Below are 57671 nucleotides of genomic sequence, written 5' to 3'. Positions count from 1 at the left end.
AGTTAGTGGAGATTTTGTCTGAGCATGATTTGCTGCCAGATTATACAGCGGAGGAGTTGGAACTCATTCGCGAGCACACCGTGGACTTCGTTGGAGTCAATTACTACCAGCCTTTGCGGGTTATGGCACCGCGTTTTGCCAAGCATCCAGACAGTCCACTCCTGCCAGAGCATTTTTATGAGCCATATGTCATGCCTGGTCGTAAAATCAACCCCCACCGTGGCTGGGAAATATACGAGCAAGGGATTTATGATATCGCTCAAAATATCAAAGAAAATTATGGCAATATCGAATGGATGCTGACGGAAAATGGAATGGGAGTTGAAGGTGAAGAAAGATTCCGTGAAGATGGCTTTATCCAAGATGATTATCGTATTGACTTTGTCAAAGGCCATCTGCGCCAGCTCCACCGTGCCATTCAAGACGGGGCCAACTGTACTGGCTATCTCATGTGGACCTTTATCGATTGCTGGTCTTGGCTCAATAGCTATAAAAACCGTTATGGTCTGATTGAATTGAATTTGGAAACTCAAGAACGGATTATTAAGAAATCAGGTTATTGGTTCCGTAAGCTTAGTCAGCAGAATGGATTTGAAGAATAAATAAGATGGCCTATCAACAAAAAGTTGGTAGGCCTGTGCTATGATTTGAATATCAAAATATGTTATAATAGCACCAATATTTTTGAAAAATGGAGAATAAAAGGTGGATTTCAAGACAGAATTGGGACAAAGGATTCAAAATCTCCGTGAAAGCAAAGGATTAAGTAGACAGGCAATCTGTGATTTAGAAGATGTGTTAACGACACGTCAGCTCCAACGGATTGAGAAAGGACAGTCTCTGCCCACGATTGCAACAGCAAAGTATATTGCTGACAAGCTTGATGTTTCTTTAGATGTCTTGGCTAACAATAATAGTTTAGCATTACCTCCTGAATACATTGATTTGAAATATCAACTACGAACCTTGTATCATTATGGAGATCCAGAACGTCTTTGTTTGCTCGAAAAAATTATTGATGAAATTTATGAAAACTATTTTGAGAATTTACCAGAAGAGGAGCAAATATCTATTCAGGTAGCTCAGGCAACTGTTGACATGGTCAGTGCTAAAGATCCTTCCTTTGATCAAGGTTTATTAGATGAGTACCTAGAGCAGGCAATGAAGAAAAAGGAATTAAGCTTCAATGATGTGGAGATTATTCAATTGCGCTTGCTTTCCTTAGCATTAGGAGACTTTAATCAGGAAGAATTTGTAGACTTACTCGGTAAAGTGATCTTGGCTGCAGACTACTTTCCATTATCGGATCTGGAAAAGGTTCAAAATACGATTGTTTCAGCAGCAGGTGTATTGGCCCATTATGGGATATACGATATATTACCTGATATTGTAAACGTACTAAATGATATTATGACAAAAAGACGTGATTTTCAGGACAACATTTTTGTTCATGCCCTAAATTGGAAGGTTGCTTTATTTGTAGAAGATAATCTAGAGAAAGCAAAAAATGATTATCAAAAGGTATGCATGATGGCAGATTTATTATCTGAGGATTTAGTGAAAAGAAATATGCTAGAAGAATGGATTGAAGATCTTGAGAAAAAGGGTCTTAAATATACTAATATTTAAAGAATTTAGGCTATCCAGAAGAAACTTGCCAGAAGTTTTTTTCTGAGAAGAGTTGCTAATTGATTAAGTTGCCTCAAGGAAATATCAACTATTCAAATTCAGGAGATTATCATGTGTTAGTTTAGTCAACAAATAACCTATCAACTAGAAGGTTGATAGGTTTTTCTTAAGCTTATCTTAACTAGACCAATTTTTAAAGATTTACGGCTTGACAAACAGAAAGAAGCATTGTATACTGACTTCGACAATGATTTTTCTATAAAATCAGACTATACCAATTTTAAAGGAGAGTAGTGATGTCCTTAGAACATCACTCAATTAGTAAGTATGTGTGGAATTGTCGGAGTTGTCGGAAATCGCAACGCAACAGATATTTTAATGCAGGGTTTGGAAAAATTGGAATACCGTGGTTATGACTCAGCTGGAATTTTTGTAACAACAGGAAAAAATTCTAGCCTGGTCAAATCTGTCGGCCGTATTGCAGACCTGCGTTCTAAAATTGGAATCGACGTGGCAGGTTCGACTGGTATTGGTCATACCCGCTGGGCTACTCACGGGAAACCAAGCGAGAGCAACGCCCATCCTCATCGCTCTGAGACAGGACGTTTTGTCTTGGTGCACAACGGAGTCATTGAAAACTATTTGGAGATCAAAGAAGAATACCTTTCAGGTCACCATTTCAAAGGTCAGACAGATACTGAAATTGCAGTGCATTTGATTGGGAAATTTGTTGAAGAAGACGGTTTATCAGTCCTAGAGGCCTTTAAAAAAGCCCTTCATATTATCCGTGGATCTTACGCCTTTGCCTTGGTTGATTCAGAGGATTCAGAGGTCATTTACGTTGCAAAAAATAAATCTCCGCTTCTAGTCGGTCTGGGAGAAGGCTATAATATGGTCTGCTCAGATGCCATGGCCATGATTCGGGAAACCAATCAATTTATGGAAATCCATGACCAAGAGTTGGTTATTGTTCGTAAAGACAGTATAGAGGTTCAGGACTATGACGGTAACCTTCAGAAACGCGAAAGTTATACTGCTGAGTTAGACTTGTCTGATATTGGTAAAGGAACCTATCCTTACTATATGCTCAAGGAAATCGATGAGCAGCCAACTGTCATGCGTAAACTCATCCAAGCTTATACGGATGAAAACGGGCAAGTAGTTGTAGATCCAGCTATCGTCAAGGCTGTACAAGAAGCTGACCGTATTTACATTCTTGCAGCAGGGACTTCTTACCATGCTGGCTTTGCTTCTAAGAAAATGCTTGAAGAATTAACAGATACGCCAGTTGAGCTGGGAATTTCATCTGAATGGGGCTACGGTATGCCACTTCTCAGTAAAAAACCACTCTTTATCTTTATTAGTCAGTCAGGCGAAACAGCTGATAGTCGTCAGGTCTTGGTCAAGGCCAATGAAATGGGGATTCCAAGCCTAACAGTTACAAATGTGCCAGGATCAACCTTGTCTCGTGAAGCCAATCATACCATGCTTCTTCATGCAGGTCCTGAAATCGCGGTTGCTTCAACCAAGGCCTATACTGCACAAATTGCTGCCTTGGCATTCTTAGCTAAAGCAGTAGGAGACGCCAATGCTTCGGAAAAAGCTGCAGCCTTTGACCTTGTTCATGAACTATCCTTGGTAGCCCAGTCTATTGAATCGACCCTTTCTGAGAAAGAGCTAATTGAGAGCAAGGTTGACAATCTCTTGGGAACAACTCGCAATGCCTTCTATATTGGTCGTGGTCAAGATTACTATGTAGCTATGGAAGCCAGCCTCAAGCTTAAAGAAATTTCTTATATTCAGTGTGAAGGATTTGCAGCTGGTGAATTAAAACATGGTACGATTGCCTTGATTGAAGAAGGAACACCAGTTCTGGCCCTCTTATCAGATCCTGTCCTTGCCAACCACACGCGGGGAAATATCCAAGAAGTAGCAGCTCGTGGTGCCAATGTATTGACCATTGCTGAAGAAAATGTAGCCAAAGACAATGATGATATTGTACTCAGTCAAGTACATCCTTATCTGTCACCGATTTCTATGGTCGTTCCAACCCAGCTCGTTGCTTATTATGCAACCCTGCATCGTGGTCTGGATGTTGATAAGCCACGTAACTTGGCCAAGTCAGTAACCGTTGAATAAGATCATAAAACCTAGTTCTGCTAGGTTTTATTTGTTTTCTCAAAAATATTCTGTTATGCTATAGGTTATAAGGAAACATTTCTTATATACTACTTATAGATACATGGGGGATCGGATGAAGAAAAAAGGTAATGTCATTTCTCTGATTGTCGGCTTGGTTTTTGGGAGTTCATTTTTGGTGAGAACCTTCTTGATTTATCAGGCTAGAGAAGCCAAAAGACAGGAAGTTGCTAAGGTCAAAGATGTACAGAAAACAATTCAATCTATAGATGAGAAAAGAAGTGAAGAGGTGAAGAAACAATTGAGTAAAACTCTCAGTAGCGCCTTATCTTCCCACTCAGCTTATGAAAAGTACACTCAGATTGATAATCAGTATGCGCTAGGTGTTCGAGCGGGAGCTTACTATTTGGTAACCCTTAGTACGAAAGAGGAGCGCTTACTAGAGGGTGTGGATCAGGCATTTTCTACAACATATAAAGATGAAGATAGCGGAGAGAATGGTGTTGCTTTGTTAGGACATAAAGATGGTGCTTGGCATATATTGGATGAAAAAGGTGAAACGATTATAACACTAGAACAAACGGATATCTCACCAGAATCAAAAATGATCATAAAAAATAATACAGTCAGCTTCCAATGATTTATGAGTAAGAAGTGAATTGACAACTCCCCCGAGAAAACTTGGGGGATATTTTTTAGGAGCAGGATATTGGTTAAATGTCTTGAAAAAAGCATGAAAAAAATTTAGTTTGGTGAAATAGTTGCCGTGAGATATGCTATAATAAATTGAATGCAAAAAAGAAAAACTTGCAAATCAGATTAAAGGTGTCAGGGAAGTCTGATTAACTTAATTCTGATAGCATAAAAGAAGAGGAATTTTATGACAAAATTATATGGAAGTTTGGAAGCTGGCGGGACTAAGTTCGTCTGTGCGGTTGGTGATGAGAAGTTTGAAATTGTTGAAAAAACACAGTTTCCTACTACAACACCGATTGAAACTTTAGATAAAACGATTGAATTTTTCTCTCGTTTTGATAATTTAGCTGGTTTAGCTGTTGGCTCTTTCGGACCAATTGATATTGATCAAAATTCAAAAACATACGGTTTCATTACGACAACTCCAAAGCCACATTGGGCGAATGTGGATATCGTTGGTGTCCTTCGTCGTGCTCTTAATGTACCAATTTACTTCACTACTGATGTTAATAGTTCCGCTTTTGGAGAAGTGGTAGCTCGCAACAATGCTGGTGGCCGTATTGAAAACTTAGTCTATTATACAATTGGGACAGGAATTGGAGCTGGAGCGATTCAACGTGGAGAATTTATCGGTGGTGCTGGTCACCCAGAAATGGGTCACTACTATGTAGCTAAGCATCCGATGGATGTAGAAAAAGAATTTAATGGTGTCTGTCCTTTCCACAATGGCTGTTTGGAAGGTCTGGCAGCTGGTCCAAGCTTGGAAGCTCGTACCGGAATCCGTGGTGAAAATATTGAGCTTAACAGCTCTGTCTGGGATATTCAAGCTTACTACATTGCTCAAGCTGCGATTCAAGCTACTGTAACTTTCCGCCCAGATGTGATTGTCTTTGGTGGTGGAGTAATGGCGCAACAGCACATGTTGGACCGTGTTCGCGAGAAATTCACAGTGCTACTCAATGGTTATCTTCCTGTTCCAGATGTTCGTGATTATATTGTGACACCAGCTGTAGCTGGTAATGGTTCAGCAACGTTGGGTAACTTTGTACTGGCTAAAGAAATCAGTGAACGACATGCAAAATAAAGGAGTAAAGGTCTGACTTGATCAGGCCTTTATTATATGAGGTGTAACATGCAACAATCTATTGTAAAAGATATTCTCTTTTTACAGCAAAAATCAGAAGTAGCTGTAAAATCCGATCTCTACCTTGCTCAAGATTTGCAGGATACTCTGCTAGCCAATCAAGAAAACTGTGTCGGTCTTGCGGCCAATATGATTGGGGTTAAGAAGCGCGTGATCATTTTTATGTACGGGCTGGTTCCAATCATTATGTTTAACCCAGTCTTGCGCGCTAAGTCAGGCCCTTATCAGACAGAGGAAGCTTGCCTGTCTCTTGTTGGTAGCAGATCTATAACCCGTTATCAAGAAATTACTGTCGATTACCTAGATCGAAATTGGCAACCACAAACCATAACTCTGAAAGACTTTCCAGCTCAAATCTGTCAGCACGAGCTGGATCATTTGGAAGGGATTCTCATATAGGGGGATAGAATGAAAGTATATAAGCGCGATGGCTCAACTTTTTATTTCATAGGCTTTCTCTTGCTCTTGGGAATCTTTTTTACTATGGGCTTTGCCTCTTTAGATAAGCAGACTACTGCATTAGAAAGTCAGAATAATGCGAATCAAATAATTTATCGTAATCCAACCAGCAAAGAGGATGAGAGAAATGGTCGGACTACTGAAGAAAGTGATGTTATGTTAAGTATGGTCCATTGGGGGGTGGGGATCATTGCTATTTTGATGTTTGTTTTAGGCTATATTTCCAATCATAGACCTCCGATTCTAGAGATAGATCAATCGGGAATGAGATTAAGAGGGCTATCAGATAAAAGCGAGAAGTTCTTCTTATGGCAGGAGATTGAGATGATTGAATATGATCTTTACCGGTCTCATAGGACGTCTGCAGATCCGGACATTCGAATTCTATATTTTTATCCTAAGGATCAAGACGCAAGTGCCATTTCTTTAAATTTGGACCATGTGAAAGATGTTAGTTTCAACGAACTCCATCAACAGATTTCCGAATTGGCTCCTCATATTAAGTGGCTATTTCCATAGAAAAGAAGAAAGTAAAGATGAGACGAGGGAACCTCATTTTTCTATTTAATAGACGTTTTTAGAGCATTAAAAGAAGAGTTGATGAGGCGTAGAATAGCTGAATGGCGAGATTTTTTGAATAGATAGAACTGGGACTTTGGTTCCCGGTTTCTTTTTTAAAAAATATAGTTCTCACGGAAACTTTTTTCTTGACTTTCGCTTTTGAAGTGGTAGAATAGTTCTCACGGAAACTTATTTGTTCTCAAGAGAACTAAATGGAAAGGAGCATGTATTGGAAAAGCCTTTATTAGAATTCAAACGCTTTGGCAGAAAAACTCAACGGATCATTGAGAAACGCGCCAAGGTTTGTGGGATGGAATTTATGGGAGGTCCACAAGGTCAAGTTCTTCACATCGTATCTCACCGAGCGAAGAGAGGACTTTCGACCTTTATTAGGGATATCGAGCATGAGTTAGATATTTCTAAGTCGGTGGCCAGCAATCTAATCAAACGGATGGAAAAAAATGGATCTATCTTTCTTGAGGTAAGCGAGACAGATAAAAGGGCCAAGATGATTCATTTAACAGCCCAGTCTAAACAACAATTGAAAGAGTTACATGATTTTTTTAATGAAATCGATCGCTGTCTCCTCCAGGGTGTTTCAGAAGAAGAATTGGCAACCTTCACTCTGGTTATGGCGAAATTTCACCAAAATATTGAGAAATTAGAAAGCGAGGATGCCGATGTTTAAATTATTTAAACGCTTGACGTCAAAAGAAATCGGCCTGATTTTGATGACAGTTGTTTTTATCTGTCTGACCGTTTATCTAGAGTTAGAAGTTCCGACTTATATGTCAGAAATTACAACTTTACTACAGACACCGGGGACAACGACAGGAGATCTATGGGTACCAGGTTTGAAAATGCTGGGCCTATCCTTTGCCAGCTTGTTCTCCTTGGTAATAGCTGGTTTTGTGTCCTCTCGGATGGCTTCTAGCTATACTACCCGCTTGCGTGAGGATATTTTTAATCGTGTCTTGGATTATTCTGATTCAGAGATTAAAAAATTCTCTATCCCTAGCCTTCTGACCAGAACAACCAACGATATTACCCAAATTCAGGTGTTTATCGCTATGGGATTACAAGTTGTTATTCGAGGAAGCATCATGGCTATTTGGGCTATGACGAAGGTTGTTGGCAAATCAGATGCTTGGTTGATCGCTGTTTTAGTCGCGGTTGCAGCCATTATATTAATGACGATTGTCTTAGTGACTTTGGCTTTTCCAAAGCAATCTATTGTACAAACCTTGACAGATAAATTAAATAGTGTGACACGTGAGAGTTTGACAGGGATTCGGGTTGTTCGGGCCTATAATGCAGAAGATTACCAGGATGCAAAATTTGGTGCAGCAAACGACGAGGTAACTAGCCTTAATATTTTTATTAACCGCTTCATGTCTTTGTTCAATCCGATTATGAGCGGAATTTCAAGTGGTTTAACGCTGGCTATTTATTGGATTGGAGCTTATTTGATTCATAGCGCAGCATCTGCTGATAAGCTTGGTCTATTCAGTGATATGGTTGTTTTCATGTCTTATGGTATGCAGGTTGTAATTGGCTTCTTGCTGATGGGGGCTTTGTTTATTGTTTTACCACGTACCCTTGTTTCGGCTGGCCGGATTAACAAAGTGTTAGCACTGGATAGCAGTATCAAAGAAAAAGATCAAGCACAGACTGAGGGCCAAAGCAAAGGACAAGTAACTTTTGAAGATGTTTCTTTCCGTTATGCAAAAAATTCTGAAGCAGTAATTGAGCATGTTAGTTTCACTGCTAAAGCTGGTGAAACAGTTGCCTTTATTGGATCTACTGGTTCAGGTAAATCAACCCTTGTCAATTTGATACCTCGTTTCTATGATGTGACAGAAGGTAGGATTTTGATCGACGGCGTAGACGTCCGTGACTATGAGCTTAAAGCACTACGGAATAAGGTAGGATATATTCCGCAGAAAGCTGTACTTTTCTCAGGGACAATTGCTTCAAATTTGGACTTTGGAGAAAGCATGGAAACTCCACTAGATGAAGAGAAAATGTGGGAAGCCCTTGAACTAGCACAAGCCAAATTATTTGTAGAAGAAAAAGAGGCAGGGCTTGAGTCTGAAGTAGCCCAAGGAGGCACGAACTACTCTGGCGGTCAACGCCAACGCCTGGCTATTGCGCGTGCATTGGCCCGTAAGCCAGAAATTTTGATATTTGATGATTCTTTCTCTGCTTTGGACTATAAGACAGATCGTATTTTACGAAAAGAATTGGCAGAACAGACCCAACATATGACAAAACTGATTGTCGCCCAACGAATTTCTACTATTATGGATGCCGATCAAATCCTAGTTCTAGACAATGGTAAAGTCGTTGGACAAGGTACCCATAAAGAGTTGTTGGCTACGAATGAAGTGTACCAAGAAATTGCTTATTCTCAATTATCAAAGGAGGAACTAGAAAATGGAAAATAAAAAAACATCTTTATTTACCCAGATGAAGCCCTATATTAAAGGCTTCCAGCTTCCTTTTGTCATTGCAGTAGCCGGTGCTATCATTTCTAGTATTATTACAGTGTTTGGTCCCTATAAGTTGCGTGAAATCACAAACTTAATTACAGAAGGTCTAGTAGGTGAGATGGACTTGGGAGCTATCTCAAATATAGGTTTCTTCCTGGCTTTCCTTTATGTTGTGGGTTCTCTTATCAATTATGCGCAGGGTTACGCTATTTCGGATATGATTCAGCACTTTTCAAAACGTTTGAGAACTGCGATTGCAGAGAAAATCAACCGCCTGCCATTAAGCTACTTTGATAGTCATTCCCAAGGGGATACCCTATCACGTGTGACAAATGATGTAGATACAGTTGGACAATCGTTGACACAGAGCTTGGGGACTCTGATTTCTTCGGTCTTACTTTTAATTGCTGTGCTCTTTATGATGTTTTATACTAATGTTGTACTTTCATTTGTGACGATTGGTTCGGTCTTATTGGGTTTCGTTTTCTCAGCAGTTCTGATGGCGAAATCTCAGAGATATTTCCAAGAACAGCAAAGTAACCTAGCAGCTATCAATGGTTATGTGGAAGAAATGTACTCCGGGCACAATGTTATCACTAGTTACAATGGTGCAGAAAAGACACGCTTGGCCTTCAATGCCCTCAATCAAAATCTGTATACTAGTATGTGGAAGTCACAATTTATTTCAGGAATTATGTTTCCTCTGATGAACTTTGTTGGCAATTTTGGATATGTGATGGTCGTGATTGTGGGTGCTACAATGGCTATTAATGGCTCCATCAGCATGGGTACGATTGTAGCTTTCATGGTCTATGTACGAATTTTTTCTCAACCTCTTTCCCAAATCGCCCAGGGAATTACAACACTCCAATCTGCTAGTGCAGCTATGGGACGTGTCTTTGAGTTTCTAGCAGAAGCAGATATGGAAGATGATTCTCATAAACTTCAACAATTAACAAGTGTAAAAGGACATGTCCAGTTTAAAGATATCTTCTTTGGTTATAATCCTGATAAGACTATTATTCACGATTTCTCAGCAGAAGCAAAGGCTGGACAAAAAATTGCAATTGTTGGCCCTACTGGTGCGGGTAAGACAACAATTGTCAACCTACTCATGAAGTTCTATGATATTGAACGTGGGCAAATCATGATTGACGGTGTAGATATCAAGAATATGCAACGCTCAGAAGTTCACGATGCTTTCTCTATGGTTCTACAAGATACATGGCTTTTTGAAGGGACTATTAAAGAAAACTTGATCTATAATCAGAAAGATATCACGGACCAAGCAGTTGTTGAAGCTGCAAAAGCGGTTGGTGTCCACCACTTTATCATGACCTTGCCGGACGGCTATGATACAGTTCTGGATGACACAGTCAGCCTTTCTGTTGGTCAAAAGCAGCTCCTGACTATTGCAAGGGCTCTGCTCAAAGATGCGCCACTCCTTATCTTAGATGAGGCGACTTCATCTGTCGATACACGGACGGAAGAATTGATTCAAAAAGCGATGGACAAGCTGATGGAAGGCAGAACGTCCTTTGTCATTGCTCACCGCCTGTCTACTATTCGCAATGCTGATTTGATCCTAGTCATGCGTGATGGGAATATTATCGAGCAAGGAAACCATGACCAGCTCATGGAGCAGGGAGGTTTCTACGCCGATCTTTACAACAGTCAGTTTGTTGAAGAAGAGCAAGAGTAAAGAAGAAAGCACTGCAATTGCGGTGCTTTTGAATTTGTCCTAGAAATAAGAGTAATTACTAAATTTACTGTAATTTTTGATATAGAAAGGTGAAGGGAGATTATTTTAGCTTATCTATTTTTTGATATAATAGAGAAAAGTACATTTTGGGGGTAAGACATGTCAGAACCATTATTTCTACAATCAGTCATGCACGAAAAAATTTGGGGTGGAACCAAGCTGAGAGACGAGTTTGGCTATGAGATTCCTAGTGATAAAGTCGGTGAATATTGGGCGATTTCAGCCCATCCAAATGGTGTATCCACTGTGAAAAATGGCCGTTTTGCTGGTCAAAAGTTAGACACGCTTTATGCTGAACACAGGGAACTTTTCGGGGACCGTTCTGAGCCGGTCTTTCCTCTCTTGACCAAGATTTTGGATGCTAATGACTGGCTTAGTGTTCAGGTCCATCCAGATGATGCATACGGCTTGAAACACGAGGGTGAGTTAGGAAAAACTGAATGTTGGTATATTATTGCTGCAGACGAAGGTGCAGAGATTATCTATGGCCACAATGCCAAGAGTAAAGAAGAACTTCGCGAACAAATCGAATCCAAGAACTGGGATCAGCTCTTGACGAAGGTAAAGGTTAAAGCAGGTGACTTCTTCTATGTACCAAGTGGAACCATGCATGCTATTGGTTCAGGTATCTTGATTTTAGAAACTCAACAGTCTAGTGATACAACTTACCGTGTGTACGACTTTGACCGCAAGGATGATGCAGGAAATCTCCGTGAATTGCACCTAGAAAAATCTATCGATGTTTTAAATATTGGAGAACCCGCAAATAGCCGCCCAGTCAATTTACAAGTGGATAATCTGTCTTCAACTTTACTGGTTGCTAATGATTTCTTTGCTGTCTACAAGTGGGAACTGACTGGCCAGGCTGATTTCACTAAAACAGCTGACTATACGCTCAACAGCGTATTAAATGGACAAGGTCAGTTAACAGTAGATGGTCAAGTCTATCCAATTCATAAGGGAGACCATTTTATCCTACCGAGCGATGTGGCTAGCTGGAAGTTAGAAGGTCACGATCTAGAAATGATTGTTAGCCATCCATAAATCAAGCCAAGAGGGGACGTTCACTTTTTGAAAAGTCTAAGCAGTACGCGAACTAATAATTTCAAGTCAATCATTGCACTCTGGCTGGAACAAGAAGTAGCTGTGGATGTGACCCAATGATCTCGTTAATCAGTGCTACGAAATTATTTTTAAAAATTAGAACGATCTAGTCCTATTTAGCGGAGTCTATACCCTATGTAGAACTTAAACTACATGTCCTCATGTCGATAAAAAAGAGATGAAAACTGACTGAAAATATTTGACAATTTTTCAGGTTTGCGATATCATACTGTTCGGGCACCTCTTTTAGAGGTCAGAGCTTCCTGTTTTCAGGGAGCTATTTTTCTTTTCCAGACAGATTATGGGAAATCCTCCCCTAGATAAGATTCCAGTAACCTTGAGGTTGCTGGAACGAATTGTTTTATGAAAAGGAGCATGTATGTCAACTAAATACATTTTTGTCACCGGCGGTGTAGTTTCTTCTATCGGGAAAGGGATTGTGGCAGCTAGCTTGGGCCGGCTTTTGAAGAATCGGGGTCTCAAGGTTACGATTCAGAAGTTTGATCCTTATATCAATATTGATCCTGGTACCATGAGCCCTTACCAGCATGGGGAAGTGTTTGTCACAGATGATGGAGCTGAGACGGATCTGGATTTGGGACATTATGAGCGTTTTATCGACATCAATCTCAATAAATACTCCAATGTCACTACTGGTAAAATCTATAGCGAAGTCCTGCGCAAGGAGCGTAAAGGCGAGTATCTGGGAGCGACGGTCCAAGTCATTCCGCATATTACAGATGCACTCAAGGACAAGATTAAGCGGGCAGCACGGACGACGGACTCGGATGTGATTATCACAGAGGTCGGAGGCACAGTTGGAGACATCGAGTCTCTTCCTTTCTTAGAAGCTTTGCGCCAGATGAAGGCGGATGTTGGAGCAGACAATGTCATGTATATCCATACAACCCTCCTGCCCTATCTCAAGGCAGCCGGCGAAATGAAGACCAAGCCAACTCAGCATTCTGTAAAAGAATTGCGCGGTCTGGGAATTCAGCCAAATATGCTGGTTATTCGGACAGAACAACCAGTTGGACAAAACATCAAAAATAAACTAGCTCAATTCTGTGATGTAGCGCCTGAGGCGGTCATTGAGTCACTAGATGTGGAGCATCTTTACCAAATTCCTCTCAATTTGCAGGCCCAAAAAATGGACCAAATCGTTTGCGACCATCTGAAGCTGGATGTGCCGGCAGCGGATATGACGGAGTGGTCAGCTATGGTAGAAAAAGTGATGAACTTGAAAAAGCAGGTTCATATTGCTCTGGTTGGTAAGTATGTTGAGTTACCAGATGCTTATATTTCAGTTGTCGAAGCGCTCAAGCATGCAGGTTATGCCAATGATGCGGAGGTTAAGATTGACTGGATTGATGCGAATCAGGTAACAGCCGAAAACGCAGCTGAGCTTCTTGGAAATGCGGATGGGATTATCGTTCCGGGCGGCTTTGGCCAGAGGGGAACCGAGGGTAAGATTGAGGCAATCCGCTATGCGCGTGAGCAGGATGTACCTATGTTAGGGATTTGCTTGGGTATGCAGCTGACCTGTGTCGAATTCGCCCGTCACGTCCTAGGTCTGGCAGATGCCAACTCAGCGGAGCTCAATCCAGACACACCATTTCCAATTATTGACCTCATGCGTGATCAGATTGATGTCGAAGACTTGGGTGGAACGCTGAGGTTGGGGCTCTATCCTTCTAAGCTTAAGCGTGGCTCTAAGGCTGCAGCAGCTTACGACCATCAAGAAGTCGTACAGCGCCGTCACCGTCATCGCTATGAGTTTAACAATGCTTTTCGCGAGAAGTTTGAGGCAGCTGGATTTGTATTTTCTGGAGTCTCACCAGACAATCGCTTGGTAGAAATAGTGGAAATCCCAGAAAATAAATTCTTCGTGGCCTGTCAATACCACCCAGAGCTCTCCAGCCGACCGAACCGACCTGAAGGTCTTTATACGGCTTTTGTCACTGCAGCGGTAGAAAAGAGTCAGGAGAGATAGACTTGCTTTATCTGACCTAAGCGACTTTTCTAGAGAAATGTTATAATGAAAAGCAAAAGGAGGGAAGAAGATGTTTTTGAAAATTTTGGCCAGTATTCGTACTAATAATTTTCAAGATGAGCATTGTGTAGAAAAAATCCAAGCTCTCTGGCAGGAACAAGAGGGAGCTGTGAAAGAAGCTTTTGCCAAAGGGGAACCGGTATATGCCGTCTATCATGACTATGCTAGTGATTACAAAGGAGACTACAGTCTCTCTATCTGTCGTTTGACAGATGGGGACATCTATGATTTTGATACATCCGAGCAGACCTATCAAGTATTTGAGGCTGATAAGGAGGATCCGCAAGCGATTCTTCATGCTTGGCAGAGGATTTGGCAGGCAGAAGAAACAGGTGATCTTCATCGAGATTACACTATTGACTTTGAAAAATACGATCCCGACCAAACTGTGGCTGTCTTTGTTGCGACTCAGCAGCACTAAGTTTTCTGTGTTCCTGCATTAGCTTCATTTTCGCTTAGATTTCCTAGCCTTGTTGATTGAGTAGAAAGTTGATTTTTTGAAATAAAGTCAAAAATTTTCTTGACAAGCCTTAGCTGTCCTGTTATACTAGTAAGGTACTCAATCGCGGGGATGGCGGAATTGGCAGACGCGCAGGACTAAGGATCCTGTGACCGCTTTAGGTCGTGAGGGTTCAAGTCCCTCTCTCCGCATCAAGTAAGCTGGCTTCGGTCAGCTTTTTCTTTTTGCAATAGATACGCTTAAAAAGGTTAAGAGTCTCCCTGTAATTCTTTAAAATTTCAGGAAAAACTAGCAATTTTAATGAAAAAGTGATAAAATAAACAATGTAAGTGGTTTAACCACAAAAAATAAGAGGAGGCCTGATATAATGGCAATCGTTTCAGCAGAAAAATTTGTCCAAGCAGCTCGTGACAATGGTTATGCAGTTGGTGGATTTAATACAAACAACCTTGAATGGACTCAAGCTATCCTGCGCGCGGCAGAAGCTAAAAAAGCTCCAGTTTTGATCCAAACTTCTATGGGTGCTGCTAAGTACATGGGTGGATACAAGGTATGTAAATCTCTCATTGAAAACCTTGTAGAATCAATGGGTATTACTGTACCAGTTGCAATTCACTTGGACCACGGTCACTACGAAGATGCGCTTGAATGTATTGAAGTTGGCTATACTTCTATCATGTTTGACGGTTCACACCTTCCAGTAGAAGAAAACCTTAAGTTGGCTAAGGAAGTTGTTGAAAAAGCACACGCTAAAGGTATCTCAGTGGAAGCTGAAGTTGGTACTATCGGTGGTGAAGAAGACGGTATCATCGGTAAAGGTGAATTGGCTCCAATCGAAGATGCTAAAGCAATGGTTGAAACTGGAATTGACTTCTTGGCGGCTGGTATCGGTAACATCCACGGACCATACCCAGCAAACTGGGAAGGTCTTGACCTTGACCACTTGAAGAAATTGACAGAAGCTCTTCCAGGATTCCCAATCGTATTGCACGGTGGTTCAGGTATTCCTGACGACCAAATCCAAGCAGCTATCAAACTTGGTGTTGCAAAAGTTAACGTAAACACTGAGTGCCAAATCGCATTTGCAAACGCAACACGTCAATTTGTACGTGAATACGATGCGAACGAAGCAGAATACGACAAGAAAAAACTCTTCGACCCACGTAAATTCTTGAAACCAGGTTTCGAAGCAATTACTGCAGCTGTTGAAGAACGTATCGACGTATTCGGTTCAGAAGGTAAAGCTTAATCTAGCTGAACAATACAGATGAAACCTGCCTATGAGGGCAGGTTTTTTTGGTGTTTTAAGGAAACGATTAAACCAGAATTTTTGATTAAAAGTATTATTTTAAGTGAGAAATCTCTAATTTTACAATTTGTAGGCAAACGCTTGCATTCCGTTTTTTATTGGACTATAATAGGCTGGTATAAAGCCTTCAGTAATAATAACCTTGAGAAGGTGTAGAAAGTAAGGATTTAGAATATTTGTAGTCAAAAATACAACGTTGCTATTCCTTGCGATAGGGAGAAGTATATGGCAATGATAGAAGTGGAACATCTTCAGAAAAATTTTGTGAAGACAGTCAAGGAACCTGGTTTGAAGGGAGCTTTACGCTCCTTTATTCATCCTGAAAAGCAGACCTTTGAAGCGGTCAAAGATTTGACTTTTGAAGTTCCCAAAGGGCAGATTTTAGGTTTTATTGGGGCAAATGGTGCTGGGAAGTCGACAACCATCAAAATGCTGACAGGAATTTTAAAACCGACATCTGGTTTTTGTCGGATTAACGGCAAGATTCCTCAGGACAATCGTCAAGATTATGTCAAGGATATTGGAGTTGTCTTTGGGCAAAGAACCCAGCTATGGTGGGATTTGGCCCTGCAAGAGACCTACACGGTCTTAAAAGAGATTTACGATGTGCCAGACTCGCTCTTCCATAAGCGCATGGATTTTTTGAATGAAGTCTTGGATTTGAAGGAATTTATCAAGGATCCCGTGCGGACTCTTTCACTTGGACAACGGATGCGGGCGGACATTGCGGCTTCCTTACTTCATAATCCCAAGGTTCTCTTTTTAGATGAACCAACCATTGGGTTGGACGTTTCGGTCAAGGACAATATTCGTCGGGCTATCACCCAGATTAATCAGGAGGAAGAAACAACCATTCTCTTGACCACTCATGACCTGAGCGACATTGAGCAACTCTGTGATCGGATTTTTATGATTGACAAGGGGCAGGAGATTTTTGATGGAACGGTTAACCAGCTCAAGGAAACCTTTGGCAAGATGAAGACTCTCTCCTTTGAACTACTACCAGGTCAAAGTCACCTCGTTTCTCACTATGAAGATTTTTCGGATATGACCATTGATAGACAAGGAAACAGTCTCAATATTGAATTCGATAGTTCCCGCTACCAGTCGGCTGATATTATCAAGCAAACCCTGTCTGATTTTGAAATTCGTGATTTGAAGATGCTAGATACGGATATTGAGGATATTATCCGTCGCTTCTATCGAAAGGAGCTCTAAGATGGTCAAATTGTGGAGACGTTACAAACCCTTTATCAATGCAGGGGTTCAGGAGTTGATTACCTATCGAGTCAACTTTCTTCTTTATCGGATTGGCGATGTTATGGGAGCTTTTGTAGCTTTCTATCTCTGGAAGGCTGTCTTTGATTCCTCGCAAGAGTCTTTGATTCAGGGCTTCAGTATGGCGGATATCACCCTCTACATTATCATGAGTTTTGTGACTAATCTTTTGACTAGGTCGGATTCTTCCTTTATGATTGGTGATGAGGTCAAGGATGGTTCCATTATCATGCGCTTGTTGCGACCAGTGCATTTTGCGGCATCTTATCTCTTTACGGAGCTTGGATCCAAGTGGTTGATTTTTATCTCTGTTGGACTGCCATTTTTAAGTGTTATTGTATTGATGAAAATCTTATCTGGGCAAGGGGGTGTAGAAGTACTGGGATTAACCATCCTTTATCTCTTTAGCTTAACCCTAGCCTACCTGATCAACTTTTTCTTTAATATCTGCTTTGGTTTTTCAGCTTTTGTGTTTAAAAATCTATGGGGTTCCAATTTACTCAAGACTTCCATAGTGGCCTTTATGTCTGGGAGTTTGATTCCCTTGGCATTCTTTCCTAAGGTTGTTTCAGATATTTTATCCTTCTTGCCTTTCTCATCTTTGATCTACACTCCAGTCATGATCATTGTTGGGAAATACGATACCAGTCAGATTCTTCAAGCGCTTTTGCTTCAGTTCTTCTGGCTCTTAGTGATGGTGGGCTTGTCTCAGTTGATTTGGAAACGAGTCCAGTCCTTCATTACCATTCAGGGAGGTTAGTATGAAAAAATATCAACGCATGCATCTGATTTTTATCAGACAATATATCAAGCAAATCATGGAATACAAGGTCGATTTTGTGGTTGGTGTGCTAGGAGTTTTTCTGACCCAAGGCTTGAACCTCTTGTTTCTCAATGTCATCTTTCAACACATCCCCTCGCTAGAAGGCTGGACTTTTCAAGAAATTGCCTTTATCTATGGTTTTTCCTTGATTCCCAAGGGACTGGACCATCTCTTTTTTGACAATCTCTGGGCACTAGGTCAACGCTTAGTCCGAAAAGGGGAATTTGATAAGTATCTAACTCGTCCTATCAATCCTCTCTTTCATATCCTAGTCGAGACCTTTCAGATTGATGCCTTGGGCGAACTATTGGTCGGTGGAATTTTACTAGCGACAACAGTATCAAGCATTGCTTGGACTCTTCCAAAATTCCTGCTTTTTCTAGTCTGTATCCCCTTTGCGACCTTGATTTATACTTCCTTGAAAATCGCGACAGCCAGTATCGCTTTTTGGACCAAACAGTCAGGCGCCATGATTTACATTTTCTATATGTTTAATGATTTTGCTAAGTACCCAATTTCCATTTACAATTCGCTTCTTCGTTGGTTGATTAGCTTTATCATCCCTTTCGCCTTTACGGCCTACTATCCTGCCAGCTATTTCTTGCAGGACAAGGATGTGCTCTTTAATATCGGTGGTTTGATTCTAATTTCCCTTATCTTCTTTGTCATTTCTTTGAAACTATGGGACAGGGGCTTAGATGCCTACGAAAGTGCAGGTTCGTAAGTTTAAGAGACTCAAAGCCTTGTCTCAGGACAGGCTTTTTCTAATGGTGATGAAAATTTCTTGACATCTATTTTCAGAGTGCTATACTAAAGAGGTAATCGCCGATTTAGCTCAGTTGGTAGAGCAACGCACTCGTAACGCGTAGGTCACAGGTTCGATCCCTGCAATCGGCATCAAATGATACATTGAAAAGCCTGTTGTGACGGGCTTTTTTTGATGTTATATTACTTTTTTGTACAAAAAATTATAATAGTTTTCAATTCACATATGGTTAATATAATAACAGATTGTATTTGCTGTGAATTTGTAGTAGAATAGAGTAAAGAAAAGTTTAATTCTATAGGAGGTAGTGTGAATATGAAAAACACTAAATTATTGTTAATTCTTGTGATAGCTAGTTCGATGTTGGTCGCTTGCAGTTCAAATATTACGTCAGATACTTCTGATTCATCTAAAAATAATCCAAAAGTAGAAACAAAATCTACATCAGAAACTGAAGAAGGAAATTCAGACTCATCAAGTAAAAAGGATAGTGTTGTAGATATTATGAATAGAGTTGCTGAGAATTCAAAATCCACAGATGAAATTTACGTTACAGGCGATGTTACTGTAGGTGAGAAAGGGGATGTTAAAGCTGGGATTTATGATTTGGAAATCACGGGAGGCTCAGGTAATATAACTGGAGACAGGAAGAAAGTCGACTTGCTTTTCATTAATTGGGTAGCAGGAGCCCCAGGATCTTCTTTTGATTTTCCTTCAAAAATTAGATTGATTTTATTTGACGGAGATATACTACATTTTAGTAATATTTCAAAAATCAAATTTAATGCGGTACCTACTAAAGTGCAGACGAGCAATGAGTTAGGGATTGGTGAATATATAGTAGGTCGTGATATTAAACCTGGTACATATAAGTTAAGTACAAATATGAATATGGACCCTCAATTTGATAATTTAGGTTGGGAAGTCAGAATTTATAATGATTTAACTAGATCGACTAAGGAACAAAGGTTGGCTCCTGGGAATCTCGATGTTGCTGTGAAGCTTGAAGAGGGAGAAATTATTTCGACAAGCTTTGATAATACTGATCATGATATATCTAGCGATGAAGCCAGATTGATTTTTACTGAATTAAATTGAGAAGTTTACTGAATTTTAAATAATAAAAGCCTTATTTGAACTTCAAATTTATTTTATATTCTGGGTTAATTCGTCAAAATTTATTGAGTATGAAATTTCTATAGTATCCTTAATTTTTTAATAGTTGTCAATGTAAACTATCAAAAGAAAACCAGCAACTTTTTCATGGGTTGCTGGTTTTGTTTATATAATTTTTATAAAGAAGTAAGAAAAGTTAGACCGCCTAATATCACTCCCGCCGCATTGGGAATGATAAGGATCCAGTCTTTTTTAGGTTCTTTGGTCCAACCATAGATTACCCAAATTAAACAAGAAACTGCTGCGAATAGTGGTTGGAATGGTTGAGCTTTTTCTCCTTGCAAGTTAGCGATAATTTGTGGAATATATGCAATAAAGACAAGAATCCCAATAAAAGCTCCAATAGATCCGACAAAGCGATTAATTTTTTGTTTAGACATATAGTACCTCCTGAAGTACTATTATATCAGAAGGAAAAAAGTTTTCAAATTCGTTTGATCATAAAATAAGACAGATATTCAATATGTGTAAGTCGTGCTTTTATACTAAACGAATCTATTGGAGAGTCTAGGATGAGAAATCAAATTTGCTTAACATCTTTTGAGAAGGGTAAGCAACCACTTAGTTATCAAAAATAACCACTTACTGAAAATGCCTTGTTTCTTTTTTGAAAATTGTTATAATGAAGTCAGAAGCAAGGAAAGGAGTGGCTATGAAGATTAGGATTGAGCTTGATACAGATATGGCAGAAACTGAAGTCGTTATCCGAACGGCTCAATATGGTGAAGAGGTGGCTCGGATTCAAGCAGCTCTTGAACAAGCCAACCGTCAACCGATAGCTTTCTATAAGGATACAAGTGAATATTTTGTCGATTTGAAGAATATTTTATTTTTTGAAACGGATGCTACCAAAATTTATGCTCATAGCAGGGATGATGCTTATGAAGTCAAATTGAAGCTATACGAATTAGAAGAGAGACTTCCGGTATATTTCTGTCGCATTTCAAAGTCTACTATTGCCAATACCAAGGCTATTTACGCTTTGGATAAATCATTTTCGGGAACCAGTACTATTCAATTTTATGATACACATAAACAAGTGCACGTTTCCCGACACTATTATCAAATTTTAAAAGAAAAGTTAAACGAAACGAGGTAATTTTCATGAAAAAAACATTGATTGGAATTCTCTTCCTTGGACTAGCAGCATTGGTTTTATTCCAAGGGCAGTTTGGATTTCCTTATTTGAATATTAATATTTGGACTCTTGCAGTGATTGCCGGCTTTGCTTATTTTTCAATTGAGAACTTTTTGAAGCGAAATATGGCTGCTGGTTTTATATTTGGTTACATTGCTTTAGTTATCGCAAATAGTCACTACCACTTCTTGCAAATTTCGAGTGGTACCTTGTTTGCTGCTAGTGTTTTAGCTTGTATTGGTTTAAGCTTGATTCTAAAACCTAAGACGATTTGGCCATCTAGTCGTTTTTGGAAGGAAAAAGCCTTGTCTACTAAAGAAGGCGAAATAGCATTTGGAACTGGGACACGCTATATTCATTCAGAGAATTTCACATATGAAAAAATAGATTGTTCTTTTGGCAGTGCTTCTGTATATTTTGATAATGCGACTATTTTGGGAGAGTCTGCAACCTTCGAGGTAGACTTATCTTTTGGTAACGTGACTCTGTATGTTCCAAGTAAGTGGCGAGTAGAAATTGAAGTAGATAATGCCTTTGGTTCTGTTACTAATCCTCGCAATGTCAACGAGAAAGAAAAGACTTTGTATGTTAGAGGTGACGTTGCTTTTGGTTCTTTAAAGATTATATATATTTAAGAAAACGGATTAATTTCGAAAGTTTGGAGAAATGTACTTGTCAAACGTCAAGTTTTTTGGTAATATAGGAAGGTATGTGGTGCTAGCACATCCGTAATATTAGATCTAATAGGAGGAAACACGAAAATGGCTAAAGTATGTTACTTTACTGGTCGTAAGACTGTATCAGGAAACAACCGCTCTCACGCGATGAACCAAACAAAACGCGCTGTTAAACCAAATCTTCAAAAAGTTACTGTTTTGATCGACGGTAAACCTAAAAAAGTTTGGGCTTCAGCTCGTGCCCTTAAATCAGGTAAAGTTGAACGCGTTTAATTAATAAGGTAAAGGAGCCTATCAGGCTCTTTTTCTTTGGAATTGTAAAAGAGAAAAGTTTGGATGTGTTTTGCTATGCTAATTGTTGATTTTCTAAGTTATTCCCGCCCTTCTCTTTTACAGCCTGTCTAAAATATGGTAAAATAAACTATAAAAACTATCGAGGTACATGTCATGACTGTAAAAATCAATACAAAAGATGGCCAAATCGAGCTGACTGATGACGTCATTGCAACAATTGTTGGCGGAGCAGCGACTGAGATTTTTGGCGTAGTAGGTATGGCTAGCAAGAATGCAATTAAAGACAACTTCCAAGCTCTTTTAGGTAAAGAGAATTACGCAAAAGGTGTTGTTGTGAGAACCACAGAAGAAGGAAGCATTGCAGTTGATGTTTTTGCAGTACTTAGTTACGGAACAAAGATTAGTGAAGTTTCAAAAAACATTCAAGAGCGCGTGAAATTTAGCTTAGAAAATCAACTAGGCATCACAGCACAAACAGTAAATGTCTATATTCAAAATATCAAGGTCGTAGGAGAATAATCGTGACAAATATTACAACTAGTTTATTTCAAGAAATGGTGCAGGCAGCATCAACTCGTCTGAATAAACAAGCCGAATATGTGAATTCTTTAAATGTCTTTCCTGTTCCAGACGGTGACACAGGGACCAATATGGGAATGACTATTGAAAATGGTGCAAAGGAAGTTTCTAGCAAGTCAGCTTCTACAGTGGGTGAAGTAGCTAGTATTTTTGCCAAAGGCCTCTTGATGGGTGCTCGTGGTAACTCTGGGGTTATTACTTCTCAGCTCTTCCGTGGTTTTTCACAAAGTGTGAAAGAAAAAGAGGAATTAGACGGACATGATTTGGCGCATGCTTTTCAGTCAGGTGTAGAAGTTGCATATAAGGCTGTCATGAAGCCAGTTGAAGGAACTATTTTGACAGTTTCTCGTGGTGCAGCAATCGGAGCCAAGAAAAAAGCAGAAGAATCAGATGATGCTGTTGAGGTTATGAAGGCAGCGCTTGAAGGTGCTAAAACTGCTTTGGCTAAAACACCAGATATGTTACCAGTTTTAAAAGAAGTTGGTGTCGTTGATTCAGGTGGTCAAGGCTTGGTCTTCATTTATGAAGGTTTCTTATCTGCTTTGACAGGTGAGTACATTGCCTCTGAGGACTTCCAAGCAACCCCTGCTACTATGAGTGAAATGATCAATGCTGAACACCATAAGTCTGTTGCAGGTCATGTTGCGACAGAAGATATTAAGTTTGGCTATTGTACAGAAATTATGGTTGCTTTGAAGCAAGGTCCAACTTATGTAAAAGACTTTGACTATGATGAATTCCGCAACTACCTAAACGAGCTTGGGGATTCTTTGTTGGTCGTTAATGATGATGAAATTGTAAAAGTCCATGTCCATACAGAAGATCCAGGCCTTGTTATGCAAGAAGGACTTAAGTATGGTAGCCTAGTCAAGGTGAAAGTGGATAATATGCGGAACCAGCATGAAGCGCAAGTTGAAAAAGAAGAAAATGCAGCAAAACCAGCTCAAGAAAAAGAATATGCCATCATTGCCGTCGTAGCGGGTGATGGACTAGCAGAAATCTTTAAGGCGCAAGGTGTTGACTACATTATCTCTGGTGGTCAAACGATGAATCCGTCAACAGAAGATTTCATCAAGGCCGTTGAGCAGGTCAATGCTCGCAATATCATTATCTTGCCAAATAATAAGAATATTTTCATGGCTGCCCAGTCAGCTGCAGAAGTCTTGGAACAACCAGCAGCTGTCATCGAAACACGTACAATTCCACAAGGTTTGACAAGCTTACTTGCCTTTGACGAAAGTAAATCAATTGAAGAAAACCATGATCGCATGACAGCTTCTCTGTCAGATGTTGTTAGTGGTAGCGTGACGACTGCTGTCCGTGACACAACGATTGATGGACTTGAGATTCATGAAAATGACAATCTAGGAATGGTTGATGGAAAAATTGTTGTATCTAATCCAGATATGTTTGCGACCTTGACTCAAACCTTTGAAAAGATGCTAGATGAGGACAGTGAAATTGTTACAATCTACATTGGTGAAGAAGGGGATGAAGACTTGGCCAATAACCTGGCTCAAGATCTGATGGAAAAATATGAAGATGTAGAAGTTGAAATCCATCAAGGAAATCAACCGGTTTATCCATACCTCTTTAGTGTAGAATAATCTATTATTTATTTAATAAGTAGAGATCGGAAAATTTCCGGTCTTTTTTTATGTCATGACATTTGTCATATCAGCTAGTGACAAAATCAACTAGTAGGAAAAATTTCTTTGCCTTATAATATAGTTAACAACATGATAAAAGGTTGCTGTAAAAATTCAAAAAGCATTTGGTCTTTATTCTTATTCCGGCTTTGGAAAAATAAAGGAAAGATGCACAGACGCTTTATCGAATCAAAGGAGGAGCAAAATGGAACTGATTGAAGTAAAGAAGCTTTCAAAAAGCATTCACGGTAAGGAGATTTTAAAGGATATTTCGTTTGAAATCTCCCAAGGTGACTGTGTGGCCTTGATTGGTCCCAACGGAGCAGGGAAAACGACTCTCATGGATTGTTTGCTGGGCGATAAGTTTCTGACAGCGGGTGAAGCAAGGATTCAGGGACTCAAACCAACTGATAATCATCTCAAGCAGTCGGTAGCGATTTTACCACAAGAAAATACAGTGGTGGAGGATTTGAAGGTCAAGGAACTTTTGACTTTCTTCCAAGCAATTTATCCAAATAGTTTATCCAATCAAGAAATTGATGATTTGTTGCAATTTACAGACAAGCAAAAGAATCAGTTGGCCAGCAAGCTATCTGGTGGACAAAAACGTCTCTTCTCTTTTGTTCTGAGTCTGATTGGCCGTCCTAAGATTCTGTTCTTGGACGAACCGACTTCAGCTATGGACACCTCCACTCGTCAGCATTTCTGGGAAATTATTGATCAGCTCAAGAAGCAGGGAGTGACCATCGTCTACTCCTCTCACTATATCGAAGAAGTTGAGCATACAGCAGACAGGATCTTGGTGTTGCACAAGGGTGAGTTGATTCGGGATACAACGCCTTATGCTATGCGCAGTGAGGAGCAGGAAAAACACTTTACCTTGCCACTGACTTATCAGTCTGTGCTGGAAAAGCTGGATAATGTGACTGATTTAGAAATCAAGCAAAAGGCTTTATCTTTTGCTACTAGGGATGCTGGACAGGTCTGGCAGGTTCTTCAGGAAAACGGCTGTACAATCGAAGAGATTGAAGTACGTAACCGTACCCTCTTGGATAGTATTTTTGAAACGACACAAGAATAGGAGAGTAATCATGAAAAATATGGCAAGTCTTATGAAGATTGAGTTGATTTTGATGAAACGGCAGGCTGCTTATTATCTCTTGTCTATTGGTCTGCCCAGCGTCTTTTACCTGATTTTCTCAGGAATGATGTCTGGAAGTGATACGCCTGAACCTGTGCTTCGAGGTTACCTCTTCTCTATGACTCTTTTTAGTATCATGTCTAGTGCCTTCTTTAGCATTCCAAGCACTTTGCAGTCTGATAAAAATAATAACTGGCAAAAAATGATTCAGCACTCGCCAATTTCTATGGTAAAATATTATATATCAAAGCTCTGTAGTACGCTGTTGACTTTTATGCTTTCTATCATCGTAGTCTTCTCGATTGGGCATTTTGTTCGCGGGGTTAATCTGCCAATGGTGGACTGGCTTCTTATTGCCTTGATCCTTCTGGTAGGAAGTGTGGTCTTTATTGCCATGGGGGTATTGGTCAGTCTCTTGCCAAGTGCTCAGCTCATGTCTGTAGTGGGCAATATCGTCTATATGGCACTGGCTGTTCTAGGAGGTCTATGGTTCCCTCTGACTATGTTTCCAAAATGGCTCCAGCCAATTGGTAAGTTGACACCAAGTTATCAACTGATGCAGGTCGTGTCTTCTTATCTAGAACACCATCAGTTTAATGGCAAGGCAGCTTTGATTGTTCTGATTTATACGGTTTTGGTTAGCATTCTTGTGCTACAACTCAAAAAGCGAATTGAGGTAAAATAAAACCATGTGGGAAAAACTTAAACGAGTCCACTATATGTTTCATATTGCGCTGGTTTTTATCATCTTTCCAGTGGCGGGAGCGATTAGCGGGGAATACCCGCTTTTCCTCTTGATGTGGACAGCTATTTTTGTTACGGCTTATTATGCAGTCTTGTTAAGTAACCATCGCCTTATCCAGTTTCTTTCTTGGTGGTTCTTGGTGGCTTACATCTATTATGGTTCTGTCTGGTTAAATGGAGGGTTTACTTGGTACATTTTTTATCTATCCAATCTGCTCATTTATGAATTAGATGATATTTCCTTTAAATCCTGGCGTTTTTTGACCTTTGTCGCCTTGCAGCCTGCTATTGTGATAACTAATTATTTGATGGGGAATTTTGGCCCAGCAGAGCTACTCTTCTTTATTGTAACCTTTCTCTTTTCGGATGGTTTGACTTTTGGTCTCTATCGAATTCAAACTACAGAGCGAATCAAGGAAGAAAAGGTCAAGCAAAATGCCCAGCTGAATCTTTTTATGGCAGAAAATGAGCGCAATCGGATTGGTCGTGACTTACATGATAGTCTAGGACATACCTTTGCTATGCTCAGTGTTAAGGCGGAGCTAGCTCAGCAGTTTTTGCAGATGGAAGCTTACGATAAGGCAGCAAAAGAACTGCAGGAAGTGCAAGAGATTAGTAAGAAGTCTATGGCTGATGTTCGACGGATTATAAATAATCTAAAGGAGCGAACTCTGGATGAAGAACTAGTGACCATTCGAGCTATGCTTGAGATGAGCGGTATTCAGGTAGAAATAGATAATCAACTCAATGTTGCCAGTATCCCACCGAGTCAGCAGTCAACGATTAGTATGATCTTACTGGAGGCGGCGACCAATATCATTAAGCATGCCCAAGCTAAAAAGAGCTGGTTTTCTTTAGTGAAGAAAGACGACAAACTTGTTTTGGACATTCGAGATGATGGTTGTGGTTTTCAAAAACTAACTGGTCAGGAGTTGCATAGCATTCGAGAGCGATTAGTTACTATGTCAGGAAGGGTCGAGATTCTTAGCAGTAAGAACCCGACACAAGTTCGAATAGAATTACCATACGGAGGGAAGGAAGCATGAAACTTTTGTTAGCAGAAGATCAAAGTATGCTGAGAGATGCTCTAGCTCAGCTCTTGCAGTTGCAGCTAGATGTTGAAGAAGTCTATCAGGCAGAGGATGGGCAGAAAGCTATCGATTGTCTCAAGTCAGAAAATCTTGATGTAGCAGTTTTGGATGTGGAAATGCCCAACAAAACTGGACTAGATGTTCTCGAATGGGTCAAGGCTAATCGACCCAACATCAAGGTCATCATCGTCACAACCTTCAAGCGACCGGGCTACTTTGAGCGAGCTGTTAAGGCGGATGTAGATGCCTATGTGCTCAAAGAGCGCAGCATTGCGGATTTGATGAAGACCATCCATACCGTTCTAGATGGGCAAAAGGAATATTCGCCGGAATTGATGGAGGTGCTAATGACCAGTAGGAATCCTCTCTCTCAGCAGGAGAGGCTAGTCCTGCAAGCTGCGGCGACTGGCCTGTCCAATAAAGAAATTGCTGAAAAACTCTACCTGTCAAATGGAACGGTTCGTAACTATATGTCGGCTATTTTGACCAAGCTAGATGCTGAAAATCGAACAGAAGCAGTCCGAATCGGGCAAGAGAAAGGTTGGTTATAAGATCTCGGTTAAAAAAGAAGGTGTCAGATGAATAGCCTTTTGATATTGAACCTTGTCATAGGCATATATCTAAAAGTAAATAGGTTGAATCCTCTAATCCTGTAAGTTCAGAGAATAGCTGACAGGATTTTTTGTTGAAGAAAAAATGCCCATTTCCTTTAGTTATAAAAAGGAAGAGAGTTTCCAAATCACTTTGAAAATATTTTTCTTTTTTGTTGATTTTTCTTTGCTCTCATTTTTGCCTTATGCTATAATACATTCTATAAAAACATGATTTAAAAGGTAGAGTTTAAGCCGTTTCAAGACAGTTTAAAACCCTTTGAATCAAAAAAGGAGAAACACATTATGGGAATTGTTATTCTATTGGTTGTCATCTTTTTAGCTATTTTATTGCTAATAAGTTCCATTTATGTTGTTAGACAACAATCCGTTGCCATTATTGAACGGTTTGGTCGCTACCAAAAGACAAGTTCAAGTGGTATGAACTTCCGTATTCCTTTTGGAATTGATAAAATTGCAGCGCGTGTTCAATTACGTTTGTTACAAAGTGATATCGTCGTTGAAACAAAAACGCAAGATAATGTATTTGTTACGATGAATGTTGCGACACAGTATCGAGTAAATGAAAATAACGTTACAGATGCCTATTACAAGCTGATGCGTCCTGAGTCACAAATTAAGTCATATATTGAAGATGCCTTGCGTTCTTCTGTTCCTAAATTGACCCTCGATGAGCTCTTTGAAAAGAAAGATGAAATCGCACTTGAAGTTCAAAAACAAGTGGCTGAAGAAATGTCTACTTATGGATACATCATCGTTAAAACATTGATTACAAAAGTTGAACCAGATGCAGAAGTTAAGCAGTCTATGAATGAAATCAATGCTGCTCAAAGAAAGCGTGTCGCTGCTCAAGAATTGGCTGAAGCGGACAAGATCAAAATCGTTACTGCTGCTGAGGCTGAGGCTGAAAAAGATCGTCTGCACGGGGTTGGTATAGCCGAGCAACGGAAGGCTATTGTTGATGGTTTAGCAGATTCTATTAAAGAGTTGAAGGGTGCCAATGTAGAGTTAACGGAAGAACAGATTATGTCTATTTTGTTGACCAACCAATACCTTGATACACTGAATAATTTTGCAGATAAACAGGGAAATAATACAATCTTCCTGCCAGCAAATCCTGATGGAGTTGAGAGTATTCGGACTCAAATTTTATCTGCTTTAAAAGCTAAATAGAAGTTATCAGAATATTCTGAAATATTTAATTTCCGTTTACTATCTTGTTCTTATTGACAAATCAACTAAAAAGCTTTAGAATTAAATATCGATAATAATTAGATAGGAGAACGAAATGGCAAAAACAAGTTTTGAAAAAGTAGAAGCAGTCGTAGGTTGGGTTCGTGAAAAAAAATTAACAGGTTACCGTATCAGTAAAGAGACAACAGCCCGCGAAATGTCTATTATTGCTCTAGCTCAAGGTCGTGCTCAAGTTAAAAATATCTCATTTGAAACAGCTCTTAGTTTGATTGACTTTTATGATAAAAACCACGATAAGTATGAAGATAAATAAGGAGTAGGCATAGCCTACTCCTTTGTTTATTTACACAATAACAAACATTTTTCTTCAACTGTTTTTAAGGTTACGTGTTCGTTTGTAGATAAAAGTTTGGAGAAATTATCCAATAAGTCTAAAAATGAATGGCTTTGTCTTTAAACTAGACATTCAAAATGCAAGTTATTTGAAAGTTAAATAGTTTGATTTAAAAATGAATAAAAACACAGAATGAATATCTACCATTCTGTGTTTTTTAGTTGGTCGTTAAGTTAGAACTTATTAGGTATTTTTTTAGATTATTTAAGATAGCGTTGAAGGAATTCTCTGGTACGTTCTTCCTTTGGCTGAGTGAAGATAATTTCAGGTTTAGCTTCTTCAGCAATGACTCCCTTGTCCATAAAGATGACTCGATGCGAGACATCTCGAGCAAATTCCATTTCATGGGTAACGACGATCATGGTTAGGCCTTCTTGAGCCAATTCTTTCATGATCTTTAAGACTTCGCCAACCATTTCAGGGTCCAAGGCAGAGGTCGGCTCATCAAAGAGAATAGCATCTGGATTCATGGATAGGGCGCGAGCGATAGCGACACGCTGCTTTTGACCACCTGACAATTGTTTAGGCTTGGCTTTCCAGTATTGTTCGCCCATGCCTACTTTTTCGAGATTTTCTTTAGCAATCTTCTCTGCTTCAGATCGTTCGCGTTTGAGGACAGTTGTTTGGGCAACGATTGTATTTTCTAAGACATTTAGATTTTCAAATAGATTGAAAGATTGGAAAACCATTCCTAGTTTTTCACGATAGTGCGTTAAATCATAATTTGGTTCAAGGACATTTTGACCTTTGTAAATGATTTCTCCAGCGCTAGGTATTTCAAGTAAATTAATAGAGCGAAGGAAGGTTGATTTCCCACTTCCAGAGCTTCCGATAATGGAAATAACTTCTCCCTTGCGAACGGTGAGTGAAATATCTTTTAGGACTTGATTTTCACCGTAGGACTTTTTCAAGTGTTTGATTTCTAAAATTGTTTCTGTCATGGTTTCAATTCTCCCGTCTGCATTTGATTGGCTCCGGTGGTGTAGCTATCAGTATCAAAACGATGCTCAACATAACGAAGGATTCGGGTTACTGTAAATGTCAGAACAAAGTAGATAACGGCGATGATGGTGAAGGTTTGGAAATACTTGTAGGTTTGAGTCGCTATGGTATTTCCAGAGAAGTAGAGCTCTACTACAGAAATAACATTCAGTACGGAAGTATCTTTAATATTGATGACAAATTCATTCCCTGTAGCTGGTAGAATGTTGCGAATGACTTGTGGTAACACGATTTTTCTCATGGTTTGTCCGTGGGTCATGCCAAGAGCAGTAGCAGCTTCAAATTGTCCTTTATCAACAGCGAAAATTCCTCCACGTACGATCTCACTCATATACGCACCGGTGTTAATGGAAACGATAAAAATAGCAGCAATTGTTCTGTCGATTGAAATACCAAATGCTTGGGCAGAACCGTAGTAGATGACCATGGATTGAACAATCATCGGTGTACCGCGGAAGATTTCAATGTAGACATTTAGGAACCAGCCAAATAGTTTTTGTAAAATAGCAAGAGCTTTATTTTTTGATGTTGGAGCAGTACGGAAAACTCCAATGAGAAGTCCAATCAATAAACCTGTGATGGTTCCTGTGATAGAGATGAGTAAAGTTAAGCCCGCGCCTCTAAGAAATTGAGGCCAATTTTCTTGCCAAATCTTTGTGACTTCTTTTAAAAAGTTTTGTTTTTCTTTGGCAGGTGTTTTTTCTACAGGCTGTTTCTTGATCATCTCATCCATTAACTTCACTTGGTCTTGAGAGCTAATTTTAGAGATCGCTTCATTGACTTTTGCCATTCGTTGATCATCTTTTTGCATCCCAATTGCGATGGAAGCATCTTCTTTTCCAACCTCGAAGCCTTTTTTGAATTGAATCATCTTAAAGGATGAATTGGCTGCTTCTGCTGTCAAAGCTTCTGGACGTTCAGAGATGTAGCCATCTATCACTCCAGATTCGAGGGCTTGGCGCATTTGAGCAAAATCCCCCATTGCAGTTTCTTGTTTAGCTCCCTTGAGTTGCGAAATCAGATTGTAGAGGTAAACTCCTTGTTGGGAGGTGATTTTAGCTCCCTTAAAATCATCCAGTGTTTTGGCTTGGGCATACGCTCCATTTTTTTGGACAAGAACAACTGGTTCGCTGGTATAGTAACTGTTAGAGAAGGCAATTTCTTTCTTTCTCTCTTCAGTTGGGCTCATACCTGCAATAATCATATCGATCTTTCCGGAGGTCAAAGCGGGAATTAATCCATTCCAAGATGTTTTAACAATGAGGGGCTTTTTCCCAAGTTCTTTTGCGATTTTTTTTGCCACTTGAACATCGTAGCCATTGGCATATTGGTTGGTGCCATCTATTTTGACAGCGCCGTTTGAATCATCGTCTTGGGTCCAGTTAAAGGGGGCATAGGCAGCCTCCATTCCAATTCGAAGGTATTCATCCGCCTGAACAATCTGGCTGGCGCCAAAAGTCAGCAGAATCAAAGATAAGATGCTAAAAAATATCTTTTTCATGGGTTCTCCTATCTATCATGTTAAAAAGTAAGTTCTTTCTATTGTACAAGAAAATGTCCTTCTTTTCAATCTTAGAAAGTCTCTATAAGAAAAAAATGATATAATGAGATGAAAATGAAGCCGAGGAATTGATGCTAATTGAATAGTAGGATAGCTGACCTCCTAGCTTCTTTTCGATAATAATTCCTGAATGTGCATGAGGATAAGTGGAATTGGCAGTATATAAAGATGCTTCCGAGGGAAGTGCTAGTGATGATGTTGAAGGAATAGAATGGAGAATATACGTGAAAAAAAGATTACTATTCATTATATCCATCTTGTTTTTGGTGACTTTACTGATACCTTTTAGGGGTAAGGCGGCTGAAATTGACAGTCGAATTGAACAATACAATGGGAGATTGGAAGTCCATCAAGACAATACAGCAACTTTTATCGAAGAAGTGACCTATGTCTATGATGATCCCTACAACGGTCAATACATTACCCTAGGGCAGGCGGGAAAGGTGCCCTCGAATTTTGAAATAGAATCTAACCCTGTGGTAGAAATTGAGACGAATGGCAAAACTAAGGAACCGCAAAGTATTGAGGAAGTACCGATTGAAGACGGGAAAAAGCTCAAGATATATAATTCTGGAAATAGTGGGGACCGAGTTAAAATCAAAATTACTTGGCAATTAAAAAACCTTCTTTTTCTGTATCCGGATGTAGCTGAGTTAAATTGGATTCCAATTTCTGACTGGGAGGTTGGGATGGATCATGTCTCATTTGTGGTCACCTCTCAGCCGGATTCTAGTGCTCGCTTGGTTGCTCATACTGGTTTTTTCAAAAAAGATCCAGAAGTAAAGAGAATTGAAAATGGTTTTGAAGTAACTTTGGATTCTTTAGGAGCTAAACACCATTTTGAACTTCATGGTATCTGGGATCGGTCGCTTTTTAGTCAATCATTAACCAATGACGGTGGTATTACAAATAGACGGGATAGTTTTGAAAAACAGGAGCAGGACATTGTCCGAAAAACGGTCTTTTATCAGAATCTAGTTTACAAGATACTTCCGGTGGTTTTCTTAGTTATTTTTGTGATTTCTATATACTATTTGATTCGGTATTTTAAGGTGACTCGTCAAAAAACAAGCTTTTCAGATCAGGCTCGACTTTATGAAGTTCCACAAGATCTTCCACCCATGCTAGTAGCTCTAAATATCTATGATGTAGATATCGAAAAGGTAGGGCCTGTGCAAGGCAAAAAGGGGCGCCTATTATTTTCTAACTTAATTCAGGCGACCTTACTTGATCTGGTAGATAGAGGAAATCTCAAATATGTGACAGAGGGACAATCTCATCGCTTAGAGATTGTGGATTATGAAGGGATGGCAGGTTTTGAGTTGACTTTTGTGGAGATGGTATTCGGTGATAAGAGCTCCGTTGAACCAGACACGATGTTTTCTGCCTATCAGATTGACAAAAAAATTCTCAAAGGAGTTAAGGATAAGGACGACGAGGCTGAGGTTCGTAAGGAAGGGAGCGATAAAAGATATCGTTTTATCAAAGATTTACGCAAATTATCAAATGATATAAAAGAAGAAGAACAAAGACTGGGCTTGCATCCGCATTTTCGTAGTCTAAACAAGGAAGAAGAAAAAATGAGGAATCGTGGTTGCTTGCTCTATCTCTTGGTTTTTCTGCTACTAATGTTTTCTTTAATTGGATTTGGTTTCCTATTTAGGGAGTTCTTTTGGCAATATTCTTTGGGATTTTTGCTGGTCTTGATTATTGGAATTCCTTTGAATGCTTTTGTGACCAAACGTAGCGATAATCTCCTGAATGAGGATTACATTGATGAAGTGGTGGAGTGGCGGAGTTTTGCCAATATGCTTCGCGATATTGCTAAATTTGATAAAACAGAAGTTGAGGGTGTGATCCTTTGGAATCGTCTGTTGGTCTACGCTACTCTTTTTGGTTATGCAAAACGAGTCAGCAAGGTGATGAAAGTCCAAGATATTCATCTAGAAAATGAAGAGCTAGAAAGATTTGTTTTGACGGATCAAAGTCTTCATTTTGCGGGTGGTGTTGACCTGCTAAATTCCTATGTTCAAACCGCCAGTTCAGCAAGTACTTTCTCCATATCAAGTGGAAGTGATTCAGGCGGTTTTGATGGTGGTGGCTTCTCTGGTGGAGGAGGCGGAGGGGGCGGAGGCTCCTTCTAGAAATTCCCCAGTGACACAGTTTTTAATTGAATTTTTTATCGATGTTTTTTATAATTTTTAAAGTATAAAAGTAAATTTAGGAGAAAAGATGTTCTTCATTGAGATTATAAAGTCCGTTATTTTTGGAATTATCGAAGGGATTACAGAATGGTTGCCCATTTCTAGTACTGGACACCTGATTCTGGTTCAAGAGTTTATTCATTACCAAAAGCAAAATGCTGCTTTTATGGAAATGTTCAACGTGGTTATCCAGCTGGGGGCTATCTTAGCTGTTGTCTTCATTTATTTTGATAAGCTCAATCCTTTTAAACCGGATAAAACACCCCGCCAAGTTCAGAAAACATGGCAACTCTGGGCTAAAGTAGTAGTGGCTTCCTTGCCAGCAGTTATAATAGGAATTCCACTTGATAACTGGTTTGAAAAGAATTTCCATAATTTTGTTTCTGTAGCAATTATGTTGATTATTTATGGGATTGCCTTCATTCTTATAGAACGACGTAATCAGGAAGTAGAGCCGACTGTGACGAATATAGAGAAGCTTCCTTACAAAACAGCTCTCTACATAGGTTTCTTCCAAGTTTTGTCGCTCTTTCCAGGGACCAGTAGATCAGGAGCAACTATCGTAGGTGGTCTTTTAAATGGAACCAGTCGTTCTGTTGTAACAGAATTTACCTTTTTCTTAGGAATCCCAGTTATGTTTGGGGCTAGTGGTATTAAGGTTCTGAAGTTTATCCTAAAAGGAAATAGTCTTGATTTGGGTCAATTGACTCTCTTGCTGGTGGCTATGATTGTGGCCTTTGGGGTAAGTATGTATGTCATTCGATTCCTGACAGATTATGTTAAAAAACATGATTTTACCGTGTTTGGTAAATATCGGATTGGCCTAGGCACTTTATTGCTTATTTATTGGGTTTTTAAGGCTTTGTTTGCAAAATAAACCGAAAGAGTTGGGATGCCAGCTCTTTTCTTTTGAAATCAAGAAGAAGACTGACTTTAACCTTTGAAAAACATAGGGGAATTTAGTATAATGGAAGGACTAGTATGTACGAGGTAGAACAATGGAAGTGAAGCAAATTAGTGAATCAACAATTAAGATCACAATTAAATTAGAAGATCTAGAAGAGCACGGCATGGAGATGGCAGATTTTCTGGTTCCTCAGGAAAAGACGGAGGAATTTTTCTATACCATTTTAGATGAACTCGAAATGCCAGAAAGCTTTTTAGATAGTGGAATGCTGAGTTTTCGGGTGACTCCAAAACCAGACAAATTAGACGTTTTTGTCACAAAATCTAAAGTAGATAAAAATTTGAATTTTGAAGATTTGGCTGACTTGCCTGATATGGACGAACTGTCTCAAATGACTCCGGATGAATTTCTAAAGACGCTTGAAAAAAACATCTTTGAAAAAAGCCGTGATGATATAGATGCTGTTCAAATGCTGGAAAAAGCAGAAGAGGAAGATGCATCTGAGCCAGAAGAAGGGCAAGAACAAGATCGCTATATTTATTATATCTTGCGTTTTTCTGACTTGAAAAATCTGATCGCTTTCACCAAGACTATCCACTATCCAGTTGATACATCAGAGCTATACAAGATGGATCAGCATTACTATTTGACTATTCTAGTAGATATTGAAGGTCGTCCGAGTCGTTATCCTGCTTGGCTTCTGGCAACAATGCGTGAACATGCTGAGGATACAGATACGACGAGAGCCCTTCTTCAAGAGCACGGTCACTTGTTGATTGTAACAGATGCTGTGCAACATCTTCAAAAGGTAAACTGCTGATGGTTACATTTCCTTTGAAATTTATTATGGTCTTGCTGGGCACCTTTTTTATTGGTATCTTGTTAACGCCTCTGGTTCGCATTTTGGCCTTTAAAATTGATGCAGTTGACTATCCTAATGCCCGACGAATTAATAAAAAGCCTATGCCTAGTGCAGGTGGCCTAGCGGTCGTTATAGCTTTTTCGATCACAAGTTTAATCATGATGCCAACTATTGTGCAGGTGACTTTTCGTGGAGAAACTTATTTCGATTATATTTGGCCAGTTGCCCTAGGAGGTGGAGTGGTAGCCTTAACAGGTCTGATTGACGATGTAAAAGAGTTGTCTCCTTTACCTAAGCTACTTGGAATTGTTGTTGCTGCTTCTTTGATTTGGCTCTTGACGGATTTTCGCTTAAATGACTTTAAAATTCCTTTCGGTGGTCCTCATCTCTTTTTCCCTCCTTGGTTATCCTTTATTTTAACCTTGATTTGGATTGTATCTATTACAAATGCGGTGAATCTTATGGATGGGTTAGATGGTTTGGTTAGCGGTGTATCAATAATCTCCTTGCTGACAATGGGAGTTGTATCTTATTTCTTCCTGCCTGACCATAACTTATTCTTAACCCTGACAATTTTTGTCTTAGTAGCTTCGATTGCAGGTTTCTTCCCTTATAACTATCATCCAGCGATTATATACGGTGGAGATACTGGAGCCCTCTTTATTGGGTTTATGATTTCGGTTCTGTCCTTACAAGGTTTGAAAAATGCAACGGCTGTTGCTGTGGTGACGCCTATGATTATTTTGGGTGTGCCGATTGCGGATACATTTTTGGCTATTGTACGTCGGACTTTATCAGGTCAAAAATTCTATCAACCTGACCGCAACCACTTGCATCACCGTTTACTTTCTTTGGGCTTGACTCATAGAGGAACGGTTTTGGTGATTTATGGGATTTCGTTGATTTTTGCTACAATCTCTCTATTGCTCAATATTTCAAGTCGAGTTGGTGGTGTACTTCTGGTTATTGGTTTGCTTTTTGGAGTAGAGTTGCTTGCAGAATTGATTGAAATTTTAGGACCAAACCGTACACCGCTTTTAAAAATTATGCGGTATATTGGAAACTCTTCTTATAGAGAAGAAGTGCGTCGACGTTGGAAGAATAAAGAACATAAATAAGAACAATTCTAATCAAAATAAAAGCCTTTTGGGCTTTTTTTTGCTATACTAATGAGTGGAATACGATAAAGAAAGGAAAGGACACAATGTCTGTATTAGAAATCAAAGATCTTCATGTTGAAATTGAAGGAAAAGAAATTCTCAAGGGGGTTAACCTTACCTTGAAAACAGGAGAAGTGGCTGCTATTATGGGACCAAATGGTACAGGTAAATCCACTCTTTCTGCTGCTATTATGGGTAATCCCAATTACGAAGTTACCCAAGGAGAAATCCTCTTTGACGGAGTTAACATTTTAGAATTGGAAGTAGACGAGCGTGCTCGTATGGGGCTCTTCCTTGCGATGCAGTATCCTAGTGAAATTCCTGGTATTACTAATGCCGAGTTTCTCCGTGCAGCTATGAATGCTGGCAAAGAAGACGAAGAGAAAATCTCTGTTCGCGACTTTATCATGAAGCTGGATGAAAAGATGGAGTTGCTTAACATGAAAGAAGAAATGGCTGAGCGCTATCTCAATGAAGGATTCTCTGGTGGAGAAAAGAAACGCAATGAAATCCTACAGTTACTTATGTTAGAGCCAACTTTTGCGCTCTTGGATGAGATTGACTCTGGTCTGGATATTGATGCTCTTAAGGTTGTGTCTAAAGGGGTTAATGCCATGCGCGGTGAAGGTTTTGGTGCTATGATTATCACCCACTACCAGCGTTTGCTTAACTACATCACTCCAGATAAAGTTCATGTTATGATGGAGGGCAAGGTTGTTCTTTCTGGCGGTCCTGAATTGGCAGTACGCTTGGAAAAAGAAGGTTATGCTAAGTTGGCTGAAGAATTGGGCTTCAACTATACCGAAGAAGTCTAGTCAAACGTTCTTTTGACTTTGATAAAAGATAGGAGAATGACATGACTAAAGAATTAATTCAAGAATTTTCACAGTTGCACGCAGAGCCAGAATGGTTGGCTAATCTCCGTCAGATGGCTTTTGACAAGATTGATCAACTGGATTTGCCTATTATTGAACGGGTTAAATTTCACCGTTGGAATCTGGGCGACGGCCGTATTTCAGAGAGCGATCCATTGACCAATGTGCCAGATTTCACGGCTCTTGGAGACAATCTTAAATTTATCCAAATGGGAACCCAAACTGTCCTTGAGCAATTTCCGGCTGACTTGGAGACGCAAGGTGTGATCTTCACAGATTTCCACTCTGCCTTGGAAGAGATTCCAGAGTTGGTAGAAAAGCACTTTATGTCTGCGGTCAAGTATGACGAGGACAAATTGGCGGCTTACCATACGGCTTATTTCAATAGTGGCGCGGTTCTTTATGTACCTGACAATGTTGAGATTGACCAGCCAATTGAAGGAATTTTTTATCAGGATAGCGAAAGCGATGTTCCTTTTAACAAGCATATTTTAATTATTGCAGGCAAACATTCTAAGGTTAACTACTTGGAACGCTTGGAAACTTACGGTGAAGGATCTGTTCCTGCAACAGCTAATATCACAGTAGAAGTCATTGCTCAGGCTGGTGCTCAGATTAAGTTTTCGGCTATTGATCGTTTGGGCGAAAATGTAACGGCTTATATCAGTCGTCGTGGCAAGCTGGACAATGATGCTATGATTGACTGGGCCATCGGTGTTATGAACGAAGGTAATGTCGTAGCGGACTTCGATAGTGACTTATATGGCAAGGGTAGCCATGCGGATATGAAGGTAGTGGCTCTCTCAAGTGGCAAGCAAGTTCAGGGAATTGACACCCGCGTAACTAACTATGGCTGCAACTCTATCGGAAATATCCTGCAACACGGGGTTATCCTGGAAAAAGGAACCCTGACCTTCAATGGTATCGGCCATATTATCAAAGGGGCAAAGGGAGCAGACGCCCAGCAGGAAAGCCGGGTTCTCATGCTGTCTGATCAAGCTCGCTCAGATGCTAATCCAATTCTCTTGATTGACGAGAACGATGTGACGGCTGGTCACGCAGCTTCTATCGGCCAGGTGGATCCAGAAGATATGTATTACCTCATGAGTCGGGGTCTTGATAAGGCAACGGCAGAGCGCTTGGTCGTACGTGGTTTCTTAGGCTCAGTGATTGTAGAAATCCCTGTTAAAGAAGTCCGTGATGAAATGATTGAAAATATCGATATTATTCTCGCAAAAAGATAAAAAGCTGGGCCTTGGCCCGTGTAGTAGATAGGAGTCTTTATGTCTGGATTTAATGCAGAAGCAATCAAGCAAGATTTTCCCATTTTGGACCAAATTGTCAATGATGAGCCTTTGGTTTATTTGGACAATGCGGCGACAACCCAGAAACCCACGCGGGTGCTAGCGGCTATCGAGAACTACTATCTTAGAGACAATGCCAACGTCCACCGTGGTGTGCATACGCTGGCCGAGCGGGCGACGACAGCTTATGAAGTAGCCAGAGAAAGAGTTCGTTCTTTTATCAATGCAGCTTCTAGCAGAGAAGTCCTCTTTACACGAGGGACCACAACGAGTCTCAATTGGGTGGCTCGGTTTGCGGCTGAAAGGCTGCAACCTGGTGATGAAGTGCTGATTTCGATTATGGAGCACCATTCCAATGTCATTCCCTGGCAGGAAGCTTGTAGGAAGACTGGAGCCAAGCTGGTCTATGTCTATCTCAAAAATGGTGCTCTGGATATGGAAGATTTCCGTGCCAAGCTCAATGAGCGGACAAAGTTTGTCTCTCTGGCTCATGCTTCTAATGTCCTTGGGGTCATCAATCCCATCAAGGAGATTGCCCAGCTGGTTCATCAGCAAGGAGCGCTTTTGGTGGTGGACGGGGCTCAATCTACTCCACACATGAAGATTGATGTACAGGATTTGGATGTAGATTTCTTCGCCTTTTCGGGACATAAGATGGCAGGCCCAACTGGTATCGGGGTTCTCTATGGTAAGGAAGAACTGCTAGAGCAGATGTCGCCAGTCGAGTACGGCGGCGAAATGATTGATTTTGTCTATGAGCAGGAAGCGACTTGGAAGGAGCTTCCGTGGAAGTTTGAGGCTGGAACGCCGAATATGGCAGGAGCAATCGGTCTTGCAGCGGCTATTGATTATTTGGAAGACTTGGGCATGGATGCTATTACTCAGCATGAGCAGGATCTGATTGCCTATGTATTTCCTAAACTTCAGGCAGTGGAAGGCTTGACCATATATGGCTCTCAAGATTTGGCTCAGCGCTCCGGCGTGATTGCCTTTAACCTGGATGGTCTTCATCCGCATGATGTCGCGACGGCTCTAGACTACGAAGGAGTAGCTGTTCGGGCGGGGCACCATTGTGCTCAGCCCCTACTCACCTATCTGCAGGTGCCAGCGACTGTGCGGGCTAGCTTTTATATCTACAATACCTATGCAGATTGTGACAAGCTGGTAGATGCTTTAGAAAAGACAAAGGAGTTTTTCAATGGCGCTTTCTAAGTTAGACAGTCTTTACAAGGCGGTTGTGACCGACCACTCGGCTCACCCCCATCATCATGGTAAGCTGGAAGATGTAGAGCAGGTAGTTCTCAATAACCCAACCTGTGGCGATGTTATCAGCTTGTCTGTGAAGTTTAATGATAAAGATGAGATTGAGGATGTTGCTTTTGTTAATTCCGGCTGTACTATCTCAACGGCTTCGGCTAGCATGATGACGGATGCGGTTCTGGGCAAGACAAAAGAGCAGGCGCTGGAATTAGCAGAAGTCTTCTCGCAAATGGTTCAGGGCCAGGAAGACAGTCGCCAGAAAGAATTGGGAGATGGAGCCTTTTTAGCTGGCGTTGCCAAATTCCCGCAGCGAATTAAGTGTGCTACCTTGGGTTGGAATGCCCTCAAGCGAGCAATTGAAGAAGATAAAAAGTAAGAATGTGAAAGGAAATTATGTCAGAAGAAAGAGTAGAACCAAAACCGATTGATCTCGGTGAGTACAAGTTTGGTTTCCATGATGATGTCGAACCTGTCCTCTCAACAGGAAAAGGGCTGAATGAAGCGGTCATTCGTGAGCTTTCAGCTGCAAAGGATGAACCAGAATGGATGCTGGATTTCCGCCTCAAATCCTACGAGGCTTTCAAGAAGATGCCGATGCAGACTTGGGGGCCGGATTTGTCAGAGATTAACTTTGATGACTTGATTTATTACCAAAAGGCGTCTGATAAGCCGGCTAGAAGTTGGGATGAAGTGCCTGAGAAGATTAAGGAAACCTTTGAGAAGATTGGGATCCCAGAAGCGGAGAGAGCCTACCTCGCTGGTGCGGCAGCCCAGTATGAGTCTGAAGTGGTTTATCATAATATGAAGGAAGAGTTCCAAAAGCTAGGCATCGTCTTTACGGATACCGACTCAGCTCTTAAGGAATACCCTGAGCTTTTCAAGCAATATTTTGCTAAGCTGGTTCCTCCGACAGATAACAAGTTGGCAGCCCTCAACTCCGCCGTCTGGTCTGGTGGTACTTTCATCTATGTTCCAAAAGGTGTCAAAGTGGATATTCCGCTACAAACCTACTTCCGAATTAACAATGAGAATTCTGGTCAGTTTGAGCGGACTTTGATCATCGTCGATGAGGGTGCTAGTGTTCATTATGTAGAAGGGTGTACAGCTCCGACATACTCTAGTAATAGTCTTCATGCGGCTATTGTTGAAATTTTTGCCCTTGATGGTGCCTATATGCGCTACACAACTATCCAAAACTGGTCAGATAATGTCTACAACCTCGTGACCAAGCGGGCGCGGGCTATGAAAGATGCGACCGTTGAGTGGATTGATGGGAACCTCGGTGCGAAAACGACTATGAAATATCCATCTGTCTATTTGGACGGACCTGGTGCGCGTGGAACCATGCTTTCCATTGCCTTTGCCAATACCAATCAGCATCAAGATACAGGGGCTAAAATGATCCACAATGCACCTCATACCAGCTCCTCTATCGTGTCTAAGTCTATTGCTAAGGGCGGAGGTAAGGTAGACTACCGTGGTCAAGTAACCTTTGCTAAAAATTCTAAGAAATCTGTCAGTCATATCGAGTGTGATACGATTATCATGGATGATCTTTCGGCTTCGGATACCATTCCCTTTAATGAAATTCACAATTCTCAGGTTGCTCTGGAGCATGAGGCCAAGGTTTCTAAGATTTCAGAAGAACAACTCTACTATCTCATGAGCCGTGGTTTGTCCGAATCCGAAGCAACAGAAATGATTGTCATGGGTTTTGTTGAGCCATTCACCAAAGAACTGCCTATGGAATATGCTGTTGAGCTGAATCGCTTGATCAGCTATGAAATGGAAGGGTCAGTTGGATAAAACCTGTGGAGCAAGAGTAAATTATTTTTACAACAAAGATTGTTCCTCTTGTTTCTAAACTTAGGTTTAGAAGACTATTTAGGTTTTTTGTTAAAGAATCTTTTGAATATGAAAAAGCCAGGCTGAGATAAAACTATCTCAGCCTTTTTTAGTGTGGATGAAGTGTGTGCTTTTAAAAATCAGCAGGGTGGGAATGAACAATTAAGCTAATAGAAATTGTTCATGTATTTCTTCTGGCTCTGTCTTGTGGTGGATTGAGCGACTAAGAAGTTCTAGTAGTTACTTTGTCCCCTTTAAGATTTGGTGATGTTTAAGTTGCAGTTTAGAATAAAATAAGAAGTGAAAACATCGCTTCAATTGATTTTTTTATTCAAAAAAACATCAGGAAGTTTTCCTTCCTGATGTTTCTATAATTTTTTATTAACATATTCTACAAAGTTATTCCACCAGACTTTCAAGAAAAAGCCTTGCGCAACTTCCTTTTCCGTTTCCATTGTAATGCTGGGTTGTTCTTTTAAGTAGCCCTTTCCAATTAAATCAGTGTCTTTGTAGCTTAAAGTTCCTATTGGTGTATGAGCAGCGAGAGGAGCTTTGAACTCCTGTTTATTTTTTTTGAAAGTGACTTTTGGTTCTGAGTCACTCCCGATTCTCTGGATAATATTCAAATCATTTGATGCAACAACCTTGATTTGATCTTCGCTTCCGTTAATGATTGGAATGTGACTGTCTTCATAAGGGGTTCCCTTTTCGGCTAGTGTAGTTACTACGAAGTTATTAGCGATATAGTCCATGATGCTAGCAGTGGCTAGGAAAAGAGCTTTTATATCTTCTTCAGCATTTTCGACATTTAAAACGACTGTAATGAGTCGCATATCTCTTTCATTGGCAGAAGCGATGAAGGAGAGGCCGCCTTGGTCGGAGATACCTGTCTTTAATCCATCCACTCCCTTACGATAAGAGGGCATATCTTTTAACATATAATTCGAACTATTGACTTCTAATCCGTCAAAGTTGAAGCTAGTCTTTTCGGTAATATTTAAAACTTGCGGATAATCTTTAATGAGATGATAAGATATAAGAGCCATATCATAGGCGCTTAGCTGATTTTCTTCATCTTTTTTGGAATTGGGATAGATATTATCTCCGAGATGAGAGTTGTTTAAACCAGTTGAATTGACAATTTTTGCGTCAGAAATTCCCCATTCTTTTAGTTTGGCTTTCATAAGATCGACAAACTTTTTTTCGCTTCCAGCAATTTTTTCAGCTAGGGCGATAGTAGCGCTGTTAGCATTGGCGATAAGAGACGCTTCTAATAATTCTTCGACAGAGTAGCTTCCTTTGTCTAGAGGGAGGTTGCTGATGTCGTAATTAGTTGTCAGCTTTAGAGCATATTCGGAAATTTCAACCTGGCTGTCCATAGTAATTTTCTCAGCTTTTATGGCATCATAGACCAGATAGGCTGATAGCAGTTTGGTCAGACTTCCTATTGGTACAGGGGTAGTAGCCTCTTTTTCATAGAGAATTTTTCCAGTATTTACGTCAAAAGCGATAGCATTTTTGGCGGCAACATCAAAGTCATCTGCGGAAACAAGAGGACAGAAGCTGCAAAATAAACAAGTAAATAAAAGTACTATAATTTTTTTCATATCTCTTCCTTTGAGTAAGGTTAATCCTATTGTACCATAAAAATAGCTGTTGTAGAGGTTTGCCTTCTTTGAAAAAAAGTATTATGAATAAATATACTTTGTGAATATGAACGTTTTTTTAATGATCATTTTACATTATTTTTATTTTAAACAAAAAGACGAACAAAAGTGAATGTGTAGGCGTTCGTGGAACAAAAAACAATATAATGCTTAAATTTTTTTAAAAAAATACTTGTTTTTATAAAATAATAGAGTATAATAATACAAATAACATTAAAAGGAGATGCACCAATGAAACCAGTGAAAAAATTAGCTGTTTTAGGGCTTACGCTTGCTTCTGTTTTTACCTTAGCAGCATGTGGAAATTCTAACTCAGGGGCTTCAAAGACTTATTCTTATGTCTATTCAACAGACCCAGATACCTTGGATTATACAAATACTAATCGTTCAACTACGTCTGATGTTATTGCAAACTTAGTGGATGGACTATTAGAAAATGATAGATACGGAAATCTTGTGCCATCTCTGGCAGAAGATTGGACAGTGTCGAAAGATGGTTTGACTTATACATATAAGCTTCGGAAGGGTGCTAAATGGTATACTTCTGAGGGTGAAGAATATGCAGAAGTCAAAGCGCAGGACTTTGTTACTGGTTTGAAGCACGCGGCTGACAGCAATTCAGATGCGTTGCCGATTGTTCAAAGCTCTATCAAAGGTTTGGATGCTTATGTAAAAGGTGAAAGTAAGGATTTCTCAACAGTTGGAGTTAAGGCGATTGACGATTATACAGTCCAATATACACTCAATCAGCCAGAAAGTTATTGGAATTCTAAAACCACAATGGGTATTCTTTTCCCAATTAACGAAGAATTTTTAAAATCATCTGGTAAAGATTTCGGTACTGTAAAACCTTCAGGAATTCTCTATAACGGTCCATATTTCCTGAAGTCCTTCACATCTAAATCATCTATTGAATATACAAAAAATGACAACTATTGGGATAAGGGCAACGTGAAAATTTCAGACGTCAAGTTGACTTACTTTGATGGTTCTGATCAAGAGGCGCTTGTTCGTAACTTTAAAGATGGTACATACACACAAGCTCGTTTGTATCCAAATAGTTCAAGTTATGCTTCAGTACAAAAACAATACAAAGACAATATTGTATACTCTCCTCAAGATGCAACATCATTCTTTTACGCCTTTAACTACAACCGTAAAGCCTACAATTTTACAGCCAAGACAACAGATGCTCAAAAGACATCTACAACAGCTGCTCTCTTAAATAAAGATTTCCGTCAGGCTATCAACTTCGCTTTCAATCGGACAGTTTATGGAGCTCAGCAAAACGGTCAAGAGGGAGCAACTAGCTCACTTAGAAATAGCTTAGTACCGCCAACATTCGTTCAGATTGGTGAAAAGAACTTCGGAGACATAGTTGAAAAAGATTTGGTGAGCTATGGTGATGAGTGGAAGGGTGTTAAGTTGGACGATGCTCAGGATGGACTCTTTAATGTTGAGAAAGCTAAGGCAGAATTTGCCAAAGCAAAAGAAGCTCTCCAAGCACAAGGTGTTGAATTCCCAATTCACTTAGATCTTCCTGTTGAACAAACAAACAACCTCTTGGTACAGCAGGCTAATTCATTTAAACAATCAGTTGAAGAAGCCCTTGGTAAAGATAATGTTGTTATTGATGTACAGCAAATGTCTACAGAAAATAAAAATAATGTAACGTACTTTGCGGAGACTGCGGCTCAAAAAGACTACGATGTCAACATTGCTGGTTGGGGTCCTGACTTCCAAGATCCATCAACTTATTTGAATATTTTTGATCCAGATAAAGGAGATATGCTCCAAAATATCGGTTTGGAAAAAGGACAAAATGCTGATTTAGCAGACAAACTGGGCTTGAATGAATTTAAGAAATTAAATGAAGAGGCAGATTCTGAAAAACAAGATACAACTGCTCGCTATACAAAATATGCAGCAGCTCAAGCTTGGTTAACAGATAGCTCTTTGGTCATTCCGATTCAATCAAACGGTGGTAGTCCGCTTGTTATGAAGGCAGTTCCGTTCACAAAACCTTACTCTCTGGTTGGTATCAAAGGTGATGCTTACGTCTTTAAGTACAGAGAAGTTCAAAATGACATTGTAACGGCGAAAGACTACAAAGCCGCTGAGAAAAAATGGAAGAAAGAAAAAGAAAAATCAAATGCCAAAGCTCAAGAAGAATTGGCTGATCATGTTAAATAGACCTAAGGCTCTACATCTTTGTGATGTAGAGTTTTTTGCTCATATGTAATGTTTTCTGACATGAAAAATGAAAAAATAGTCAATTTTTACTTAAAACGATTTATTTTTTCAGGGAAATAGGGTATAATGGACAAAATGGTAAAAAACTAGAGTGATATTTCAGAGAAAACCTCTCATGGATGATTTGAATATCTCTTATTTTGAAAGGAGTATTTCATGAATAAGAAAAAAAGATTTGTTGGAGTTGGACTTGCAGTTTTATCTTCTGTGATTTTAGCTGCTTGTAGTTCAACAGCATCTAATACAAAGGTGTATTCTTATGTATATAGTAATGATCCAGATTCTTTGGACTATGTAGTTGCTAATCGTGCTACCACTTCAGATGTGACTGGAAATCTGATTGATGGTTTGCTTGAAAATGATAAGTATGGGAATTTGATTCCGTCTCTTGCTGAAGATTGGACCGTATCTAAGGATGGTTTGACCTATACTTACAAGCTTCGAAAAGATGCTAAGTGGTATACCTCAGATGGCGAAGAGTATGCTGAGGTAAAAGCTCAAGATTTTGTGACAGGATTGAAGCACGCAGCCGATGGCAAATCTGAAGCTCTTTACCTTGTTCAAAATTCTATCAAAGGATTGGATGCCTATATCAAAGGGGAAACTAAAGACTTTTCTACTGTAGGTGTAAAAGCACTGGATGATTATACAGTACAGTATACTTTGAATAAGCCAGAAAGTTACTGGAATTCGAAGACGACTAGTGGTATCTTATTCCCGATAAATGCTGATTTCTTAGCTTCCCAAGGAAATAGTTTTGGCTCAGCTAAACCGTCTAGTATTTTGTACAATGGTCCTTATATTTTGAAGTCTTTAACGGCAAAATCTTCTATTGAATATAAGAAAAACGAAAATTATTGGGATAAAGAAAATGTTCCCATTGAAGATGTAAAACTATCTTATTATGATGGATCCGATCAAGAATCCTTAGTTCGTAATTTTAGCGATGGTGCTTATACCCTGGCTCGTGTATTCCCAAATAGTTCAAACTATGCCTCTGTTAAAAAGAAATATGCGGATAATATTACTTATTCTCAACAAGGTGGAACTTCATTTTTCTATGTCTTTAATGTGAATCGTCAGTCTTATAATCATACTTCTAAGAAAGATGACAAGCAAAAATCAGATACCAAGGCTGCTATTTTAAACAAAGATTTCCGTCAGGCAGTCGGTTTTGCTTTTGACCGAAAAGCTTACGCAGCTCAAACGAATGGTGAAGACGGCGCATCAATGGTCTTGCGTAATCTTGCAGTACCACCGACATTCGTGCAGATTAGGGATCGGAATTTTGGAGATGTCGTGAAAGAAAAACTAGCGAGCTACGGTCAAGAGTGGTCTGATGTCAAGTTAGAGGATGCTCAAGACGGTCTATATAATGCTGAAAAAGCTAAAACAGAGTTTGCAAAAGCTAAAGAAGCACTGCAGGCTCAAGGTGTGAATTTCCCAATTCATCTAGATTTGCCAGTGAGTCAGTCTGATAAGGCTGGAATTCAACAAGCTAGTTCCTTTAAGCAGTCTGTTGAGTCAGCTCTAGGAAAAGATAATGTAGTAGTTGATCTCCAGCAAATGTCCGAAGATGACTTTAATAATACGGGTTATTTCGCCAACTCGGCTGCTCAAAAAGATTATGATCTTTCAACCAGTGGTTGGACTCCTGATTATCAAGATCCTTCTACGTATTTAGATGTTTTTGATCCTACAAATGGTGGATTGCTACAAGCGATTGGAATTGAACCGGGTCAAAATCAAGATGTTGTGTCAGCTCTAGGATTAAATGATTATAAAGCTCTGAATGACGATGCAAATAAGGAAACGTCTGATACGAGCGTGCGTTATGAAAAATATGCAAATTCTCAAGCTTGGTTGACAGATAGTGGATTGACCCTTCCAAGCATCTCAAACGGTGCCAATCCGCTGGTTCAAAAATCAGTTCCATTTACTAGAGCTTACTCTTGGATTGGAAGCAAGGGGACTGCTACAAATTATAAATACATGCAACTTCAAGAGGATGTTTTGACATCTAAGGATTATGAGAAGGCATTTAAAACCTGGATGAAAGAAAAAGAATCATCTAATGAAAAAGCTCAAAAAGAGTTAGAAAAACATGTAAAATAAAAACAACCCTAACGAGGAGGCAAAATAGCTTTCTCGTTTTTTGTAAGCTTGAGATTATCAGGTCTTAAGTGTTGGCTTTGCTTGGTTTGATCAGCTCTTTTGGCTGATTTTACAGACAACCTCCAATATGCTATAACCAGCTATAAAAAATAATTATAACAATATAGATTTTTTTTGATAAAAAGGTTTTCATTTCTATTTGAGAAGTGTTATAATCTAAGATAAATCTAACCTAAATAGGAGAATGTTATGAAAAAACGTAATGTTTTAGCCATGGCTGGTGTTACTTTACTTGCTGTTGGTGTCTTAGCTGCCTGCTCTAGTTCTAAGTCTGGATCATCAAACACAAATACTAATTTTACTTATGTTTATCAAACAGACCCAGAAACTTTGGACTATACCTTGTCTGGTAAGACCTCTACCCATGATATCACATCGAATGTCATTGACGGTTTGTTGGAAAATGACCAATATGGTAATCTTGTTCCTTCTATCGCGGAGGACTGGAGTGTATCTAAGGATGGCCTGACTTACACTTACAAATTGCGTAAGAACGCAAAATGGTACACATCTGATGGTGAAGAGTATGCAGATGTGACTGCTAAGGACTTTGTGACAGGTTTGAAACATGCTGTAGATAAGAAGTCAGAAGCTCTTTACATGGTAGAAAATTCTATCAAAGGATTGGCTGCTTATGCAAAAGGGGAAACAAAGGACTTCTCAACGGTAGGAATTAAAGCTGTCGATGATCATACTTTGCAATTTACCTTAGAACATCCAGAAAGCTTCTGGAATTCTAAATTAACAATGGGTATCTTATTCCCTGTTAATGAAGAGTTCTTGAAATCTAAAGGTGACAAGTTCGGTCAAGCTACAGATCCATCAAGTATCCTTTATAATGGACCATTCTTGTTGAAAAGCGTAACTTCGAAGTCCTCTATCGAGTTTGCGAAAAATCCAAACTATTGGGATAAGGACAATGTTCATGTAGACAATGTTAAATTAGCTTTCTATGATGGGCAAGACCAAGAATCCTTAATTCGTGGTTTTAAAGATGGCTCTTATAGTAAGGCGCGTGTTTATCCTCGTAGTTCAAACTATGCGTCTGTAGAGAAAGAGTATAAAGACAATATTATCTTTAGTCCTCAAGGATCATCCTCCTTTGTAGTTTTCACAAACATTGATCGCCAAAGTTACAATCATACCTCTAAATCGACAGATGCACAAAAAACATCTACTAAAAAAGCTATCTTAAACAAAGATTTCCGTCAGGCTTTGAACTTTGCTTATGACCGTAAGGCCTATTCTGACCAAGTGAACGGTGAGGAAGGAGCTCTTAAATCTGTTCGTAATCTCTATGTCCCACCAACATTTGTTCAAGTTGGTGATAAGAATTTTGGAGATGTCGTAAAAGAAGATGTTGTTAAATACGGTGATGAGTGGAAAGATGTTGATTTCTCAGATGCGACTAACGGTCTCTACAATCCAGAGAAAGCAAAAGCAGAATTCTCCAAAGCAAAAGAAGCCCTTCAAGCAGAAGGTGTAGAATTCCCAATTCATCTGGATATTCCAGCGATCCAAACCAACACTCTTGGCGTTAAACGTGTTCAATCAATGAAACAGTCTATTGAAAAGAGTTTGGGGACAGACAATGTTGTAGTTGATATTCAAATGCTATCTCAAGAAGATGTTCAGAACATCACTTACTACGCTCCAAATGCAGCTGCTTTGGATTGGGATATCACAGACCAACTTGGCTGGACTCCTGACTTCCAAGATCCGTCATCCTACTTAGAGATTCTACACCCAGAAACAGGTGATAACACGAAGTCTTTCCTTGGATTTGAAGCTGGTAGTGGAAATGCTGCTGCTAAACAAATCGGCATGGATGAATTTGGAAAATTGTTGGATGAAGCTGCTGCTGAAAAGACAGATACAACGAAACGCTACGAAAAATATGCAGCTGCTCAAGCTTGGTTGACAGATAGTTCAATTCTACTCCCAAGTGGTTCTAACGGTGGTGGAGCAGGCGTTACTAAAGTTGTTCCATTCACAACTCCATTTGGTTGGACTGGTAACAAATCGGATGGATCTGTTCTCTACAAATACATCAAGCTTCAAGATAAACCAGTAACGAAGAAAGAGTATCAAGAAGCTGAGAAGAAATGGATTAAAGAAAAAGAAGAATCCAACAAAAAAGCTCAAGAAGAACTTGAGAAACATATAAAATAATGTAACCCCCCCTATCTCAATGAGAGATAGGGGTGTTTTAGTAATTAAGTGAGAAGAAGGATAGTTGTTTTTTTAGAACGAAAAGAGAATAATAAGACCCGTTGTTTTTGAAATCGTCAATATTTCACAAGTTGAATATCCTATAGGAACCATTGTATTTGTGGGCTATGTAGGTCAATATCACAAAATATTCTGACAATTCTGGTTTACATTTAAATTATTATGTGATATAATCTTAGACAAAACTAAATTTGAAATTGAAATGGAGAATATACGATGAAGAAAGGTAAAATCCTTGCACTTGCGGGAGTTGCTCTCTTGGCTACTGGCGTTCTTGCAGCGTGCTCAAATTCTACATCAAACTCATCAAACTCATCAAGCTCTGGCGCAGATCAAGCTTTTAACTATATCTACGAAGTTGATCCAGAAAACTTGAATTATTTGATCTCTAGTAAAGCAGCAACAACTGACCTTACAGCTAACTTGATTGATGGTCTTTTGGAAAATGACAACTATGGAAACTTGGTTCCATCGATGGCTGAAGATTGGACAGTGTCTAAGGATGGCTTGACTTATACTTATAAACTTCGTAAGGATGCTAAATGGTATACTTCTGATGGTGAAGAATATGCTGATGTCAAGGCACAAGACTTTGTGGCAGGTCTAAAGTACGCTGCTGACAACAAGTCTGAAACTCTTTATCTTGTTCAAAGTTCTATCAAGGGCTTGGATGACTACGTTAATGGTAAAACAAAGGATTTCTCATCAGTTGGTGTTAAAGCAGTTGATGACCACACAGTTCAATATACTTTAAATGAGCCAGAAAGTTTCTGGAACTCTAAAACAACAATGGGTATCCTTTATCCAGTCAATGAAGAGTTCTTGAAGTCTAAAGGCGACAAGTTTGCTCAAGCTGCTGACCCAACTAGTCTTCTATACAACGGGCCATTCCTACTAAAATCTATCACATCTAAATCATCTATTGAATTTGCTAAAAATCCAAATTATTGGGATAAAGATAATGTCCATGTGAGCGATGTTAAATTAACATACTTTGACGGGCAAGATCAAGGTAAACCAGCTGAGCAATTTGCTAAAGGTGCTCTAAGTGCGGCTAGACTGGCTCCTACAAGTGCTACCTTCTCTAAAGTAGAAAAAGAATTCAAAGATAATATCGTTTATACTCCTCAAGATTCTTCAAGCTATTTAGTTGGGGTGAACATTGATCGTCAAGCGTACAATCACACAGCTAAGTCAAGTGATGCACAAAAATCATCAACAAAGAAAGCTTTGATGAATAAAGATTTCCGTCAAGCTTTGAGTTTTGCATTCGACAGAACGGCTTATGCTTCACAAGTTAACGGTAAAGAAGGGGCTACGAAAATGCTCCGCAATCTCTACATTCCACCTACTTTTGTTCAGGCAGATGGTAAGAGCTTCGGTGAACTTGTGAAAGAAAAAGTGGCTAGCTATGGAGATGAGTGGAAAGATGTAAACTTCGACGATGCTCAAGATGGTCTTTACAATAAAGAAAAAGCTAAAGCTGAATTTGCGAAAGCTAAAAAAGCTCTCCAAGAAGAAGGTGTAGAATTCCCTATTCATTTGGATATGCCAGTAGACCAAACTGCTAGTGCTAAAGTTCAGCGTGTTCAATCTTTGAAACAATCAATTGAGAGCTCGCTTGGGACAGACAATGTGGTTGTTGACATTCATCAAATGAAGACTGATGATGTTTTGAACATCACATATTATGCTGCTTCAGCTGCTGAAGAAGACTGGGATATTTCTGATAATGTTGGTTGGTCTCCTGACTATCAAGATCCATCAACTTATCTTGAAATTATCAAGCCTGGCGGTGAAAATACCAAGACATTCTTAGGCTTTGATGGTAAAGAAAATGCAGCTGCAGACCAAGTTGGTTTGAAGGAGTATGCTAAGCTAGTTGATGAAGCTGCCGCTGAAAAGACAGATGTAAATAAACGCTATGAAAAATATGCAGCTGCTCAAGCATGGCTAACAGATAGCGCCTTGTTGATACCAACAACAAGTAGAACTGGACGTCCAGTTTTAACTAAGATTGTACCATTTACAGCTCCTTTTGCTTGGTCTGGTGCTAAAGGTCGTGACATGGCAAGTTACAAATATCTGAAATTACAAGATAAAGCTGTCACAGCCAAAGAATATCAGAAAGCTCAAGAAAAATGGAATAAAGAACGTGCAGAATCTAATAAAAAAGCACAAGAAGAGTTAGAAAAACACGTGAAATAACCAATCATTAGAACTTTCTCTAAAAGGAGAGAAAGTTCTTTTGGGATTTTAAAGGAAACGATAAATGAAGAAATATATATTTATGCGTATCTTACGCTCCCTGGTGTCGATTTTCTTAGTAACGGCTTTGACCTATACCATTATTTATACAATGGTGCCAAGAAAATTGATTTTTAAACAGGACCCTAACTATAACAAGATAGCAACCACAAAAGATAAAAAAGCTAATTACGAAAACACAATCTATGAACGTATGGGCTATGTGGATTATTATGATACGAAAGAGTTACAGGAGAAAGCTAGCAAGGAAGATAGCTCTGTAACGGTTGAAGGAACTGATGCAAACAAAAAAATCTACGAAGCTTATATCAAAAAATTAGGTAATGGCTGGAAGCTTCACCAATTTGAAGAAAGCAAGCAGTTTTATGCTGTTCGTGAGGTGCCAGTTCTGGAACGTGTTCTTGGCTTCTATGGGAATTTAATTCAATTTGACCATACTGGTTTTGTCAAAGATGAAACGAATCCAAAACTTAAACGTTATATTCGTATTGAAAACGACCCTGCTATTGGTTGGTCTGTAGTTGGATCAGGGACTAAGCATAAATATTTACTATACTTTAATGGTCAATTTCCGTTTGTTCATCAAAATTTTGTGACCTTGAACCTAGGAAATTCTTACCCAACTTATGCAAATATTCCTGTGTTACAGGTTATTTCACAAGGACAAGGACAAACAAAGTCAGCTGAAGTTCAATTCCCTACAGGAAAGAAAATTTCATCAGTTAATATCTATTCACGAACTTACAAGTCACCAAGTAAAGCTGATTCGCGAGATATTGCTAACTATGGAAAAGATGATCCATATACAGCTACAGAGAGCAACTATCAATATCCATCCATGCTTGTTAGCTCAGCAATTATTGGTTTGATTGGTATTGCGATCTCTTATCTGATTGCTGTCCCATTAGGATCTTACATGGCTCGCTTCAAAAACACTTGGATTGATAGTTCATTAACAGGTCTCTTGACCTTCCTTTTGGCCCTACCAACAATTGCCTTGGTTTATATTATTCGCTTAGGTGGTTCTTCGGTTGGTCTTCCAGATTCTTTCCCAGTTCTTGGTGCAGGAGACTGGCGTTCATATGTTCTTCCGGCAGTAATTCTGGGACTTTTGGGTGCGCCAAGCACAGCTATCTGGATTCGTCGTTATATGATTGACTTGCAATCCCAAGACTTTGTACGTTTTGCCCGTGCTAAAGGATTATCTGAAAAAGAAATTTCAAATAAACACATTTTCAAAAATGCCATGGTTCCATTGGTATCAGGAATTCCAGGGGCTGTTATTGGAGTTATTCAAGGGGCAACCTTGACAGAGACTGTCTTCGCTTTCCCTGGTATGGGTAAAATGTTGATCGACTCAGTTAAAGCTTCAAATAATTCTATGGTAGTCGGATTGGTCTTCATTTTCACTGGTTTATCAGTCTTTGCCTTACTCTTAGGTGATATTTTGATGACAATGCTTGACCCACGTATTAAATTAACAACAAAAGGAGGTAAATAATGGCTTCTATTGATAAAAATAAATTCCAATTTGTCAAACGCGATGATTTTGCCTCTGAAGCAATTGATGCTCCAGCCTATTCATACTGGAGATCTGTTATTCGTCAATTTCTGAAAAAGAAATCTACCATTATTATGTTGGCGATTTTGTTAACCATTATTTTAATGAGTTTTATTTACCCAATGTTGTCTGACTTTGATTATAACGATGTAAGTAAAGTTAATGACTTTAGTGCTCGTTATATTGCGCCAAATGGGAAATATTGGTTTGGTACAGATAGCAATGGTAAATCTCTTTTTGATGGAGTATGGTTTGGTGCTCGTAATTCTATCTTGATTTCCGTTATTGCGACAGCCATTAACTTGATCATTGGGATTGTTGTTGGTGGTATTTGGGGGATTTCCAAATCAGTTGACCGTGTTATGATGGAAGTCTATAACGTTATCTCAAATATTCCGCAATTGTTGATCGTTATTGTTTTGACTTATTCAATCGGGGCCGGATTCTGGAATCTAATCTTTGCCATGACGATTACTTCATGGATTTCGATTGCTTACTTAATTCGTGTACAAATCATGCGGTACCGTGATTTAGAGTACAACCTTGCCAGCCGTACTTTGGGAACGTCTACTTTTAAAATTGTTGCTCGAAACATTATGCCACAATTGGTATCTGTTATCATGACGACTAGCTCTCAAATGCTGCCAAGCTTTATCTCTTATGAAGCCTTCCTTTCTTTCTTTGGTTTGGGGCTTCCAGTCACTGTGCCAAGTTTAGGGCGTTTGATTTCTGACTATTCACAAAACGTTACAACTAATGCTTACCTTTTCTGGATTCCATTGACAACCTTGATTTTGGTATCCTTGTCCCTTTTCATCGTCGGACAAAATTTAGCGGATGCTAGTGATCCACGTACACATAGATAGGAGTAAATATGATACAAAATAAAAATGTAATATTGACTGCTCGCGATATTGTCGTGGAATTTGACGTTCGTGATAAAGTCCTGACAGCTATTCGTGGTGTTTCCCTTGATTTGGTTGAAGGGGAAGTATTAGCTTTGGTAGGAGAATCCGGATCAGGTAAGTCTGTGTTGACTAAAACATTCACTGGGATGTTGGAAGATAATGGGCGCGTTGCGCAAGGTGTTATTAACTACCGTGGTCAAGATTTGACAACTTTAAAATCAAATAAAGATTGGGAAAAAATTCGTGGTGCTAAGATCGCTACGATTTTCCAAGATCCTATGACTAGTTTGGATCCAATCAATACAATAGGAAGCCAAATTACTGAAGTTATTATCAAACACCAAGGCAAAGATGCAAAAGAAGCCAAAGAAATGGCAATCGACTATATGAAAAAAGTTGGAATACCTGATGCAGAACGTCGGTTTGAAGAGTATCCTTTCCAATATTCTGGAGGAATGCGCCAACGTATTGTTATCGCGATTGCTCTTGCCTGTCGTCCAGATATTCTAATTTGTGATGAGCCAACAACAGCTTTGGATGTGACAATTCAAGCACAAATTATCGAACTTTTGAAATCATTGCAGAACGAATACCGCTTTACAACTATATTTATCACTCATGACTTGGGTGTTGTTGCTAGTATTGCCGATAAAGTAGCGGTTATGTATGCTGGTGAGATTGTTGAATACGGGACGGTTGAAGAAATTTTTTACGATCCACGCCATCCTTATACATGGAGCTTGTTATCTAGCTTGCCACAGTTGGCCAATGATCATGGTGAACTCTTCTCTATCCCAGGAACTCCTCCGTCTCTTTATACCGAGTTGAAAGGTGATGCCTTTGCTCTTCGTTCGGATTACGCTATGCAAATTGATTTCGAAGAAAAAGCACCACAATTCCAAGTCACAGAAACTCACTGGGCTAAAACTTGGTTGCTTCATGAAGATGCACCAAAGGTTCACAAGCCTGAAATTATTGAAAACTTACATGATAAAATTCGCTTGAATATGGGCTTTGCTCATTTAGAAGGCTAGGAGGAAGGAAATGTCTGAAAAATTAGTAGAAGTTAAAGATTTGGAGATTTCCTTTGGTGAAGGGAAGAAGAAATTTGTCGCTGTTAAAAATGCAAATTTCTTTATTAATAGAGGTGAAACTTTCTCGCTCGTTGGCGAATCAGGTTCAGGAAAGACTACTATCGGTCGTGCAATCATTGGTTTGAATGAGACGAGTAAAGGTGAAATCTTCTTTGATGGTAAGCAGATTAATGGGAAGAAGTCTAGAAAAGAATCTTCGGAAATTATTCGTAAGATTCAAATGATATTCCAGGATCCTGCTGCGAGCTTAAACGAGCGTGCAACAGTTGACTATATCATTTCTGAGGGCTTGTACAACTATCATTTGTTTGAAAATGAAGAAGAAAGAGTTCAAAAGGTTAAAGATATTATTCATGAAGTTGGATTGCTTTCCGAACATTTGACACGTTATCCGCATGAATTCTCGGGTGGGCAACGTCAACGTATTGGGATAGCGCGGGCTCTAGTCATGCAGCCAGATTTCGTTATTGCTGATGAACCAATTTCAGCTTTGGATGTATCTGTTCGTGCTCAAGTGCTAAACCTTCTAAAGAAATTCCAAAAAGAGCTAGGGTTGACCTACCTATTCATCGCTCACGATTTGTCAGTGGTACGCTTCATTTCGGATCGTATCGCAGTTATCTATAAAGGTGTTATTGTTGAGGTTGCTGAAACAGAAGAGCTCTTTAACAATCCAATTCATCCTTATACCAAATCGTTATTATCAGCTGTTCCAATTCCAGATCCAATCTTAGAACGTAAAAAAGTACTTAAAGTCTACGATCCGGATCAACATGACTATTCAGTTGAAAAACCTGAAATGGTTGAAATTAAACCTGGCCACTTTGTTTGGGCTAACAAAACTGAAGTAGAGAACTATAAAAAAGAACTCTAATATCTAAAAACAAATCATTCTTGAAGATGATTTGTTTTTCTTTTGCTAAAAAATACATCAAAGAGTATGTGAAAAGCATTTTTAAATTCATTATAAAAATAAATTTGTGACAAATACACCCCAATGTCCGCAACAGTTTGGATCTTTGATAGATTAATAGGTGAGGAGGAATCCTCTAAAACCAAAAGAAAGGACTAGTCAATGAAGTTTGAGGACGTATACAAACAAGTTGAAGGGATAGTCAAGCGCTGTTATAAAGATTATTATCTGCACTTATGGGAGTATGCAGATTGGAG

Annotated in this window: 50 protein-coding genes and 2 tRNA genes (1 of these 52 running past the window's edge); 48 read left to right on the top strand and 4 right to left on the bottom strand. The window is 39.5% G+C overall.

The genetic code is table 11. The annotated features are described in order from the left end of the window. From PCY09_RS07205 to PCY09_RS07110, 20 genes are all read left to right on the top strand, one after another. On the top strand, positions 1 to 602 hold the end of the coding sequence (locus PCY09_RS07205; RefSeq protein WP_227221471.1) for a glycoside hydrolase family 1 protein. 784 nt of this gene lie to the left of the window's left edge; 602 of the gene's 1386 nt are visible here — the last part of the coding sequence; its start codon lies beyond the left edge, outside the window; it ends in the stop codon at positions 600 to 602. Positions 603 to 705: 103 nt separating this feature from the next. Next, a complete protein-coding gene (locus PCY09_RS07200; RefSeq protein WP_301556701.1) occupies positions 706 to 1629 on the top strand; it encodes an XRE family transcriptional regulator in 924 nt (307 codons plus the stop codon). 327 nt (positions 1630 to 1956) lie between these two features. Next, entirely contained in the window at positions 1957 to 3768 is a 1812-nt protein-coding gene (gene glmS / locus PCY09_RS07195) for a glutamine--fructose-6-phosphate transaminase (isomerizing) (RefSeq protein WP_061594151.1), read from the top strand. Between the two features lie 115 nt (positions 3769 to 3883). After that, positions 3884 to 4408 (top strand): hypothetical protein, encoded by a 525-nt coding sequence (locus tag PCY09_RS07190; RefSeq protein ID WP_061596801.1) that lies wholly within the window; start codon positions 3884 to 3886, stop codon positions 4406 to 4408. A 240-nt stretch (positions 4409 to 4648) separates the two neighbouring features. Further along, positions 4649 to 5548, top strand: coding sequence for a fructokinase ScrK (scrK, locus tag PCY09_RS07185; RefSeq protein WP_045773521.1), 900 nt, complete (start codon positions 4649 to 4651; stop codon positions 5546 to 5548). A 48-nt stretch (positions 5549 to 5596) separates the two neighbouring features. Beyond that, on the top strand, positions 5597 to 6007 hold the full coding sequence (locus tag PCY09_RS07180; protein ID WP_061596784.1) for a peptide deformylase: 411 nt from the start codon (positions 5597 to 5599) through the stop codon (positions 6005 to 6007). Positions 6008 to 6016: 9 nt separating this feature from the next. After that, on the top strand, positions 6017 to 6586 hold the full coding sequence (locus PCY09_RS07175) for a hypothetical protein (RefSeq protein ID WP_061596786.1): 570 nt from the start codon (positions 6017 to 6019) through the stop codon (positions 6584 to 6586). A 271-nt stretch (positions 6587 to 6857) separates the two neighbouring features. Further along, the gene (locus PCY09_RS07170) at positions 6858 to 7316 is read left to right on the top strand and encodes a MarR family winged helix-turn-helix transcriptional regulator (protein WP_061594154.1); all 459 of its coding nucleotides are present in this window, start codon (positions 6858 to 6860) and stop codon (positions 7314 to 7316) included. After that, a complete protein-coding gene (locus tag PCY09_RS07165) occupies positions 7309 to 9075 on the top strand; it encodes an ABC transporter ATP-binding protein (protein ID WP_061594155.1) in 1767 nt (588 codons plus the stop codon). Before PCY09_RS07170 ends, PCY09_RS07165 begins: the two co-directional genes overlap by 8 nt. Then, positions 9065 to 10822 (top strand): ABC transporter ATP-binding protein, encoded by a 1758-nt coding sequence (locus tag PCY09_RS07160; RefSeq protein ID WP_061594156.1) that lies wholly within the window; start codon positions 9065 to 9067, stop codon positions 10820 to 10822. Before PCY09_RS07165 ends, PCY09_RS07160 begins: the two co-directional genes overlap by 11 nt. 159 nt (positions 10823 to 10981) lie before the next feature. After that, complete coding sequence (gene manA, locus PCY09_RS07155) at positions 10982 to 11926, top strand: mannose-6-phosphate isomerase, class I (protein WP_012130786.1); 945 nt, start codon at positions 10982 to 10984, stop codon at positions 11924 to 11926. Between the two features lie 439 nt (positions 11927 to 12365). Continuing rightward, on the top strand, positions 12366 to 13979 hold the full coding sequence (locus tag PCY09_RS07150; RefSeq protein WP_061594157.1) for a CTP synthase: 1614 nt from the start codon (positions 12366 to 12368) through the stop codon (positions 13977 to 13979). Positions 13980 to 14049: 70 nt separating this feature from the next. After that, positions 14050 to 14460: a GyrI-like domain-containing protein gene (locus PCY09_RS07145; protein ID WP_045634062.1), complete on the top strand. Its 411-nt coding sequence runs from the start codon at positions 14050 to 14052 to the stop codon at positions 14458 to 14460. A gap of 144 nt (positions 14461 to 14604) precedes the next feature. Next, positions 14605 to 14690: transfer RNA gene (locus PCY09_RS07140), tRNA-Leu, on the top strand. 176 nt (positions 14691 to 14866) lie between these two features. Then, the gene (locus PCY09_RS07135) at positions 14867 to 15748 is read left to right on the top strand and encodes a class II fructose-bisphosphate aldolase (protein ID WP_045634061.1); all 882 of its coding nucleotides are present in this window, start codon (positions 14867 to 14869) and stop codon (positions 15746 to 15748) included. Positions 15749 to 16033: 285 nt separating this feature from the next. Further along, on the top strand, positions 16034 to 17026 hold the full coding sequence (locus PCY09_RS07130) for an ATP-binding cassette domain-containing protein (RefSeq protein WP_061586319.1): 993 nt from the start codon (positions 16034 to 16036) through the stop codon (positions 17024 to 17026). Position 17027: 1 nt separating this feature from the next. Further along, positions 17028 to 17846 (top strand): ABC-2 family transporter protein, encoded by an 819-nt coding sequence (locus PCY09_RS07125; RefSeq protein ID WP_061586320.1) that lies wholly within the window; start codon positions 17028 to 17030, stop codon positions 17844 to 17846. A 1-nt stretch (position 17847) separates the two neighbouring features. After that, positions 17848 to 18633 carry an ABC transporter permease gene (locus PCY09_RS07120; protein ID WP_061593373.1) on the top strand — a complete coding sequence of 262 codons (786 nt, stop codon included), beginning with the start codon at positions 17848 to 17850 and terminating at the stop codon, positions 18631 to 18633. A gap of 100 nt (positions 18634 to 18733) precedes the next feature. Next, positions 18734 to 18806, top strand: a tRNA-Thr gene (locus PCY09_RS07115). A gap of 184 nt (positions 18807 to 18990) precedes the next feature. Next, a complete protein-coding gene (locus PCY09_RS07110) occupies positions 18991 to 19773 on the top strand; it encodes a hypothetical protein (protein ID WP_227250311.1) in 783 nt (260 codons plus the stop codon). 194 nt (positions 19774 to 19967) lie between these two features. On the opposite strand, the gene PCY09_RS07105 is transcribed toward PCY09_RS07110, so the two are convergent. After that, positions 19968 to 20231 carry a SemiSWEET family transporter gene (locus tag PCY09_RS07105; protein ID WP_002902394.1) on the bottom strand — a complete coding sequence of 88 codons (264 nt, stop codon included), beginning with the start codon at positions 20229 to 20231 and terminating at the stop codon, positions 19968 to 19970. Between the two features lie 272 nt (positions 20232 to 20503). Here PCY09_RS07105 and PCY09_RS07100 point away from each other — a divergent pair, with 272 nt between their 5' ends. From PCY09_RS07100 to PCY09_RS07050, 11 genes are all read left to right on the top strand, one after another. Further along, positions 20504 to 20950 (top strand): LytTR family DNA-binding domain-containing protein, encoded by a 447-nt coding sequence (locus PCY09_RS07100; RefSeq protein WP_060970823.1) that lies wholly within the window; start codon positions 20504 to 20506, stop codon positions 20948 to 20950. A gap of 5 nt (positions 20951 to 20955) precedes the next feature. Further along, positions 20956 to 21624 (top strand): membrane protein, encoded by a 669-nt coding sequence (locus tag PCY09_RS07095; RefSeq protein WP_045634056.1) that lies wholly within the window; start codon positions 20956 to 20958, stop codon positions 21622 to 21624. A gap of 126 nt (positions 21625 to 21750) precedes the next feature. Beyond that, the gene (gene rpmB / locus PCY09_RS07090; RefSeq protein ID WP_001140948.1) at positions 21751 to 21939 is read left to right on the top strand and encodes a 50S ribosomal protein L28; all 189 of its coding nucleotides are present in this window, start codon (positions 21751 to 21753) and stop codon (positions 21937 to 21939) included. 174 nt (positions 21940 to 22113) lie between these two features. Continuing rightward, positions 22114 to 22479 (top strand): Asp23/Gls24 family envelope stress response protein, encoded by a 366-nt coding sequence (locus tag PCY09_RS07085; RefSeq protein WP_012130778.1) that lies wholly within the window; start codon positions 22114 to 22116, stop codon positions 22477 to 22479. 2 nt (positions 22480 to 22481) lie between these two features. Further along, a complete protein-coding gene (locus PCY09_RS07080; protein WP_012130777.1) occupies positions 22482 to 24146 on the top strand; it encodes a DAK2 domain-containing protein in 1665 nt (554 codons plus the stop codon). A 247-nt stretch (positions 24147 to 24393) separates the two neighbouring features. Beyond that, complete coding sequence (locus PCY09_RS07075) at positions 24394 to 25269, top strand: ABC transporter ATP-binding protein (protein ID WP_060553905.1); 876 nt, start codon at positions 24394 to 24396, stop codon at positions 25267 to 25269. Between the two features lie 10 nt (positions 25270 to 25279). Next, on the top strand, positions 25280 to 26014 hold the full coding sequence (locus PCY09_RS07070; RefSeq protein ID WP_008809645.1) for an ABC transporter permease: 735 nt from the start codon (positions 25280 to 25282) through the stop codon (positions 26012 to 26014). A 4-nt stretch (positions 26015 to 26018) separates the two neighbouring features. Further along, on the top strand, positions 26019 to 27119 hold the full coding sequence (locus tag PCY09_RS07065) for a sensor histidine kinase (RefSeq protein WP_060553906.1): 1101 nt from the start codon (positions 26019 to 26021) through the stop codon (positions 27117 to 27119). Beyond that, complete coding sequence (locus PCY09_RS07060; protein ID WP_125397160.1) at positions 27116 to 27715, top strand: DNA-binding response regulator; 600 nt, start codon at positions 27116 to 27118, stop codon at positions 27713 to 27715. The genes PCY09_RS07065 and PCY09_RS07060 overlap by 4 nt, the downstream gene beginning before the upstream one ends. 345 nt (positions 27716 to 28060) lie before the next feature. Beyond that, the gene (locus PCY09_RS07055; RefSeq protein ID WP_008809642.1) at positions 28061 to 28948 is read left to right on the top strand and encodes an SPFH domain-containing protein; all 888 of its coding nucleotides are present in this window, start codon (positions 28061 to 28063) and stop codon (positions 28946 to 28948) included. A 115-nt stretch (positions 28949 to 29063) separates the two neighbouring features. Further along, positions 29064 to 29282, top strand: coding sequence for a hypothetical protein (locus tag PCY09_RS07050; protein WP_008809641.1), 219 nt, complete (start codon positions 29064 to 29066; stop codon positions 29280 to 29282). 281 nt (positions 29283 to 29563) lie between these two features. On the opposite strand, the gene PCY09_RS07045 is transcribed toward PCY09_RS07050, so the two are convergent. Continuing rightward, entirely contained in the window at positions 29564 to 30304 is a 741-nt protein-coding gene (locus PCY09_RS07045) for an amino acid ABC transporter ATP-binding protein (RefSeq protein WP_060553908.1), read from the bottom strand. Further along, positions 30301 to 31866, bottom strand: coding sequence for an ABC transporter substrate-binding protein/permease (locus tag PCY09_RS07040; protein WP_060553909.1), 1566 nt, complete (start codon positions 31864 to 31866; stop codon positions 30301 to 30303). Before PCY09_RS07040 ends, PCY09_RS07045 begins: the two co-directional genes overlap by 4 nt. Before the next feature lie 212 nt (positions 31867 to 32078). On the opposite strand from PCY09_RS07040, the gene PCY09_RS07035 reads away from it, so the two are divergent. The 9 genes from PCY09_RS07035 (at position 32079) to sufB (ending at position 42304) form a co-directional block, all read left to right on the top strand. Continuing rightward, positions 32079 to 34070, top strand: a complete 1992-nt coding sequence (locus PCY09_RS07035; RefSeq protein ID WP_260468548.1) for a DUF2207 domain-containing protein — start codon at positions 32079 to 32081, stop codon at positions 34068 to 34070. A gap of 88 nt (positions 34071 to 34158) precedes the next feature. Continuing rightward, positions 34159 to 35007 carry an undecaprenyl-diphosphate phosphatase gene (locus PCY09_RS07030; RefSeq protein ID WP_082307403.1) on the top strand — a complete coding sequence of 283 codons (849 nt, stop codon included), beginning with the start codon at positions 34159 to 34161 and terminating at the stop codon, positions 35005 to 35007. 121 nt (positions 35008 to 35128) lie between these two features. Further along, a complete protein-coding gene (gene mecA / locus PCY09_RS07025) occupies positions 35129 to 35857 on the top strand; it encodes an adaptor protein MecA (RefSeq protein WP_082307404.1) in 729 nt (242 codons plus the stop codon). Further along, positions 35851 to 37017, top strand: coding sequence for a glycosyltransferase family 4 protein (locus PCY09_RS07020; protein WP_082307405.1), 1167 nt, complete (start codon positions 35851 to 35853; stop codon positions 37015 to 37017). Before mecA ends, PCY09_RS07020 begins: the two co-directional genes overlap by 7 nt. An 86-nt stretch (positions 37018 to 37103) precedes the next feature. Then, on the top strand, positions 37104 to 37874 hold the full coding sequence (sufC, locus tag PCY09_RS07015) for a Fe-S cluster assembly ATPase SufC (protein ID WP_048775324.1): 771 nt from the start codon (positions 37104 to 37106) through the stop codon (positions 37872 to 37874). A 41-nt stretch (positions 37875 to 37915) separates the two neighbouring features. Beyond that, positions 37916 to 39178, top strand: a complete 1263-nt coding sequence (gene sufD / locus PCY09_RS07010) for a Fe-S cluster assembly protein SufD (protein WP_061601881.1) — start codon at positions 37916 to 37918, stop codon at positions 39176 to 39178. Between the two features lie 39 nt (positions 39179 to 39217). Next, complete coding sequence (locus PCY09_RS07005; protein ID WP_061601880.1) at positions 39218 to 40450, top strand: cysteine desulfurase; 1233 nt, start codon at positions 39218 to 39220, stop codon at positions 40448 to 40450. After that, the gene (gene sufU, locus PCY09_RS07000) at positions 40437 to 40874 is read left to right on the top strand and encodes a Fe-S cluster assembly sulfur transfer protein SufU (RefSeq protein ID WP_061582787.1); all 438 of its coding nucleotides are present in this window, start codon (positions 40437 to 40439) and stop codon (positions 40872 to 40874) included. Before PCY09_RS07005 ends, sufU begins: the two co-directional genes overlap by 14 nt. 17 nt (positions 40875 to 40891) lie before the next feature. Further along, a complete protein-coding gene (sufB, locus tag PCY09_RS06995; RefSeq protein ID WP_008809630.1) occupies positions 40892 to 42304 on the top strand; it encodes a Fe-S cluster assembly protein SufB in 1413 nt (470 codons plus the stop codon). A 407-nt stretch (positions 42305 to 42711) separates the two neighbouring features. On the opposite strand, the gene pbp3 is transcribed toward sufB, so the two are convergent. Continuing rightward, positions 42712 to 43950 carry a D-alanyl-D-alanine carboxypeptidase PBP3 gene (pbp3, locus tag PCY09_RS06990; RefSeq protein WP_061601879.1) on the bottom strand — a complete coding sequence of 413 codons (1239 nt, stop codon included), beginning with the start codon at positions 43948 to 43950 and terminating at the stop codon, positions 42712 to 42714. 291 nt (positions 43951 to 44241) lie between these two features. Here pbp3 and PCY09_RS06985 point away from each other — a divergent pair, with 291 nt between their 5' ends. The 8 genes from PCY09_RS06985 (at position 44242) to PCY09_RS06950 (ending at position 57375) form a co-directional block, all read left to right on the top strand. Then, a complete protein-coding gene (locus PCY09_RS06985) occupies positions 44242 to 46203 on the top strand; it encodes a peptide ABC transporter substrate-binding protein (protein ID WP_045634050.1) in 1962 nt (653 codons plus the stop codon). Positions 46204 to 46419: 216 nt separating this feature from the next. Further along, on the top strand, positions 46420 to 48378 hold the full coding sequence (locus tag PCY09_RS06980) for a peptide ABC transporter substrate-binding protein (protein WP_125397158.1): 1959 nt from the start codon (positions 46420 to 46422) through the stop codon (positions 48376 to 48378). A gap of 249 nt (positions 48379 to 48627) precedes the next feature. Beyond that, entirely contained in the window at positions 48628 to 50610 is a 1983-nt protein-coding gene (locus PCY09_RS06975; protein ID WP_125397157.1) for a peptide ABC transporter substrate-binding protein, read from the top strand. Between the two features lie 276 nt (positions 50611 to 50886). Beyond that, positions 50887 to 52878, top strand: coding sequence for a peptide ABC transporter substrate-binding protein (locus tag PCY09_RS06970; protein WP_008809625.1), 1992 nt, complete (start codon positions 50887 to 50889; stop codon positions 52876 to 52878). Between the two features lie 64 nt (positions 52879 to 52942). After that, positions 52943 to 54439 carry an ABC transporter permease gene (locus PCY09_RS06965; protein WP_061601875.1) on the top strand — a complete coding sequence of 499 codons (1497 nt, stop codon included), beginning with the start codon at positions 52943 to 52945 and terminating at the stop codon, positions 54437 to 54439. Next, positions 54439 to 55365 carry an oligopeptide ABC transporter permease OppC gene (gene oppC, locus PCY09_RS06960; protein ID WP_008809623.1) on the top strand — a complete coding sequence of 309 codons (927 nt, stop codon included), beginning with the start codon at positions 54439 to 54441 and terminating at the stop codon, positions 55363 to 55365. Before PCY09_RS06965 ends, oppC begins: the two co-directional genes overlap by 1 nt. Before the next feature lie 8 nt (positions 55366 to 55373). Continuing rightward, positions 55374 to 56441, top strand: a complete 1068-nt coding sequence (locus tag PCY09_RS06955) for an ABC transporter ATP-binding protein (RefSeq protein ID WP_008809622.1) — start codon at positions 55374 to 55376, stop codon at positions 56439 to 56441. 10 nt (positions 56442 to 56451) lie between these two features. Continuing rightward, a complete protein-coding gene (locus tag PCY09_RS06950; RefSeq protein ID WP_061582793.1) occupies positions 56452 to 57375 on the top strand; it encodes an ATP-binding cassette domain-containing protein in 924 nt (307 codons plus the stop codon). Positions 57376 to 57671 lie beyond the last annotated feature (296 nt).

Origin of the sequence: Streptococcus sp. SG2, from assembly GCF_030439925.1 — a bacterium.
In the GTDB taxonomy this organism is placed as follows: Bacteria; Bacillota; Bacilli; order Lactobacillales; family Streptococcaceae; genus Streptococcus; species Streptococcus gordonii.
This window is presented reverse-complemented; position numbering and strand designations above follow the sequence as displayed.

What these genes read in the sequence shown, in the direction of transcription:
- PCY09_RS07135 (WP_045634061.1), top strand. Translation starts at nt 14,867, where the DNA reads ATGGCAATCGTTTCAGCAGAAAAATTTGTCCAAGCAGCTCGTGACAAT.
- PCY09_RS07005 (WP_061601880.1), top strand. Translation starts at nt 39,218, where the DNA reads ATGTCTGGATTTAATGCAGAAGCAATCAAGCAAGATTTTCCCATTTTG.
- sufD (WP_061601881.1), top strand. Translation starts at nt 37,916, where the DNA reads ATGACTAAAGAATTAATTCAAGAATTTTCACAGTTGCACGCAGAGCCA.
- PCY09_RS07190 (WP_061596801.1), top strand. Translation starts at nt 3,884, where the DNA reads ATGAAGAAAAAAGGTAATGTCATTTCTCTGATTGTCGGCTTGGTTTTT.
- PCY09_RS07110 (WP_227250311.1), top strand. Translation starts at nt 18,991, where the DNA reads ATGAAAAACACTAAATTATTGTTAATTCTTGTGATAGCTAGTTCGATG.
- scrK (WP_045773521.1), top strand. Translation starts at nt 4,649, where the DNA reads ATGACAAAATTATATGGAAGTTTGGAAGCTGGCGGGACTAAGTTCGTC.
- PCY09_RS07130 (WP_061586319.1), top strand. Translation starts at nt 16,034, where the DNA reads ATGGCAATGATAGAAGTGGAACATCTTCAGAAAAATTTTGTGAAGACA.
- PCY09_RS07105 (WP_002902394.1), bottom strand. Translation starts at nt 20,231, where the DNA reads ATGTCTAAACAAAAAATTAATCGCTTTGTCGGATCTATTGGAGCTTTT.
- PCY09_RS06985 (WP_045634050.1), top strand. Translation starts at nt 44,242, where the DNA reads ATGAAACCAGTGAAAAAATTAGCTGTTTTAGGGCTTACGCTTGCTTCT.
- PCY09_RS07060 (WP_125397160.1), top strand. Translation starts at nt 27,116, where the DNA reads ATGAAACTTTTGTTAGCAGAAGATCAAAGTATGCTGAGAGATGCTCTA.
- PCY09_RS07120 (WP_061593373.1), top strand. Translation starts at nt 17,848, where the DNA reads ATGAAAAAATATCAACGCATGCATCTGATTTTTATCAGACAATATATC.
- PCY09_RS07165 (WP_061594155.1), top strand. Translation starts at nt 7,309, where the DNA reads ATGTTTAAATTATTTAAACGCTTGACGTCAAAAGAAATCGGCCTGATT.
- PCY09_RS06975 (WP_125397157.1), top strand. Translation starts at nt 48,628, where the DNA reads ATGAAAAAACGTAATGTTTTAGCCATGGCTGGTGTTACTTTACTTGCT.
- PCY09_RS07145 (WP_045634062.1), top strand. Translation starts at nt 14,050, where the DNA reads ATGTTTTTGAAAATTTTGGCCAGTATTCGTACTAATAATTTTCAAGAT.
- PCY09_RS07050 (WP_008809641.1), top strand. Translation starts at nt 29,064, where the DNA reads ATGGCAAAAACAAGTTTTGAAAAAGTAGAAGCAGTCGTAGGTTGGGTT.
- PCY09_RS07175 (WP_061596786.1), top strand. Translation starts at nt 6,017, where the DNA reads ATGAAAGTATATAAGCGCGATGGCTCAACTTTTTATTTCATAGGCTTT.
- PCY09_RS07125 (WP_061586320.1), top strand. Translation starts at nt 17,028, where the DNA reads ATGGTCAAATTGTGGAGACGTTACAAACCCTTTATCAATGCAGGGGTT.
- PCY09_RS07075 (WP_060553905.1), top strand. Translation starts at nt 24,394, where the DNA reads ATGGAACTGATTGAAGTAAAGAAGCTTTCAAAAAGCATTCACGGTAAG.
- sufC (WP_048775324.1), top strand. Translation starts at nt 37,104, where the DNA reads ATGTCTGTATTAGAAATCAAAGATCTTCATGTTGAAATTGAAGGAAAA.
- PCY09_RS06955 (WP_008809622.1), top strand. Translation starts at nt 55,374, where the DNA reads ATGATACAAAATAAAAATGTAATATTGACTGCTCGCGATATTGTCGTG.
- PCY09_RS07100 (WP_060970823.1), top strand. Translation starts at nt 20,504, where the DNA reads ATGAAGATTAGGATTGAGCTTGATACAGATATGGCAGAAACTGAAGTC.
- PCY09_RS06965 (WP_061601875.1), top strand. Translation starts at nt 52,943, where the DNA reads ATGAAGAAATATATATTTATGCGTATCTTACGCTCCCTGGTGTCGATT.
- PCY09_RS07065 (WP_060553906.1), top strand. Translation starts at nt 26,019, where the DNA reads ATGTGGGAAAAACTTAAACGAGTCCACTATATGTTTCATATTGCGCTG.
- PCY09_RS07180 (WP_061596784.1), top strand. Translation starts at nt 5,597, where the DNA reads ATGCAACAATCTATTGTAAAAGATATTCTCTTTTTACAGCAAAAATCA.
- PCY09_RS07150 (WP_061594157.1), top strand. Translation starts at nt 12,366, where the DNA reads ATGTCAACTAAATACATTTTTGTCACCGGCGGTGTAGTTTCTTCTATC.
- oppC (WP_008809623.1), top strand. Translation starts at nt 54,439, where the DNA reads ATGGCTTCTATTGATAAAAATAAATTCCAATTTGTCAAACGCGATGAT.
- PCY09_RS06980 (WP_125397158.1), top strand. Translation starts at nt 46,420, where the DNA reads ATGAATAAGAAAAAAAGATTTGTTGGAGTTGGACTTGCAGTTTTATCT.
- sufB (WP_008809630.1), top strand. Translation starts at nt 40,892, where the DNA reads ATGTCAGAAGAAAGAGTAGAACCAAAACCGATTGATCTCGGTGAGTAC.
- PCY09_RS07055 (WP_008809642.1), top strand. Translation starts at nt 28,061, where the DNA reads ATGGGAATTGTTATTCTATTGGTTGTCATCTTTTTAGCTATTTTATTG.
- PCY09_RS07045 (WP_060553908.1), bottom strand. Translation starts at nt 30,304, where the DNA reads ATGACAGAAACAATTTTAGAAATCAAACACTTGAAAAAGTCCTACGGT.
- PCY09_RS07085 (WP_012130778.1), top strand. Translation starts at nt 22,114, where the DNA reads ATGACTGTAAAAATCAATACAAAAGATGGCCAAATCGAGCTGACTGAT.
- glmS (WP_061594151.1), top strand. Translation starts at nt 1,957, where the DNA reads ATGTGTGGAATTGTCGGAGTTGTCGGAAATCGCAACGCAACAGATATT.
- PCY09_RS07040 (WP_060553909.1), bottom strand. Translation starts at nt 31,866, where the DNA reads ATGAAAAAGATATTTTTTAGCATCTTATCTTTGATTCTGCTGACTTTT.
- sufU (WP_061582787.1), top strand. Translation starts at nt 40,437, where the DNA reads ATGGCGCTTTCTAAGTTAGACAGTCTTTACAAGGCGGTTGTGACCGAC.
- PCY09_RS06950 (WP_061582793.1), top strand. Translation starts at nt 56,452, where the DNA reads ATGTCTGAAAAATTAGTAGAAGTTAAAGATTTGGAGATTTCCTTTGGT.
- rpmB (WP_001140948.1), top strand. Translation starts at nt 21,751, where the DNA reads ATGGCTAAAGTATGTTACTTTACTGGTCGTAAGACTGTATCAGGAAAC.
- PCY09_RS07095 (WP_045634056.1), top strand. Translation starts at nt 20,956, where the DNA reads ATGAAAAAAACATTGATTGGAATTCTCTTCCTTGGACTAGCAGCATTG.
- pbp3 (WP_061601879.1), bottom strand. Translation starts at nt 43,950, where the DNA reads ATGAAAAAAATTATAGTACTTTTATTTACTTGTTTATTTTGCAGCTTC.
- PCY09_RS06970 (WP_008809625.1), top strand. Translation starts at nt 50,887, where the DNA reads ATGAAGAAAGGTAAAATCCTTGCACTTGCGGGAGTTGCTCTCTTGGCT.
- PCY09_RS07160 (WP_061594156.1), top strand. Translation starts at nt 9,065, where the DNA reads ATGGAAAATAAAAAAACATCTTTATTTACCCAGATGAAGCCCTATATT.
- manA (WP_012130786.1), top strand. Translation starts at nt 10,982, where the DNA reads ATGTCAGAACCATTATTTCTACAATCAGTCATGCACGAAAAAATTTGG.
- PCY09_RS07030 (WP_082307403.1), top strand. Translation starts at nt 34,159, where the DNA reads ATGTTCTTCATTGAGATTATAAAGTCCGTTATTTTTGGAATTATCGAA.
- PCY09_RS07070 (WP_008809645.1), top strand. Translation starts at nt 25,280, where the DNA reads ATGAAAAATATGGCAAGTCTTATGAAGATTGAGTTGATTTTGATGAAA.
- mecA (WP_082307404.1), top strand. Translation starts at nt 35,129, where the DNA reads ATGGAAGTGAAGCAAATTAGTGAATCAACAATTAAGATCACAATTAAA.